Source organism: Mesorhizobium sp. M0058, assembly GCF_040323095.1.
Taxonomy (GTDB): Bacteria; Pseudomonadota; Alphaproteobacteria; order Rhizobiales; family Rhizobiaceae; genus Mesorhizobium.
In genome coordinates this window covers 281,281-335,300 of sequence record NZ_JAMYUQ010000002.1, presented here as the reverse complement: position 1 = coordinate 335,300, position 54,020 = coordinate 281,281, and the positions used below count along the sequence as shown (strand labels likewise).

62 protein-coding genes (2 of these 62 only partly in view) are annotated in these 54,020 nt (G+C 63.3%); 21 read left to right on the top strand and 41 right to left on the bottom strand.

Annotation, left to right across the window (positions count from 1 at the left end; translation table 11 throughout):
* On the top strand, nt 1–342 hold the 3' portion of the coding sequence (locus NKJ75_RS04495; RefSeq protein ID WP_023743606.1) for a cupin domain-containing protein. It extends 111 nt beyond the left edge of the window; 342 of the gene's 453 nt are visible here — the last part of the coding sequence; its start codon lies beyond the left edge, outside the window; it ends in the stop codon at nt 340–342.
* A gap of 77 nt (nt 343–419) precedes the next feature.
* Here NKJ75_RS04495 and NKJ75_RS04490 read toward each other — a convergent pair whose 3' ends face one another.
* Nucleotides 420–701, bottom strand: coding sequence for a helix-turn-helix domain-containing protein (locus tag NKJ75_RS04490; protein ID WP_023743607.1), 282 nt, complete (start codon nt 699–701; stop codon nt 420–422).
* A 296-nt stretch (nt 702–997) separates the two neighbouring features.
* Between NKJ75_RS04490 and NKJ75_RS04485 the strand changes: the two genes are divergently transcribed.
* The gene (locus tag NKJ75_RS04485; protein ID WP_023669379.1) at nt 998–1,612 is read left to right on the top strand and encodes a hypothetical protein; all 615 of its coding nucleotides are present in this window, start codon (nt 998–1,000) and stop codon (nt 1,610–1,612) included.
* Between the two features lie 161 nt (nt 1,613–1,773).
* Nucleotides 1,774–1,968 (top strand): hypothetical protein, encoded by a 195-nt coding sequence (locus tag NKJ75_RS04480; RefSeq protein WP_081726109.1) that lies wholly within the window; start codon nt 1,774–1,776, stop codon nt 1,966–1,968.
* A gap of 233 nt (nt 1,969–2,201) precedes the next feature.
* On the opposite strand, the gene NKJ75_RS04475 is transcribed toward NKJ75_RS04480, so the two are convergent.
* Complete coding sequence (locus tag NKJ75_RS04475; protein ID WP_023697438.1) at nt 2,202–2,405, bottom strand: hypothetical protein; 204 nt, start codon at nt 2,403–2,405, stop codon at nt 2,202–2,204.
* 412 nt (nt 2,406–2,817) lie between these two features.
* Between NKJ75_RS04475 and NKJ75_RS04470 the strand changes: the two genes are divergently transcribed.
* A complete protein-coding gene (locus tag NKJ75_RS04470; RefSeq protein WP_023669376.1) occupies nt 2,818–3,087 on the top strand; it encodes a hypothetical protein in 270 nt (89 codons plus the stop codon).
* Between the two features lie 73 nt (nt 3,088–3,160).
* Here the strand turns inward: NKJ75_RS04470 and NKJ75_RS04465 are convergent, their stop codons facing one another.
* The 7 genes from NKJ75_RS04465 to NKJ75_RS04435 all read right to left on the bottom strand — a co-directional run bounded on the left by NKJ75_RS04465 (nt 3,161) and on the right by NKJ75_RS04435 (nt 7,959).
* The gene (locus tag NKJ75_RS04465) at nt 3,161–3,463 is read right to left on the bottom strand and encodes a hypothetical protein (protein WP_023669375.1); all 303 of its coding nucleotides are present in this window, start codon (nt 3,461–3,463) and stop codon (nt 3,161–3,163) included.
* A gap of 85 nt (nt 3,464–3,548) precedes the next feature.
* The gene (locus tag NKJ75_RS04460; RefSeq protein ID WP_023669374.1) at nt 3,549–4,091 is read right to left on the bottom strand and encodes a MerR family transcriptional regulator; all 543 of its coding nucleotides are present in this window, start codon (nt 4,089–4,091) and stop codon (nt 3,549–3,551) included.
* Nucleotides 4,092–4,225: 134 nt separating this feature from the next.
* Nucleotides 4,226–4,549: an integration host factor subunit alpha gene (locus NKJ75_RS04455; protein ID WP_006201891.1), complete on the bottom strand. Its 324-nt coding sequence runs from the start codon at nt 4,547–4,549 to the stop codon at nt 4,226–4,228.
* 104 nt (nt 4,550–4,653) lie between these two features.
* Nucleotides 4,654–5,625 (bottom strand): beta-ketoacyl-ACP synthase III, encoded by a 972-nt coding sequence (locus tag NKJ75_RS04450; protein ID WP_023743609.1) that lies wholly within the window; start codon nt 5,623–5,625, stop codon nt 4,654–4,656.
* Between the two features lie 9 nt (nt 5,626–5,634).
* On the bottom strand, nt 5,635–6,705 hold the full coding sequence (gene plsX / locus NKJ75_RS04445; RefSeq protein WP_023669372.1) for a phosphate acyltransferase PlsX: 1,071 nt from the start codon (nt 6,703–6,705) through the stop codon (nt 5,635–5,637).
* Nucleotides 6,706–6,852: 147 nt separating this feature from the next.
* Complete coding sequence (locus tag NKJ75_RS04440; protein WP_023715400.1) at nt 6,853–7,401, bottom strand: YceD family protein; 549 nt, start codon at nt 7,399–7,401, stop codon at nt 6,853–6,855.
* A 15-nt stretch (nt 7,402–7,416) separates the two neighbouring features.
* Nucleotides 7,417–7,959, bottom strand: a complete 543-nt coding sequence (locus NKJ75_RS04435) for a ubiquinol-cytochrome C chaperone family protein (RefSeq protein ID WP_023669369.1) — start codon at nt 7,957–7,959, stop codon at nt 7,417–7,419.
* Between the two features lie 115 nt (nt 7,960–8,074).
* Between NKJ75_RS04435 and NKJ75_RS04430 the strand changes: the two genes are divergently transcribed.
* On the top strand, nt 8,075–8,587 hold the full coding sequence (locus NKJ75_RS04430; RefSeq protein ID WP_023834244.1) for an outer membrane protein assembly factor BamE: 513 nt from the start codon (nt 8,075–8,077) through the stop codon (nt 8,585–8,587).
* Nucleotides 8,588–8,687: 100 nt separating this feature from the next.
* Here the strand turns inward: NKJ75_RS04430 and NKJ75_RS04425 are convergent, their stop codons facing one another.
* Nucleotides 8,688–9,728, bottom strand: a complete 1,041-nt coding sequence (locus tag NKJ75_RS04425; protein WP_352499240.1) for a helix-turn-helix domain-containing protein — start codon at nt 9,726–9,728, stop codon at nt 8,688–8,690.
* A 207-nt stretch (nt 9,729–9,935) separates the two neighbouring features.
* Between NKJ75_RS04425 and NKJ75_RS04420 the strand changes: the two genes are divergently transcribed.
* On the top strand, nt 9,936–10,850 hold the full coding sequence (locus tag NKJ75_RS04420; protein WP_023730859.1) for a LysR substrate-binding domain-containing protein: 915 nt from the start codon (nt 9,936–9,938) through the stop codon (nt 10,848–10,850).
* A gap of 43 nt (nt 10,851–10,893) precedes the next feature.
* Here the strand turns inward: NKJ75_RS04420 and NKJ75_RS04415 are convergent, their stop codons facing one another.
* Both NKJ75_RS04415 and NKJ75_RS04410 read right to left on the bottom strand, forming a co-directional pair.
* Nucleotides 10,894–11,451 (bottom strand): hypothetical protein, encoded by a 558-nt coding sequence (locus NKJ75_RS04415; protein WP_023743612.1) that lies wholly within the window; start codon nt 11,449–11,451, stop codon nt 10,894–10,896.
* A 75-nt stretch (nt 11,452–11,526) separates the two neighbouring features.
* Nucleotides 11,527–11,988, bottom strand: a complete 462-nt coding sequence (locus NKJ75_RS04410) for an anthrone oxygenase family protein (RefSeq protein WP_023743613.1) — start codon at nt 11,986–11,988, stop codon at nt 11,527–11,529.
* A gap of 301 nt (nt 11,989–12,289) precedes the next feature.
* Between NKJ75_RS04410 and NKJ75_RS04405 the strand changes: the two genes are divergently transcribed.
* Nucleotides 12,290–12,835 (top strand): dTDP-4-dehydrorhamnose 3,5-epimerase family protein, encoded by a 546-nt coding sequence (locus tag NKJ75_RS04405; protein WP_245274162.1) that lies wholly within the window; start codon nt 12,290–12,292, stop codon nt 12,833–12,835.
* A gap of 1 nt (nt 12,836) precedes the next feature.
* Entirely contained in the window at nt 12,837–13,835 is a 999-nt protein-coding gene (locus NKJ75_RS04400; protein WP_023834247.1) for a glycosyltransferase family 2 protein, read from the top strand.
* 77 nt (nt 13,836–13,912) lie between these two features.
* On the opposite strand, the gene NKJ75_RS04395 is transcribed toward NKJ75_RS04400, so the two are convergent.
* The 18 genes from NKJ75_RS04395 to NKJ75_RS04310 all read right to left on the bottom strand — a co-directional run bounded on the left by NKJ75_RS04395 (nt 13,913) and on the right by NKJ75_RS04310 (nt 33,055).
* Nucleotides 13,913–16,054, bottom strand: a complete 2,142-nt coding sequence (locus NKJ75_RS04395) for a sodium-translocating pyrophosphatase (protein ID WP_023689501.1) — start codon at nt 16,052–16,054, stop codon at nt 13,913–13,915.
* A 260-nt stretch (nt 16,055–16,314) separates the two neighbouring features.
* Entirely contained in the window at nt 16,315–17,082 is a 768-nt protein-coding gene (locus NKJ75_RS04390) for an ABC transporter permease (protein WP_023834248.1), read from the bottom strand.
* Nucleotides 17,079–18,017 carry an ABC transporter ATP-binding protein gene (locus tag NKJ75_RS04385; RefSeq protein WP_352499239.1) on the bottom strand — a complete coding sequence of 313 codons (939 nt, stop codon included), beginning with the start codon at nt 18,015–18,017 and terminating at the stop codon, nt 17,079–17,081. The genes NKJ75_RS04390 and NKJ75_RS04385 overlap by 4 nt, the downstream gene beginning before the upstream one ends.
* Complete coding sequence (locus NKJ75_RS04380) at nt 18,014–19,177, bottom strand: ABC transporter permease (RefSeq protein WP_352499238.1); 1,164 nt, start codon at nt 19,175–19,177, stop codon at nt 18,014–18,016. Before NKJ75_RS04380 ends, NKJ75_RS04385 begins: the two co-directional genes overlap by 4 nt.
* 316 nt (nt 19,178–19,493) lie before the next feature.
* Nucleotides 19,494–20,405: a glycine betaine ABC transporter substrate-binding protein OsmF gene (gene osmF / locus NKJ75_RS04375; RefSeq protein WP_023689505.1), complete on the bottom strand. Its 912-nt coding sequence runs from the start codon at nt 20,403–20,405 to the stop codon at nt 19,494–19,496.
* A gap of 177 nt (nt 20,406–20,582) precedes the next feature.
* Nucleotides 20,583–21,800, bottom strand: a complete 1,218-nt coding sequence (locus tag NKJ75_RS04370; RefSeq protein WP_023689506.1) for an MFS transporter — start codon at nt 21,798–21,800, stop codon at nt 20,583–20,585.
* A complete protein-coding gene (gene nusB, locus NKJ75_RS04365) occupies nt 21,797–22,297 on the bottom strand; it encodes a transcription antitermination factor NusB (protein WP_023669355.1) in 501 nt (166 codons plus the stop codon). The genes NKJ75_RS04370 and nusB overlap by 4 nt, the downstream gene beginning before the upstream one ends.
* Nucleotides 22,294–22,788, bottom strand: a complete 495-nt coding sequence (gene ribH, locus NKJ75_RS04360) for a 6,7-dimethyl-8-ribityllumazine synthase (RefSeq protein ID WP_352499237.1) — start codon at nt 22,786–22,788, stop codon at nt 22,294–22,296. The genes nusB and ribH overlap by 4 nt, the downstream gene beginning before the upstream one ends.
* A gap of 94 nt (nt 22,789–22,882) precedes the next feature.
* Complete coding sequence (locus NKJ75_RS04355; protein ID WP_023669353.1) at nt 22,883–23,500, bottom strand: riboflavin synthase; 618 nt, start codon at nt 23,498–23,500, stop codon at nt 22,883–22,885.
* Nucleotide 23,501: 1 nt separating this feature from the next.
* Entirely contained in the window at nt 23,502–24,632 is a 1,131-nt protein-coding gene (gene ribD, locus NKJ75_RS04350; RefSeq protein WP_352499236.1) for a bifunctional diaminohydroxyphosphoribosylaminopyrimidine deaminase/5-amino-6-(5-phosphoribosylamino)uracil reductase RibD, read from the bottom strand.
* Between the two features lie 2 nt (nt 24,633–24,634).
* Nucleotides 24,635–25,129 carry a transcriptional regulator NrdR gene (gene nrdR / locus NKJ75_RS04345; protein WP_352499235.1) on the bottom strand — a complete coding sequence of 165 codons (495 nt, stop codon included), beginning with the start codon at nt 25,127–25,129 and terminating at the stop codon, nt 24,635–24,637.
* A 138-nt stretch (nt 25,130–25,267) separates the two neighbouring features.
* Nucleotides 25,268–25,852: an invasion associated locus B family protein gene (locus tag NKJ75_RS04340; RefSeq protein WP_023669350.1), complete on the bottom strand. Its 585-nt coding sequence runs from the start codon at nt 25,850–25,852 to the stop codon at nt 25,268–25,270.
* Nucleotides 25,853–25,932: 80 nt separating this feature from the next.
* Nucleotides 25,933–27,246 carry a serine hydroxymethyltransferase gene (gene glyA / locus NKJ75_RS04335; RefSeq protein WP_023669349.1) on the bottom strand — a complete coding sequence of 438 codons (1,314 nt, stop codon included), beginning with the start codon at nt 27,244–27,246 and terminating at the stop codon, nt 25,933–25,935.
* A 171-nt stretch (nt 27,247–27,417) separates the two neighbouring features.
* A complete protein-coding gene (locus NKJ75_RS04330) occupies nt 27,418–29,064 on the bottom strand; it encodes a Na+/H+ antiporter (RefSeq protein WP_352499234.1) in 1,647 nt (548 codons plus the stop codon).
* Nucleotides 29,065–29,247: 183 nt separating this feature from the next.
* Nucleotides 29,248–30,501: a L,D-transpeptidase family protein gene (locus NKJ75_RS04325; RefSeq protein WP_023708671.1), complete on the bottom strand. Its 1,254-nt coding sequence runs from the start codon at nt 30,499–30,501 to the stop codon at nt 29,248–29,250.
* A 378-nt stretch (nt 30,502–30,879) separates the two neighbouring features.
* A complete protein-coding gene (gene ldtR, locus NKJ75_RS04320; RefSeq protein WP_023672997.1) occupies nt 30,880–31,395 on the bottom strand; it encodes a transcriptional regulator LdtR in 516 nt (171 codons plus the stop codon).
* A gap of 203 nt (nt 31,396–31,598) precedes the next feature.
* Complete coding sequence (locus tag NKJ75_RS04315; protein WP_023705073.1) at nt 31,599–32,021, bottom strand: DUF6163 family protein; 423 nt, start codon at nt 32,019–32,021, stop codon at nt 31,599–31,601.
* Entirely contained in the window at nt 32,018–33,055 is a 1,038-nt protein-coding gene (locus NKJ75_RS04310; RefSeq protein WP_023672999.1) for an enoyl-CoA hydratase/isomerase family protein, read from the bottom strand. The genes NKJ75_RS04315 and NKJ75_RS04310 overlap by 4 nt, the downstream gene beginning before the upstream one ends.
* A gap of 180 nt (nt 33,056–33,235) precedes the next feature.
* On the opposite strand from NKJ75_RS04310, the gene NKJ75_RS04305 reads away from it, so the two are divergent.
* Together NKJ75_RS04305 and hemB are read left to right on the top strand one after the other, a co-directional pair.
* Entirely contained in the window at nt 33,236–33,742 is a 507-nt protein-coding gene (locus tag NKJ75_RS04305) for a pyridoxamine 5'-phosphate oxidase family protein (protein WP_023705074.1), read from the top strand.
* A gap of 88 nt (nt 33,743–33,830) precedes the next feature.
* The gene (gene hemB / locus NKJ75_RS04300) at nt 33,831–34,886 is read left to right on the top strand and encodes a porphobilinogen synthase (protein WP_023724522.1); all 1,056 of its coding nucleotides are present in this window, start codon (nt 33,831–33,833) and stop codon (nt 34,884–34,886) included.
* A 34-nt stretch (nt 34,887–34,920) separates the two neighbouring features.
* On the opposite strand, the gene NKJ75_RS04295 is transcribed toward hemB, so the two are convergent.
* A complete protein-coding gene (locus NKJ75_RS04295) occupies nt 34,921–35,247 on the bottom strand; it encodes a DUF1330 domain-containing protein (RefSeq protein ID WP_023693250.1) in 327 nt (108 codons plus the stop codon).
* A gap of 176 nt (nt 35,248–35,423) precedes the next feature.
* Between NKJ75_RS04295 and NKJ75_RS04290 the strand changes: the two genes are divergently transcribed.
* Together NKJ75_RS04290 and NKJ75_RS04285 are read left to right on the top strand one after the other, a co-directional pair.
* Nucleotides 35,424–36,119 carry a winged helix-turn-helix transcriptional regulator gene (locus NKJ75_RS04290; RefSeq protein ID WP_023682403.1) on the top strand — a complete coding sequence of 232 codons (696 nt, stop codon included), beginning with the start codon at nt 35,424–35,426 and terminating at the stop codon, nt 36,117–36,119.
* A 109-nt stretch (nt 36,120–36,228) separates the two neighbouring features.
* On the top strand, nt 36,229–36,873 hold the full coding sequence (locus NKJ75_RS04285) for a dihydrofolate reductase family protein (protein ID WP_023727512.1): 645 nt from the start codon (nt 36,229–36,231) through the stop codon (nt 36,871–36,873).
* 228 nt (nt 36,874–37,101) lie between these two features.
* Here NKJ75_RS04285 and ppk2 read toward each other — a convergent pair whose 3' ends face one another.
* On the bottom strand, nt 37,102–38,022 hold the full coding sequence (gene ppk2, locus NKJ75_RS04280) for a polyphosphate kinase 2 (RefSeq protein ID WP_023682405.1): 921 nt from the start codon (nt 38,020–38,022) through the stop codon (nt 37,102–37,104).
* A gap of 240 nt (nt 38,023–38,262) precedes the next feature.
* Between ppk2 and NKJ75_RS04275 the strand changes: the two genes are divergently transcribed.
* The gene (locus NKJ75_RS04275) at nt 38,263–39,306 is read left to right on the top strand and encodes an aldo/keto reductase (RefSeq protein ID WP_023715391.1); all 1,044 of its coding nucleotides are present in this window, start codon (nt 38,263–38,265) and stop codon (nt 39,304–39,306) included.
* Between the two features lie 20 nt (nt 39,307–39,326).
* Here the strand turns inward: NKJ75_RS04275 and NKJ75_RS04270 are convergent, their stop codons facing one another.
* Nucleotides 39,327–40,298, bottom strand: a complete 972-nt coding sequence (locus NKJ75_RS04270; protein ID WP_023682407.1) for a glycosyl transferase family 90 — start codon at nt 40,296–40,298, stop codon at nt 39,327–39,329.
* Between the two features lie 178 nt (nt 40,299–40,476).
* On the opposite strand from NKJ75_RS04270, the gene NKJ75_RS04265 reads away from it, so the two are divergent.
* Complete coding sequence (locus NKJ75_RS04265; RefSeq protein WP_023673009.1) at nt 40,477–40,635, top strand: hypothetical protein; 159 nt, start codon at nt 40,477–40,479, stop codon at nt 40,633–40,635.
* A 72-nt stretch (nt 40,636–40,707) separates the two neighbouring features.
* Here NKJ75_RS04265 and NKJ75_RS04260 read toward each other — a convergent pair whose 3' ends face one another.
* Nucleotides 40,708–40,941 carry a DUF982 domain-containing protein gene (locus tag NKJ75_RS04260; protein WP_245259900.1) on the bottom strand — a complete coding sequence of 78 codons (234 nt, stop codon included), beginning with the start codon at nt 40,939–40,941 and terminating at the stop codon, nt 40,708–40,710.
* 109 nt (nt 40,942–41,050) lie between these two features.
* Entirely contained in the window at nt 41,051–41,716 is a 666-nt protein-coding gene (locus tag NKJ75_RS04255; RefSeq protein ID WP_023727510.1) for a GntR family transcriptional regulator, read from the bottom strand.
* Nucleotides 41,717–41,859: 143 nt separating this feature from the next.
* Between NKJ75_RS04255 and NKJ75_RS04250 the strand changes: the two genes are divergently transcribed.
* The gene (locus tag NKJ75_RS04250) at nt 41,860–43,125 is read left to right on the top strand and encodes a multidrug efflux MFS transporter (protein ID WP_023727509.1); all 1,266 of its coding nucleotides are present in this window, start codon (nt 41,860–41,862) and stop codon (nt 43,123–43,125) included.
* Between the two features lie 43 nt (nt 43,126–43,168).
* Nucleotides 43,169–43,543, top strand: a complete 375-nt coding sequence (locus NKJ75_RS04245) for a DUF423 domain-containing protein (RefSeq protein WP_023673013.1) — start codon at nt 43,169–43,171, stop codon at nt 43,541–43,543.
* Between the two features lie 39 nt (nt 43,544–43,582).
* On the opposite strand, the gene NKJ75_RS04240 is transcribed toward NKJ75_RS04245, so the two are convergent.
* Nucleotides 43,583–43,726 carry a hypothetical protein gene (locus tag NKJ75_RS04240; RefSeq protein WP_023834256.1) on the bottom strand — a complete coding sequence of 48 codons (144 nt, stop codon included), beginning with the start codon at nt 43,724–43,726 and terminating at the stop codon, nt 43,583–43,585.
* 64 nt (nt 43,727–43,790) lie between these two features.
* Nucleotides 43,791–43,934, bottom strand: a complete 144-nt coding sequence (locus tag NKJ75_RS04235) for a hypothetical protein (protein ID WP_023705079.1) — start codon at nt 43,932–43,934, stop codon at nt 43,791–43,793.
* Nucleotides 43,935–44,080: 146 nt separating this feature from the next.
* Here NKJ75_RS04235 and NKJ75_RS04230 point away from each other — a divergent pair, with 146 nt between their 5' ends.
* Nucleotides 44,081–45,163, top strand: coding sequence for a LacI family DNA-binding transcriptional regulator (locus NKJ75_RS04230; RefSeq protein WP_023682412.1), 1,083 nt, complete (start codon nt 44,081–44,083; stop codon nt 45,161–45,163).
* Nucleotides 45,164–45,178: 15 nt separating this feature from the next.
* On the opposite strand, the gene NKJ75_RS04225 is transcribed toward NKJ75_RS04230, so the two are convergent.
* Nucleotides 45,179–46,414, bottom strand: a complete 1,236-nt coding sequence (locus NKJ75_RS04225) for an OpgC family protein (RefSeq protein ID WP_023727508.1) — start codon at nt 46,412–46,414, stop codon at nt 45,179–45,181.
* A gap of 194 nt (nt 46,415–46,608) precedes the next feature.
* Here NKJ75_RS04225 and NKJ75_RS04220 point away from each other — a divergent pair, with 194 nt between their 5' ends.
* Nucleotides 46,609–47,301: an alpha/beta hydrolase gene (locus NKJ75_RS04220; protein WP_023834257.1), complete on the top strand. Its 693-nt coding sequence runs from the start codon at nt 46,609–46,611 to the stop codon at nt 47,299–47,301.
* Between the two features lie 57 nt (nt 47,302–47,358).
* On the opposite strand, the gene sthA is transcribed toward NKJ75_RS04220, so the two are convergent.
* A complete protein-coding gene (gene sthA, locus NKJ75_RS04215; RefSeq protein WP_023682415.1) occupies nt 47,359–48,747 on the bottom strand; it encodes a Si-specific NAD(P)(+) transhydrogenase in 1,389 nt (462 codons plus the stop codon).
* 190 nt (nt 48,748–48,937) lie between these two features.
* On the opposite strand from sthA, the gene NKJ75_RS04210 reads away from it, so the two are divergent.
* The 3 genes from NKJ75_RS04210 (at nt 48,938) to NKJ75_RS04200 (ending at nt 51,329) form a co-directional block, all read left to right on the top strand.
* The gene (locus tag NKJ75_RS04210) at nt 48,938–49,408 is read left to right on the top strand and encodes an RDD family protein (protein WP_023673020.1); all 471 of its coding nucleotides are present in this window, start codon (nt 48,938–48,940) and stop codon (nt 49,406–49,408) included.
* 138 nt (nt 49,409–49,546) lie between these two features.
* Entirely contained in the window at nt 49,547–50,311 is a 765-nt protein-coding gene (locus NKJ75_RS04205) for an arginyltransferase (protein WP_023682417.1), read from the top strand.
* Between the two features lie 121 nt (nt 50,312–50,432).
* Complete coding sequence (locus tag NKJ75_RS04200) at nt 50,433–51,329, top strand: DMT family transporter (protein ID WP_023834258.1); 897 nt, start codon at nt 50,433–50,435, stop codon at nt 51,327–51,329.
* On the opposite strand, the gene NKJ75_RS04195 is transcribed toward NKJ75_RS04200, so the two are convergent.
* Both NKJ75_RS04195 and parC read right to left on the bottom strand, forming a co-directional pair.
* Nucleotides 51,317–52,531 (bottom strand): AI-2E family transporter, encoded by a 1,215-nt coding sequence (locus tag NKJ75_RS04195; RefSeq protein ID WP_023834259.1) that lies wholly within the window; start codon nt 52,529–52,531, stop codon nt 51,317–51,319. The two genes, NKJ75_RS04200 and NKJ75_RS04195, sit on opposite strands and share 13 nt — an antisense overlap.
* A 281-nt stretch (nt 52,532–52,812) precedes the next feature.
* Nucleotides 52,813–54,020, bottom strand: the 3' portion of a protein-coding gene (gene parC, locus NKJ75_RS04190; RefSeq protein WP_023834260.1) for a DNA topoisomerase IV subunit A. It continues 1,045 nt past the right edge of the window; only the last 1,208 of its 2,253 coding nucleotides appear in the window; the start codon falls outside the window, past its right edge; the stop codon is at nt 52,813–52,815.

Here is a 54,020-nt window from a genome sequence, read left to right as displayed (position 1 = left end):
GTGCTGCCCGCCGGCGCGGACATGGCTGTCATCGCCGGGGACCCCTCGACGGATGGCATCTACGTGCTGCGGTTGAAGCTGCCGGCCGGCTACAGGATTGCCGCGCACAACCATCCCACCTCGGAATATGTGACGGTGATTTCCGGCAATTTTCATATCGGCATGGGCGACAAGCTCGACGAGACCAAGGGCATCGAACTGACCGCCGGCGGCTTCGGCGTAGCCCCACAGGGAATGAACCATTACGCCTGGACGACAAGCGCTACGATCGTCCAGGTTCATGGCGAGGGGCCGTTCGCGATCACCTACGTCAACCCGGCGGACGATCCGAGCAAGAAGTGACATTCGCCGTTGGGCGAATGCAACAAGCCCGCCAGGGCAAACCATGGCCGGCTTGTTGAACGACGCTCGGCCGTTGTTTATGAAACGGACCGGTTTTCCACAGGCGCCGTGGGCGCCGGGGCATCGATCAGGGCCGTTTCCGGCAATTGCAATGCTGCGGCGATCCGGCGAAGTTTCGTCGGATCGGTGTCCTTGCCGCTCTCTATGTCGGCAATCTCGCTGGTCGACAGACCGCAGGTCAGGGAAAGCTCTTCAATACTGTATCCCTTTGTCTCCCGGATGGCTTTGAGGCCGGAGTGCTCGAGCGCAACGTCGGCCGCCAGCCTGGAGAAGGGTTCGTGTTTTGCAGTTTCGGGCATTGGCAACTCCATGGGGCTAAAGAGTTTTGGATCAAATGATAGGGTGTTGCCTGAGAGCCGGGACAATGCCCGCTTGACGGCGATTTGCCAAGGCCCAAACCGACCGTCACAGCATCGTGAACCGGCGTCAAAACCGCAGGCGCCAGGGCACATATAGGATCTCTGCCCCGATCTCCCAATCAAGTTCTTTTGAAGGGCCGCACGCCGGAGTGTTCAGCGGTTTTGCGCCGCTCGCGCGTTAGCCTGATGTTGCTGGCAGCCGCATCGGGCCAGCTTTTCCCAAGAGGATCAGATCCATGACATTCAAGACATCGGCCATCGTGCTCGCCACGATTTCAGGCCTCGCTGGCGCGAGCATGGTCGCGGCGCAAGCCGCCGAGGCCGTGCGCATTCGCGGCACGGTGACCGCCTTTGCCGGAGCGACGCTGACGGTGAAGACCCGCGAAGGCGCTACCGACGCCATCGCGCTGGCTGAAGGGTGGAAGATTTCCGGCGTCGCCAAGGCGGATGCCGGGGATATCAAGCAAGGCGATTTCCTCGGCATTGCCTCTGTTTCGAAGGCCGATGGCGGCAGCGGCGCGCTTGAGGTGGTGATCTTCCCGGCCGCGCTGAAGGGCGCCGGCGAAGGCGACCGCCCGTGGGATCTCGAGCCCAACAGCCGGATGACCAACGGCACGGTCGCCGATGTCACCGAGATTGCAGGTCGCACGGTGACGCTGACCTACGACAATGGCCAGAAAAAGCAGATCGCGATCCCGCAGACGACGCCGGTGGTGACCTTCGCGCCGGCGACGCCCGCCGACCTCAAGCCTGGCGCTGTGGTGTTCGTCAACGCCGAGCGCGGCAGCGACGGCAAGCTGACCGCGGGCCGGGTCGTTGTCGGCACCAACGGCGTCATTCCGCCGATGTAGGTTGCCGACGAAGCCGCCAGACACAATCCAGAAACAAAATTCTACAGTCCGGAAAAACTGTCGAAAAGTTCGGAGGCGATAGTCATGACTGCGGGGTTCACCGGCACCGATCTTGCTCGGTGACGGCCAAATTCAGCCCGCGCAGAAAAGGAAACGAAGTCATGAAGAAGTCCCTCCTGTCGGCTCTCGGGCTGGCTTTTGCCCTGGCTGTCTCTCTGCCCCTCATCGGCGCCAGCAGCGCCGACGCAGCACCGCTGCACAAGAAGCATCACCACCATCATCATCATCACAACAAGCATCACCGCCATCCCCATCACCACCGCCACCACCACAAGGTGGAGGCCAAGAAGGCCTGACACGGCCGACTTGCCCAACGGGAAGGCTGGCCCTGGAGTCCTCGTCAAGGCCGCCTTCCCGTTGGTTTTTGCCAGGCGACACGTGGAAAAGCTGAAGGCAGGATTCGATGGCGCCCATGCGCCAGAATGCGAGCAACCACAGCGCACCCAACGAACGTATCAGGCGCAAGGCCGACAACACAGCGGTAGCCAGCTGCAGGACACCCCGGGTCTCTCAATGCCGTCGGAACCCGCTAGGACGGCGCCGCGAACGCGAGCACTATTGCGATCAAAATCAAAAGCGGCCCCATCCATTTGAAATGCTTCGCGACCTGCAGCCACCATGGCTGCTGACCTTGCTGGGCCTGAAAAGGACTTTGGAGCAGCCCAAAACCAACGCCTGTCATCCACAACCCAGCGCAGAACATGATGAACTCGTCGATGTAATTAGCGACCACGCCCGTCTCCTCCGCCGGTACCTTTGGACTGGCGTTATAGTCGCAGCCGGGAGTGGCAGAAAGCGCGGTGCCAAGTGGCGGCAATGACTGCTGCCGCCACCTGACAAGAGCCGGGGGCGGACTCGGTCTTGGCTGGCCATTTGGGCACGCCACCGTGTGACCTTCGCATGGGATGCCGCGCTGCTACGTCAGCGCCCTTCACGCGAAATGCATGATCGATGCCCGCCCCGCCAGGCGCCGTCCGTTGGCGAAGGCTAAAAATCGACGTCGCAAAAAAAGGCGAAGAAAATTCGAACCACGCATGAACCTTTGCTTTGGAGGCCGCACTAACCGGCATGGACGCCGAGAAGGCGATCCCAACACAGAAGGACGCCATGGTGGCGATCCTCGATCCAGAGAAGGAAATGCTCAAATGACCAACTTCAAGCGCATCACGCTCGCCGCGGCCCTCATCGTCTCGGCCTTCGGTTCGGCTTCCGTTCCGACCTCGGCTTTCGCCAACGGCACGCATCCCACGGGCGACGGCGGCGCGGTTTGCAAGGGCTCCGGTCATTGCCTGGTGCTCTCGATCGAGTGCAAAGGCACCTATACGGACGCCACGGACAAGAATGGCACTGTCTATGGCAAGTGCAGCCAGACCGCGCAGGTTTCGCCGCAGGCCAAGATCAAGCTCGCCAAGTAATCGGCCGCAGATCAGGGAAATGGCGGTCGTCCGCGGGACGGCCGCCATTTTCTTTTTGTTTTCGTGAATTGTTTTAGCGCCGGCTGAGCAACAAGCTGGCGAGAAGGCCGACCACGACCAACCCAACAGCAGCGGCTGTTGCCGGACGATCGCGCGCCGTCTTTTCGATCGCCCTGCCCTGCTTCCTGATCGCCGGCAGCGCATCGCTGACAAGGTCGGCAAGCTGCCCATAATAGTCCGAAGCGGCATCGCGCCCGTCCTCGTAGTAAGCACCGCCGCGTTTGGCCACGACTTTGCGCAACGCGGCGAGCTCTTTGGAAAGGGTCGCGACCTGCTTTTCGAGATCGAGATCGGAGAGGGTCGAAAGCGATACCATGATTGTTTTTCCTTCTTTTGAGAGAAGGCCAAACGCATGGCCGCAGAACCGGTTCCGGTCTGCTTGCCCGAGGGCAGCGGAAAGGTTAGCGCACCTGGTCGAGCAGGCGCTTGCACTCCAGGAGGTCAAACAGCGCCTCCTGCAGCAAGGCCCGGTTGTCGCGCGACAGTTTCGATGCGCCGGGCTGGACCGGACCTTCCTCCTCGGTCTTGCCCAGGCCGAAAAAGCGGCGGCTGGGTTTTACCTTGGGCTGACCGACCAGCATCTCGTCATCCATGCCGCGCGGCTGGGCGGCTGGCGTCAGCGGCACCTGATCGGCCTGCCTGCGCTGCGAGATCGCTTCGACGGCAGCCATGTCGCCATTGCCGATGGCGACCAGGAAATGGTTGCCGTTCTCGCGCAGCAGTTTCTGCACGCCCTTGATCGTGTAACCCTGGTCGTAGAGCATGTGGCGGATGCCCTTGATCAGTTCGACATCCTGTGGCCGGTAGTAGCGGCGGCCGCCGCCGCGCTTCATCGGCTTGATCTGGTTGAAACGGGTTTCCCAGAAGCGCAGCACGTGCTGCGGCAGATCGAGATCCTCCGCGACCTCGCTGATGGTGCGGAAAGCGTCGGGGCTCTTGTCCATGGGCGAAATCCTCACGCTGGACGGCGATCCGGCCCAGTCTGCCGAATCGGGTATCATTTCAGCGGTTTATGAAACAATATTCAAGCCCGGCGTCAAAACGGCCCGGCGTTTTCAACCGAAGCCTGCGGCAGAACCTATTTGCCGCCCTTGGCCTTGCTGTTCTGGTGCGAGCGCAGGATACGGCTTTTCAGCACGTTCGACGACTTGAAGGTCATCACCCGGCGCGGCAGGATCGGCACTTCCTCGCCGGTCTTGGGATTGCGGCCGATGCGTTCGTTCTTGGAACGGACGTGGAAGGTGGCGAAGGACGACAGCTTCACCGTCTCGCCGCGTACGATGGCTTCACAGATTTCGTCCAGCACCGCTTCGACGAGTTCTGCCGATTCAGTGCGTGACAAGCCGACCTTACGGTAAACAGCTTCGGCAAGGTCGGCGCGCGTAAGTGTCTTTCCCCCCATGCGACCGTCCCATCAGTTCAAAAAACATAAATCGATACAGGTAAAGGCAGAGCCTAAGTAATTGATCCGGCAAGGTCAAGGACCGAAACCGGACCGTTCGGCACTTACCAGCGAACGAGAACCGCGCCCCAGGTGAAGCCGCCGCCCATCGCTTCCAGGAGCACGAGATCACCCTTCTTGATGCGACCGTCGGCGACAGCCACCGAAAGCGCCAGCGGCACGGAAGCAGCCGAGGTGTTACCGTGCAAATCGACGGTGACCACCACCTTTTGCTCAGCAATCCCGAGCTTCTTGGCCGAAGCGTCAATAATGCGTTTATTGGCCTGATGCGGCACGAACCAGTCGAGGTCGTCGGCGGTTATGCCGGCCTGCGAAAACGTCGCCTCGATAACGTCGGTGATCATGCCGACGGCGTGCTTGAACACCTCGCGGCCTTCCATCCTGAGATGGCCGACCGTGCCGGTGGTCGAGGGACCGCCATCGACGAAAAGCTTGTCCTTGTGGGCGCCGTCGGAGCGCAGGCTCATCGCCAGCACGCCACGGTCGGCAATGCCGCCGGTGCCCTCATCCGCTTCCAGCACCAGCGCGCCGGCGCCGTCGCCGAACAACACGCAGGTCGAGCGGTCGCTCCAGTCGAGGATGCGCGAAAAGGTCTCCGCGCCGATCACCAGCACGCGCTTGGCGAGGCCGCCTCTGATGTAGAGGTCGGCGGTGGTCACCGCATAGACGAAGCCCGAGCACACCGCCTGCAGGTCGAAGGCAAAGCCGTGATGCATGCCGAGCCGGTTCTGGATCTCGACGGCGGTTGCCGGAAAGGTGTTGTTGGGCGTCGAGGTCGCCAGCACGATCAGGTCGATGTCGTCAGGCGAAAGACCAGCATTGTCGAGCGCTGCGCGCGCCGCCGCCTCGCCCAGGGATGCCGTCGTCTCGTCATCGGCGGCGATATGGCGCTGGCGGATGCCGGTGCGCTGGGCGATCCACTCGTCCGAGGTCTCGACCATGCCTTCGAAATCGGCATTCTTCATGATGCGGCGGGGCAGCGCAGCACCGGTGCCGCGCACGACTGATCTGATCAAAGCTCTTTCCTATTCCTTTTCGTCGACGGTGGCGTCGGATTTCCTGTTTGCCTGGGCATGCGGGTTGCGCGCATGGAACAGGTCGAGATCGGCCTCGATGCGGTCGATCAGATTGTTGCGCACCATGTCGTAGCCAAGCTCGATGGCCGCCGCGAAACCGTCCGAATCGGCGCCGCCATGGCTCTTTACCACGATGCCGTTCAGACCCAGGAAAACACCGCCATTGGAGCGGCCTGGATCGAGCTTTTCGCGCAGGCGGTCGAAAGCGCCCTTGGCGAAGACATAGCCGATCCTGGCCATCAGCGTGCGGTTCATCGCGGCGCGCAGATAGCCTGAGATCTGGCGCACAGTGCCTTCTGCCGTCTTGAGCGCGATGTTGCCGGCAAAGCCCTCGGTGACGACCACGTCGACCGTGCCCTTGCCGATGTCGTCACCCTCGACGAAGCCATGATAATTCATCGAGGCCATGTTGGCCTCGCGCAGCATGCGCCCGGCTTCCTTGACCTCTTCCTGTCCCTTGATCTCCTCGACGCCGACATTGAGCAGGCCGACTTTCGGCCGGTCGATGCCGAACACCGAGCGCGCCATGCCGGTGCCGAGAATGGCAAAGTCGATCAGCTGGTGCGCATCGGCGCCGATGGTGGCGCCGACATCCAGCACCACGCTCTCGCCGCGCATCGTGGGCCAGATCGCCGCGATCGCCGGACGGTCGATGGTCGCCATCGTGCGCAGGCAGAATTTCGACATCGCCATCAGCGCGCCGGTATTGCCGGCCGAAATGCAGGCCTGCGCGCTGCCACTCTTGACTGCTTCGACAGCCTTCCACATCGACGACTTCCAGCGGCCGTGGCGCAGCGCCTGGCTCGGCTTGTCGTCCATCCTGACCGCGACTTCACAATGGTGGAACTCGCTGACCTCGGCCAGTTTGGGGAATTTGGCGAGTTCGGGGCGCACCAATTCCTCGCGCCCATATATGACGAAGCGGATGTCGGGACGCCTGACGGCGACCGTCATGAGTGCCGGGATGACCACGTTTGGCCCGTGATCGCCACCCATGGCATCGATGGAAATCCTGATCACGCGGTCTTTATCTCACTAGCTTGGGCCAGGGCACATGGCCCGCGAAAGAAATACGAAACTCGCGAAATTCAGGGGCTCGCGAAGGTTCGGCGAAAATAGCGGTTTTGGGCTGCCGCACAACCGGCTTTTCTCCGATCGCTTCGTGTTTTAGGATTTTCCAAGCAAGGATCGCAGCTTTTGCTGGAATTCATTCTCGACGGGCTCGTTCGGGCCGGCGGCATCGAGCGAGGCGCCTGCCTTGCGCGGATAGGGATCGATCGCCAGCCCGAAGAACTGTTCGGCGAGCGCGCCGACGTCGATCGTGTCGCCGGAGAAAGTTTCCGGGCTGTCCGGCCCTTCGGCGTCGAGCAGGATTTCGCCACCGCCTTCGAAACCTTGCCGTCCGAGTTTGGATTGTTCGGGCAGGAACAGCGCCTCGACCTCTTCGTCGATATGGGCCGCGACCGGCTCAAGGGTGACGATGCAGGCCTGGGTGATATCAGCCTCGACGCGGCCGCTGACCTTGACGCCATTGCGCTTCCACGGCGCCACCAAAAGCTCAGCACGGTAGTTTTCGACCGAAAGCAGCTCGTGCTCGCGCGCAAGCATTGCGCGCTGCGCGGCGTCGGCATCGATCACCACCTGCAAACCTTTGTGCGGCAGGCGGCCGACATTGGCCGCAAATGAGACCGGGCTAGGCGTGTCCACATGTTTCATCTTGGTCTCCCCTCCTCACTCCGCTTTCGCGACGGGAAACGCCACGGCACCGGAAACGATCGATTCGGACGGCTGTGCTTCAAGCTGCCTTGCGGCATCGATTACATAGGACGCCAGCGGCAAGGCTTGCGGCCAGGCGCCGGCATCGGGTCTGACATTGCGCGCCAGGGCGGCAGCAAGCGCGTCGCGGTCGCTGCGTTCCAGCGCGTCGTCATAGGCGGCGGTACGGCCGTAGAACATTTTGGCCAGCCTCTTCATGCGCTTGGGCACGCCGACATCGCCAACGCCCAGTTCCCGCAGCGAATGCTCGACATCGAGAAAGAACTCGTCGATCAGCACCTGCGCGACCTCATGCGCGACGCCCTCTTCGCCGCGGAGCCGGTGCTGAAACAGGAACATGTGCAGCGACAGCATCTCGAAACGGCCGAGCGGCGTATCCGGCACATTCCAGTGGGAATAAAACACGGTCTGCCGCGCCGCCGCCACGATTTGTGCGTAAAGCGCCTCGGTGATAGCGCGGTTGGCGTTGCGTTCGCGGCCAAAAAGGCGCTGGAACATTGAGGGTGGTCTCCTGGGGACCGATTGTTTGAATGGGCCTTGTTGCATCGGCAAGCAAGCTGGTTTACCGGTTTTGCCGCCCAGCGCAAGTTGCGGCCAGCTAATGGAGTTGTTGTTGCGCGCGCTGAAATTCAAGTCGACTTTTCTGCCTGGGGCCACCGCCGCGGTTTCGCTGGTGCTGGTGGCTTCCGCGCTGTCGGGCTGCAATTCGTCCAAGATGTTCGGCGACCTTAACCCTAGCGAGACGCTGACGCAGGGCTATGTTATCGACCAGCAGGCGGTCAATTCGGTGCCGGTGGGCTCCAGCCGCGAACAGGTGCTTCTGGCGCTCGGCACGCCATCGACGAAAGCCACCTTCGACAATGAGGCGTTCTATTACATTTCGCAGACGCGCAAGCGCTATGTCGCTTTCGACAAGCCGCGCCTGGTCGACCAGAAAGTGCTCGCGGTCTATTTTGGCGAGGACGGGCGCGTCACCCAGATTGCCAATTACGGTCTGAAGGACGGTAAGATTTTCGACTTCATCTCGCGCACCACGCCGACCGGCGGCAAGGACCAGAACTTCCTCAGCCAGATCATCAAAGGCGCCAGCAAGCTGGCGCCCCCCATTCCTGGCGGCGGCGCCTAAGAAGCGACCGCCTTCCTTAGATTTTTGCTTCCCCCGAAGCGACACCATCTCAGGCGACCAAAAGCCCGCGGGAGCGATCCTGCGGGCTTTTGTTTTGAGGTCATGCGGCCGCAACACCCGTCGCGCTTTGCCGCGCGTGGCCTGATCGGCCGCCGGGCTCCAGCGAGGCGCGGTGCACAGCCGCACTCTGCCGCGCTTCCGAAGGCGTCATGCCGAAATGCCGGCGGAAGGCGTGGTTGAAGGTCGAGAGATCGCCGAAGCCGGCGTCGAAGGCGATGGCGCCGATGGTGCGGTGTGCCAGGCGCAGGTCGGATAGCTTGCTGCAAACCAGCGCCAGCCGCCGGCCAAGCACGAACTGCGACAGCGAGGTACCCTCACCCTCGAACAGCTTTCTGATATAGCGCGCGCTGACGCGGTGGCGCCCGGCCAGCGCGTCGGACCCGACATCGCCGGAAGCCAGATTGCTTTCGATATCGGCTTTGATGGCGCGCAGCCGCGCGGCGCGTATGCCGCGACCTGCGGCGACCTCGGTGGCGTCCTGCGTTGCCCCAACCACGACCGCGACAAGGTCCTGTATGTGCTTGGCGGCAAGCCAGCGCAATTCGGATGCGGCCAGGTTCGGCTCCTGCATCAGCAGACGGACATAGCTGGTCAGCAGCAAGAACTTTTCGCCCACGCATGACATCGGCGTCATCAGGGCAGCATCCGCATTCGCAGCCATGGGCCCGAGCGCTGCCTTGGGGATGGTGATGAAGAGATGATGCGACATCGCCCGTTCGATCACATGCGGATCAGAGGAGGACAGAAGGATTGCCTGGCCGGCCTCGATGCTGGCCTCGCGGCCGAGATGCGAGAAGGTGGCAGCGCCCTCCAGACACATGAAGAAAATGTAGTCATCGGTCCCCTTGGCCATGGCGCGGGAACGGATGGTGCGGAAGGCGGTGGTCCTCGAATCGGCAATGCCGACGCCCGGTAGCCGCAGGATGGTCGCGTCGACGGAGAGCTTTTCCTCCGTGACGTTAAAATCCATGTCGGTCACCATCCGGCGCAACAGGTCGCAATAGACGTTTCGCCATTCCGCTCGCGGCCACATGGCGGTCGAAAAGCGCGCATGCGCAAACTCGGGGGGTCGAATAGTCATGGGGTACTCCCAAGCGATTGTCTTCATTTCACTGTCGTTCGTAGTCGAGGCTCGTTCCATGAACGGCCTCTCATTCGACGGCGGCAATCGGGGGGCAGTGGATGGCTACAATGATTTGCGCACTTGGACAAAAGACTATTTATGAAGCTATGGATGAGCTTTGTTCATTCATGCTAAGGAACCCATGGCGGGATCGGGTAACGGCAAATGACAAGACGGCTTCCACAACTGGAATCCATTCGTGCTTTCGAGGTCATTGCCCGGCTGGGCAGCTTCAAGCGCGCCGGCGATGAGCTGAATGTTACGCCAAGCGCGCTCAGCCACCGCATCGCCGATCTCGAAGCCGATCTCGGCGTGCTTCTGTTCACCCGCCATGTCCGCCGCGTCGAACTCACGCTTGAAGGCGAAAGATTGTCCGCGGGCGTGCGACGCGCACTGCTGGAAATCCAGAGCACGATCGCCAGTGTCGCGCGCAACGAGCGCACGAGGCTGAGGGTCACCGCCATTCCTTCGCATGCCGTGCGCTGGCTGGCCCCGCGTCTGCACAGGTTTCGCAAAAAGCATCCCGAAACAGAGATCGACATCAATGCGGATCTTGCAGTCGTCGACCTTTCGCAGCGAACAGTCGACATCGCATTGCGCTTCGGCGGCGGACACTATCCGGCCGTCGAGACCGAATGGCTGATGGCAGATGCGATCTTTCCTGTCGTCAGTCCCGACTATCTCGCCGCCAACGGCCCGGTCAGAGACCAGCACGATGTGCTGCGACTGTTCCGCATCCTCGACACGACGGCCGAAAATGACGAGAGTGGCGCCAATTGGCGCCACTGGTTCGAGAGAAACAATCTGCCGCTGGATACGGTTGGCGACGGCATGAATCTGAATGGCACCTTGTTGGCGGTCGAAGCGGCGGCGAGCGGTCTGGGCGTCGCCATCGCGAGGAAGTCGCTGGTCGAGAGCGATTTGCGCACCGGCAGGCTCGTCCGCCTCCTGACGACGGACATACCGACGAACTGGAACCACTACGTCGTCGTCCACCCGTCCATCTCCGCCTGGGAGCCTGCCAGATCGTTCATCAACTGGCTGAAGGCGGAAGCCGGCGACAACACCGGCGACGGTTGACCTCGGCGGCCGTCCAGGAGCTCTCATCGGAAGGCGTCGGGGCTCACGGACTCATCGTATCGGCCAGTTGCTCATCCTTGCGGCCCGACTGGTTCGCCGCCTTGGCGGCAAGCGCTGCCGCCATCTGGCTCTCCAGCTCGCGCAGCTTGGCGTCGAGTGTCGCCATGCCGCCCCAGGCGAATGTCGCGCGGTACAGCGGTGCGATCTCGGGCGTCAGGAATTCGACCAGGGTTTCGTCCTCGACCCAGACCTTGAGCACCTTGAACAGGCGGGCATCGATCAGCCCGCTATGCCAGCCCATGCGGGCGGCAATGCCCTGGATGGTTTCGGTCGAATTGGGCGTGCTGAGCAGCACATGCGAGCCGGAGCGCAGGCGCATGTTCGGGTCGAAGCCGATGCCGAGCGGCGCTTGCTGGTCCAGAACCGTGCCGCACGGCAGGATTTCGATCAGCGAGCCGAAATCGTCGCCGAGGCAGACAAACCACGCGCCCTCAGGAAATGGCGGCGACGGCGCACGAACCGCGGTGGCGACAAGCATTTCGGCAAGGACGCTGGCGACGGCCTGCGGATCGCGGGCGTTGAATGAAGCGTGATGCAGCATGGCAATACTCCTGTTTTCAACGGCGGCGGCCGGCAGAAGTGCCGACCCATGCCGCGGCGTTCCGCAAAAACTGAATCACCGGCTGAGCGTCAGGATGACCGCGGCAAACAGGCAGGCGTATTCGGCCAGTCCAAGCACAAGGCGCAAATTGTGGTTGGCCGCCCAGCTGTCGCGCGTCTGCGCCCAATCATCGGGGATGGTCACCGGCGTCCAGCTCTGCACCTGTTTGTTGAGCGGCACCTGACGGCTGACGGTGAAGCCAATGTCGAGCACCACCAGCGCCGCGGCGACGATGGTCAGGATGCGCGGCAGGCCGGCATCGACCGCAAACATCGCCATCGCCGCGATCAGCACCAGCGTCGTCAGCCTGACGAACGGCATCACCCGGGTAAACGTCCGGTCGCGCATCTGATGCATGGCCATGTACTGGCCGGCGGTAAGATCATCGATGCGAAAATCGTGGATTACGCCCGACACGTAGATGCCGGCAATAATTCCAGCCAGCGCAAGCGAAGCCGCCATCAAGAAAATGTCCATGTCTTTTCCCTGCCCGAATGTCGTTTCCCTGGCCAAAATCGCCGCAGAGGCGAGCCCGACACCGCGCCTATTGCAATGTCCTGGCCAATGGCCGGGGTATTAAAGCAGGCGGACGGTCCGGGCTTGGGTAGGATGGAACGATGTTTTGGGCAATGCGGCCCTCCGATTGCGTCGGAAACATCAAGTGCCGTGAGGTCGAAACCTATCAGCAAACCTTGACGCGTACTTGCCAGCGACCGGTCAAATTCGTATCAGACCGTGCTGGCCAATGGAGCATCACGCTGAATTGGGAGGAGCATCCGTGCCGGAAAAAACCCGGACAAAACCGACAGGCTGGATGGCGACCGGAACGGCTGACAGCCAAGTGGTCACGCCTGACTGGATGCCCATCGAGCCGGTGACGATCGATGGCGTGAGGGTCAAGGAGATCAGGCCGGTCGCAACCTCCACCGGCTATCTGACCGAGATCTTTCGCGAGGAGTGGGAGCTCGATTCGGAGCCGGTCGGCCAGGTCTTCCAACGCACCTTGTATCCCGGCGCGGTGACGGGCTGGCATGCCCATGCGGTGACGACCGACCGGCTGTTCTGCTGCGTCGGCAGCGTTCGCATTTCGCTGTTTGACGGACGCAAGGCCTCGCCGACCTTCGGCGCCGTCTGGCACAAGATTATCGGCCCGTTGCGCCCGGCGGTCGTCATCATTCCACCCGGAATATGGCACGGTGTTGTTTCGCTCGGAGCGGAGACGGCGGTGCTGCTCAACCTCGTCGACAAGGCCTATGCCTACAATCAGCCCGACCATTGGCGCCTGCCGCCAGACACCGACCACATTCCCTACAGACTGGTGTAGCGTGGAAGCATCGGCGCAGCGCGATCAGGCCGGCGGCGAACCGCTGGTTTCGATCGTGATCGCGACGCACAACCGGCCGGCAGCACTGCGGCAGGCATTGACCAGCGTCATGCGCCAGACGTTGCAAGACTGGGAAGCCTTGGTCATCGGCGACGATTGCAGGCCGGATACGGCGGCCGTTGCCGCCGAATTTGACGATACCCGCATCGTCTACATCGATCTTCCCGTCAATTTCGGCGAACAGTCCGGTCCCAACAATATCGGCTTTGCCAGGGCGCGTGGCCGCTTCGTCGCCTTGCTCAACCACGACGATCTGTGGTTTCCCGACCATTTGGCGGCGATGACCGGCTGGATCGACGCCTCGGGCGCCGACGTGGTGCTGGCGCGCGGTGCCGTCATCCAGCCGCCGTCGGCGGCCGGCAATCCTGTCAATTCGATCTTCGGGATCGGCAAGGATGGTTTTTACGACCCCGTCACGACGGAAGGATTTGGCTCAGCACACATGTTTCGCCGCGCTTCGTTCAGCCTGCTCGGACCTTGGCGACCTGCCAGCCAGTGCTTTTGCGAAAGCTCGCAGGACTGGCTGTTTCGGGCATGGCGAAAGGGCGCGGTGATCGCGACGATGCCGCACCTCACGGTGATCAAGCTGCATTCCGGCATACGCAAGGGTTCCTATCTCGGCGACAATGCGCAGGAACAGAAGGATCTTCTGGACGCCATGCAGACGCCGGACGCCTTGCGCGTGAAAATCCTTGGCTGCGCGGGCGAACCCATTCGCGTGGCAGCATCGAGTTATCTCAGGCGCAGGCTGATGGCGGCTCTTGGCATCCATCCCCGCGCCCGCGCCTTCCGCCGCAAGTATAAGCGAGGCGCCTTCCTTGCCAAGCTGCGGCGCCTGCGTGGCCTGGCGCCGATGCCTGAGCGCGAACCTGGCGTGAGCGAATTGCTCGATCGCTACAGCAAGCGCGGCGATGCCGGGACCGAGCCGGATGAGGGTTGACTGCCACCAGCGTAAATCTCAAACAAAAACCCGCGGGATCGCTCCCGCGGGTTTGTTCCTGAAGCAGTGGCGTTGCCTTAGCCGTGCGCGAGCACGGCCAGCAGCAGAAGCGCCACGATGTTGGTGATCTTGATTGCCGGGTTGACCGCCGGGCCGGCGGTGTCCTTGTAGGGATCGCCAACCGTGTCGCCGGTGACCGAAGCCTTGTGCGCTTCGGACCCCTTGAGGTGCTTGACGCCGTCCTTGTCGACAAAACCGTCCTCGAACGACTTCTTGGCATTGTCCCAGGCGCCGCCGCCCGAAGTCATCGAGATGGCGACGAACAGGCCGTTGACGATGACGCCGAGCAACGAGGCGCCGAGCGCCGCAAAGGCGGACGCCTTGGAGCCCGAGATCAGCTGCACGCCGAAATAGACGACGAGCGGCGCCAGCACCGGCAGCAGCGAGGGGATGATCATTTCGCGGATCGCCGCCTTGGTCAGAAGGTCGACGGCGCGGGCATAGTTTGGCTTGGAGGTGCCGGCCATGATGCCCGGATCCTCGCGGAACTGCTTGCGCACTTCCTCGACGATGGCGCCGGCCGCACGGCCGACGGCCGTCATGGCGATGCCGCCGAACAGATACGGGATCAGACCGCCGAAGATCAGGCCGGCTACGACGTAGGGATTGGAGAGGTCGAAGGAGACATCGCCCATGCCCTGGAAGTACGGATATTTGTCGCCATTGGCGGCAAAGAACTTCAAATCGTTCGAATAGGCCGCAAACAGCACCAGCGCGCCGAGGCCGGCCGAACCGATGGCATAGCCCTTGGTCACCGCCTTGGTGGTGTTGCCGACCGCGTCGAGCGCGTCGGTGGAGTGGCGCACTTCCTTGGGCAGGCCGGCCATTTCGGCAATGCCGCCGGCATTGTCGGTGACCGGGCCGAAGGCGTCGAGGGCGACGATCATGCCGGCAAGGCCGAGCATGGTGGTGACCGCGATCGCCGTGCCGAACAGGCCGGCGAGCTGGTAGGTCGAGATGATGCCGCCGACGATGACGATTGCCGGCAGTGCGGTCGATTCGAGCGACACCGCAAGTCCCTGGATGACGTTGGTGCCGTGACCGGTCACCGAGGCCTGGGCGATGGAGTTCACCGGGCGCTTGTTGGTGCCGGTATAGTATTCGGTGATCACCACGATAAGACCGGTCACAACGAGACCGATCAGGCCGCAGATGAACAGGTTCTTGCCGATGATGGTCATGCCGGCGACGGTGCCGACCTCGCCCCAGCCGACGGTTGCCGAGGTAGCGACACCGAGACCGACGATCGACAGCAGGCCGGTGACGATCAGGCCTTTGTAGAGGGCGCCCATGATCGAGCCGTTGGAACCGAGCTTGACGAAGAAGGTGCCGACGATCGAGGTCAGGATACAGGCGCCGCAGATCGCGAGCGGATAGAGCATCGCCGCACCCAGAGCGGCGGTTCCGCCGAAGAAGATGGCAGCCAGCACCATGGTGGCAACGACGGTCACCGCATAGGTCTCGAAGAGGTCGGCGGCCATGCCGGCGCAATCACCGACATTATCGCCGACATTGTCGGCGATGGTGGCCGGGTTGCGCGGATCGTCTTCGGGAATACCGGCTTCGACCTTGCCCACGAGATCGCCGCCGACGTCGGCGCCCTTGGTGAAGATGCCGCCGCCCAGACGGGCGAAGATCGAGATCAGCGAAGCGCCGAAGCCGAGCGAAACCAGCGCATCGATGACGATGCGGTCATTGGGCTGCAGGCCCATCGGGCCGGTCAGAATATAGTAGTAAATCGACACGCCGAGCAGCGCCAGGCCAGCCACCAGCATACCGGTGATGGCGCCCGACTTGAAGGCGATGTCGAGACCGGCGGCGAGGCTGTTGGACGCAGCCTGCGCGGTGCGCACATTGGCGCGCACCGAGACGTGCATGCCGATGAAACCGGCGGCGCCCGAAAGCACGGCGCCGATCAGGAAGCCGACCGCGGCGGTGATCGAAAGCAGCCACCAGGCGAGCACGAGCACGACCACGCCGACAATGGCGATGGTGGTGTACTGGCGCGCCAGATAGGCTTGCGCGCCTTCGCGGATGGCGGCGGAGATTTCCTGCATGCGTGCGTTGCCCTGATCGGCTGCAAGAACCGATCGTGTCGCCCAGATGGCGTAAAGGATTGAAAGCAAGCCGCAGGCGATGACGGCAGAAATGATGGTCATTGCCGAATTTTCCTCGATTGATGGCCCAAAAGAACCCCTCCCTGGGCCGTTGGTGCGGGGAGCGGATAAGCCTAGGCGGAATCCGTCCTTCGCAGCGGTGTATGCGAAACAGGGCTCGGAACGTCAAGATATTGTTCGGTTTTTGCCCCGCTTTCAGCCAAAAGGTTTAGGCCAGAACATTCCCGTGGCCGATGCCTTGCTATTAGATCGGTTGAAATGACGCTGCGTCAGTCAATGCTTTGCCCGCAGTCCAGCGAAGGTCAGTCGCCAGTCTCCTGCCCCATCTTGCGCGCCGTATAGCGCTCGATGGCGGACAGTCCGTCATAGATCAGCATCGCCAGCGCCGCGACGATCAGGCCGCCTTGCAGGACGAAGGCGAGATTGTTGGACAGCAGGCCGGCGATGATCACCTCGCCCAGCGTCTTGGCGGCAACCGTCGAGCCGATCGTCGCCGTGGCCAGGCTGATCACCACCGACAGCCTTATTCCTCCCAGAATGATCGGCGCGCTCAGCGGCAATTCGACCTTGACCAGTCTTTGCCAGCCCGTCATGCCGGCGCCGCGCGCGGCCTCCATGATGTTGCCGGGCAGCGTTGTGAGGCCGGTCAGCGCGTTCTCGAAGATCGGCAGCAGGCCGTAGAGAAACAGCGCAATCAGCGTCGGCTTCTCGCCGAAACCGACGGCGGGCACCGCCAGCGCCAGCACCGCCACCGGCGGAAAGGTCTGGCCGATATTGACCAGACTGCGCGACAGCGGCAGGAATTCGGCGCCCGCCGGCCTGGTCACCAGGATGGCAAGCGCCACGGCAACGATGGTTGCGGCGACGGTAGCGATCAGCACGGTCCTGAGATGCAGCAGGGTCAGCGTCAGCAGGCTGCCCTGATTGTAGATCGCCGGCGCATTGTTTTCGGTCAGCGGCTTCAACAGCGGCTCGAACCAGCCGGGATTGGTGACGAAGGCTATGAGAAGCACCACCAGTGCAAGCCTGAGCAGCGAAGGCAGCCAGGCTTTTAGACCGGCCCCTTTCATGCCGGCCTCGCCGCGCGCTTCACCAGCCCGTCGACGGTGACGCGGCCGAGCAGCTTGCCGTCTTCGCCCTTGACCGGCAGCGCCGGCCGGCCCGACCACAGAAGCTCGGCCAGCGCGTCGCGCTGGCTGGCGTCGCCTGGGATCGCCTCGCCTTCGGCAGTCCCCTTTTCCACGGCGTCGCGCACGCGGCCGAGCGACAAGAGCCGGAACGGCTTTTCGCTGGCGCCGACCAGGGTTTCGACGAAGGCGTTCGCTGGCCGCGCCAGGATCTCTTCCGGCTTGGCGTATTGCACCAGCTTTCCGGCATCCATGACGGCGATCTTGTCGCCCATATGGACCGCCTCCTCCATGTCGTGGGTGACGAGGATGATGGTGGTGCCGAAGCGCTTCTGGATCGCCAGCAGATCTTCCTGCGCCTTGGTGCGGATGATCGGGTCGAGTGCGCCGAACGGCTCGTCCATCAGAAGCACATTGGGCTCGGCGGCGATCGCGCGCGCGACGCCGACACGCTGCTGTTGCCCGCCGGACAGTTCGTGCGGGTAGCGCTGGCCATAGGCCTCGGGGTCGAGCTGGTAGAGTGTCATCAACTCATCGACGCGGGCCTTGATGCGGTCCTTGTCCCAGCCCAGCAGGACCGGCACGGTGGCGATGTTCTGCGCAACGGTGCGGTGCGGGAACAGGCCGTGGCCCTGGATAGCGTAGCCGATGCTGCGGCGCAGCTCGTAGCCGGGCAGCGTGCGGTTGTCGTTGCCGTCGAGCTTGATGACGCCGGCGGTCGGCTCGACCAGCCGGTTGATCATTCGCAGCAGCGTCGTCTTGCCGGAACCGGAGGTACCGACAATGACGCAAACCGTACGCGGCTCGACGACCATGGACACGTCGTCGACCACGGTCGTCGCGTCATAGCGCTTGGTAATGCCTTCGATCTCGATCATGCCGTTTCAACCCTGCGCCTGGTGGCGGTCATTTCGATCACTGCGTCGAGGATGATGGCCCCGGCGAAGGCCAGCGCCACCGTCGGCACGGCGCCGAGCAGCACCAGGTCCATTGCGGTCTGGCCGACGCCCTGGAAGACGAAGACGCCAAAGCCGCCGCCGCCGATCAGTGCGGCGATGGTGGCCAGGCCGATGTTCTGCACCAGCACGATGCGGATGCCGGTGAGGATCACCGGAAAGGCCAACGGAAACTCGACGCCGAACAGGCGCTGGCCATCGGTCATGCCCATGCCGTGCGCTGCATCATTGGCCGCGCGGGGTACGCCGGCAAGCCCGACCACGGTGTTGGCCACCACCGGCAGCAGCGAATAGAGGAACAAAGCCACGAAGGCGGGCGCGGTGCCGATGCCTCTGATACCGAGCGCTGCGGCACCCGGAACATGCGCGGCGACCCAGCCCAGCGGCGCGATCAGCAGGCCGAACAGCGCGATCGAGGGTATGGTCTGGACGATGTTGAGCACATTGAGCACGCCGGCCCGCAACCGTTCGACGCGGTGGCACAGGATGCCGAGCGGCAGGCCGACGATCACCGCCGCCGCCAGCGACCCCAGCGCCAGCGTGATGTGCTTGGAGCCTTCGGCCCAGAAACTATCGGCGCGGTTTGCATATTCCTTGAGGATCGACAGGCTGTCCCACTGCCCCGATATCAGCAACAAGCCGATGGCCAGCGCCGCGAGGACGAGCACGCCGACGCGGGCCGGTGGCGACAGGTTGAGCCTGGTCAGCACGTCGGCGAGCAACAATGTGAAGGCAAAGATCAACAGCCAGAACCCGGAAGCCGGCGAGATGCGGGCGAAGGTGTTGCCGGCCGGCGTCAGGAAGGTGCCGGCGACACCGATCAGGATGGCAAGGGCGGCGAGCGCCACGACGCTTGCGGCCAGGCGCAGGACAAGCGGGGTTTTCAGCAAGGCAACAATTGCGGCCACGACGACGATCGCCAGCAGTAGCGGCCCGACTGTGGCCGGCAGCGCCTCCAGGATCGAGCGCGCCTGACCGGGAACGATACGATTGGCGCGGAAGGTGGCGAACGGAGCCAGAAACGCCGCATAGGCAACGATCGCCGCGATAACCATGCCGAGCTTGTCGAAACGCAGGGTCATGGATGCCCCTCATGAGGAGCGATTTTCCACGTTGCGCAGACTACGCTGGTGATCGGTGCAAGCCGACGCGAAGTCCGATCTCCCCCCTTGCGGGGGAGATGGCCGGCAGGCCAGAGGGGGGTGTGAAGGATCGTCAGCTCTCGAGCGTCGGCCTGTTCGGAAGCAACCCTGTCGAGGCACGCACCTGCTACCGGTTGTGAGGTCGGCGGGACAGCACCCCCCTCTGTCCTGCCGGACATCTCCCCCGCAAGGGGGGAGATCAGCAGCTTCCAGAGAGGGGTGTCTCGCACCAGCGTCACGATCAGCTATGCGCTGACTACTTCAAAAACCCGTTCTTCTTCAAAAAGTCCTCGGCGACACCCTTGACCGGCTCGCCGCCGACCTGGACGCGGCCGTTGAGTTCCTGCAGCGTGACGAGGTCGAGCTTGGCGAACACCGGCTTCAACAGCGTCTCGATCTCCGGATGCTCTTTCAGCACCGCTTCGCGGATGATCGGCGCCGGCTGGTAGACCGGCTGCACGCCCTTGTCGTCGGCGAGCACGACCAGGCCGGACGGCGCGATGCCGCCGTCGGTGCCGTAGACCATGGCGGCGTTGGCGCCGTTGGTCTGGTTGGCGGCAGCACCGATTGTCGCGGCGGTGTCGCCGCCCGATAGCGTGATCAACTGCTCCGGCTTCAGCGTGAAGCCGTAAGTGGTCTGGAACGCCGGCAGGGCTGCCGCCGAATTGACGAACTCAGCCGACGCCGCCAAAACCACCGTGCCGCCGCCGGCGACGTATTTGCCGAAGTCGGTCAGGGTCGCCAGCTTGTTGGTCTCGGCAACCTCCTTGCGCAGCGCGATCGCCCAGGTGTTGTTGGCCGGTGACGGCGACAGCCAGACGATCTTGTTGGCGTCATAGTCGAGCTTCTTGGCGGTCTCATAGGCCTTGGCGGCATCCTTCCAGACCGGATCGTCGGCCTTCTCGAAGAAGAAAGCGGCATTGCCGGTGTACTCGGGATAGATGTCGATCTCGCCGGCGGTGATCGCCTTGCGTACCACCGGCGTGCCGCCGAGCTGGATGCGGTCGGTGGTCTTGATGTTGTTGGCGTTGAGCACAAGCTGGATGATGTTGCCGAGCACGCCGCCCTCGGTGTCGATCTTCGAGGAGACGACCACCTGGGCATTGGCGGAGGCGGCCGTGATGCCGAGCGCCAACGCCGCGCCGGCCAGAATCTTGACTGAAAACATTGTGAAAACCCCTTGCTTTGGACCGAAATGCGGTGGCCGCATATGAGCATGGCTTCAACGCCCCGTCGGAGCACACGGTTTCATAACAATGGGTACAGACGCAATAATTTTGTGCGGTCGCCGCGATTCGGTCGGCGCCATGCTGACAGGTCGTGCCAAGCCAAAGATAGAACCCGATCAGGCGCGGGCTTTGCGCGATCCGGTCAGTTTGAGCGCGCCAAGGGCGACGAAACACAGGGCGACGACCGGGAAAACCAGCCAGTTCAGCATCTCCCAGCCCCAGGCATTGTAGATGGCGCCCGACATTAGCGAGGCGAAGGCGACGGAGCCGAACAGGACGAAGTCGTGGAAGCCCTGCACCTTGCTCTTTTCGGACGGATGGTAGCTGTCGGCGACCATGGAGGTGGCGCCGATGAAGGCGAAATTCCAGCCGAGGCCAAGCAGGATCAGCGCCGTCCAGAACTGCCACAAATGCAGGCCGGACAATGCCACCGCGGCGCAGCCGATGAGCAGGACCAGGCCGGTTGCGACGATGCGTTCGGCGCCGAAGCGATGGATCAGCGATCCGGTGAAGAAGCTCGGCGCAAACATCGCCATCACATGCCAGGAAATGCCGAGCGTGGCGTCGTCCGTCGAAAGGCCGCAGCCGACCATGGCCAGCGGCGCGCCGGTCATGACGAAACTCATCAGCGCATAGCTGCCGACGGCGCAAAACAGTGCCGCGACGAAACGCGGCCGGGTGACGATCTCGGACAGCGGCCGGGCGTCGCTTGACGCGACTTCCGCGTGGCCGGGAGCCTTGGCCGGGATGCGCAGGAATGACAGGATGATGGCGCCGGCCGCCGCCAGAACCGGAATGGCCACGAACGAGCCGGCAAACATCACCGGCGCCAGCAATTCGCGGGTGAAGATGACGATCTGCGGCCCGAGAATCGCGGTGATGACGCCGCCGGCCAGCACGAAGGAAATGGCGCGCGCCTTGAATTCGGGCGGAGCATTATCGGCGGCGGCGAAGCGGAACTGCTGGACGAAGGCGCCGCCGACGCCGATCACCAGCAGCGCGAAAGCGAACAGCCAGAAGCTGGCGTGGAACAGAGCCAACGTGGAGATGACGCCGCCAAGCGCGGTGACGATGGTGCCGGTCATGAAACCGCCGCGCTGGCCGAGCCAACGGATGATGGCCGCGGCCGGCAACGCGCCGAGCGCCACGCCGATGTTGAAGCCGGTGATTGGCGCCGTTGCCAGCGACTTATCGGGGCCAAGCAGATATTGCCCGGCCAGCCCGCCCATGGAAATGGCAATCGGCGCGGCCGAACCGATAATCGCCTGCGACGTCGCCAGGATGATCGCCGTGCGGCGCGCGTCCCGTGCTGCGCCGGCGACGGTGCCGGTCACAATGCGTCCTTGCCGCGCCCCTCGCCCCGCACCCGGCGCGACACACGGTCGAGCACGGCGTTGGTCAGCTTCGGCTCGTCTTCCTCGTAGAAGGCCTTGGCGATGTCGACATATTCCGAAACGATGACGGCCACCGGCACGTCGTCGCGCTTCATCAGTTCGTAGACGCCAGCGCGCAGGATGGCGCGCAACGTCGAATCGAGTCTGGACAGCGGCCAGTCTTCCGTCAGCGCCTGGCGTATGATCGGATCGATGGTCGTCTGGTTCTCGACGACGCCGGCCAGGATGGCGCGGAACCACTGCGCGTCGGCCTCCCGATAAAGCGCGCCGTCGACTTCCTTGCCGAGCCGGAACGCCTCGTATTCGGCGGTGATCTCGAAGACGCCGCTGCCGGCCACGTCCATCTGGTAAAGCGCCTGCACGGCGGCCAGACGGGCGGCGCCACGCTTATTGGCATGGCGTGTCGCGGGCTGGCCGGGCGAAGCGGGTTCGCTCACGATTGCGCTCCCAGCTTCTCCTTGAGCGCGATCATGGTCAGCGCCGCGCGCGCGGCAAAGCCGCCCTTGTCGCCCTCCGAGCGCTTGGCGCGCGTCCAGGCCTGCGCGTCGTTCTCGGTGGTCAGGATGCCGTTGCCGATCGCAATCGCTTCCTGGACCGAGAGATCCATCAGCGCGCGACTCGATTCATTGGCGACGATGTCGAAATGATAAGTGTCGCCGCGGATGATGGTGCCGAGCGCGACAAAACCATCATAGTCCTTGCCGCCCTCGCACATGCCGTCGAGCGCAAAAGTGATCACTGCTGGAATTTCCAGCGAACCGGGAACGGTGATGACGTCATAGGTCGCGCCGGCTTCGTCGAGCGCGCTCGTCGCGCCGTCGAGCAGCGCGTCGGCAAGATCGTCATGAAAGCGCGCCTCGATAATCAGAAGGTGGGCCTTCTTCTTCGGGCGAATGAACGCTTTGCCGTGTTGGGATGTGCCTGCCATGAATGTCTCCGGGGGTACCGGTGACTTAGGCTGAAGCGGTCACATTCGCAAGCTTTGTCCGACGCTCAGGCCCGGTCTAATTTCCCAGGGGGGCTCAAAGCCCCTCTTTCACTGCCTCGACCAGTCGCGCGGCGTAGCGGGCCATGGTGTCGATCTCGAGGTTGACCTTGTCGCCCACCTTGCGCTCGCCCCAGGTCGTCACGGTCAGCGAATGGTGGATCAACAGCACGTCGAAACGGGCGCCTTCGACCTTGTTGACGGTGAGCGAGGTGCCGTCGAGTGCGACGGAACCCTTGGGCGCGATGAATTTCGCCAGTTCGCGCGGCGCCTCCAGCGTGAAGCGCACGGCATCGCCCTCGTCCTTGCGCTCGACGATTTCGGCCATGCCATCGACATGGCCCGACACGATGTGGCCGCCGAGTTCGTCGCCGATCTTCAGTGCCCGCTCGAGATTGACCTTGGTGCCTGATTTCCAGCCCGACGCCGTGGTCAGCCTCAGTGCCTCTTCCCAGGCTTCGACCTCGAACCAGCGGGCATTCGAGCCGCCATCTGGCAGCGCCGTCACCGTCAGGCAGACGCCGCCGCAGGAAATCGAGGCGCCAATAGCGATGGTCGCGGGATCATAGGCAGTGTCGATGCGCAGGCCGACGCCTTCGCTCAGCGGCTTGATGGCCGCGACAGTGCCGATATCGGTGACAATTCCAGTGAACATTTCAGATATCTCTCACCCATTCGGCATAGCTGTCTTCCCCGAAGCGCATCTCGCGCAATTTGCGGAAGCCTGCCGGGATATGGTTGGCGTCGATGGGCGATGCAATGCCGCCCTCGCCGATCGCTTCCGGTCCCTGGAACAGCACGATGCGGTCGACCAATCCCTCGGCGAGGAAGGCGCTGGCCACCTTGGCGCCGCCTTCGACCAGAACGCTGGCCATGCCGAGCGCGCCGAGATCCTCGAGCAGTTCCGGCAAGGCAATGCCGCCTTCATGGGTTTCGGTGCCGATGAAGCGCACACCGGCACGCTCCAGCACCGACCGCCGCAGCGGGTCGGCCTCCAGGCTCGCGGCGATATAGAGCGGCACCCGGTCGATGCCGGAGACCAGCTTCGAGGCTTCGGGCAGCCTGATCTGGCGGTCGAGCACGATGCGCGCCGGCGAGCGGTTCTCCAGCCCCGGCAGCCGCACGGTGAGCGCGGGATCATCCTCCAGCGCCGTGCCGATGCCGACCAGTATGCCATCGGCTTCGGCGCGCATCAGATAGACTTCGCGGCGGGCGATATCGCCGGTGATCGCGACCTGGCCGGCGCCATGCCTGCCGATCTTGCCGTCGCTGGAAAGCGCAAGCTTCAGAGTCACTTCCGGACGCTTTTTCATGGATCGAATCAAATAGCCGGCCATCTGCTCGGCGGCTTCCTCGACCAGCACCTTTTCGACCACTTCGATGCCGGCGGCGCGCAGGATGGCATAGCCTTTGCCGGAGACGCGCGGATCGGGATCGCTGGCGGCGCCGACGACCCGCGCCACTCCGGCATTGACCAGCGCGTTGGCGCAAGGCGGGGTGCGGCCATGGTGGGCGCAGGGCTCCAGCGTGACATAGGCGGTGGCGCCGCGCGCCAACTCGCCGGCTTCAGTCAGCGCCTCGGTCTCGGCATGCGGCCGGCCGCCAACAGCGGTGACGCCGGTGCCGACGATCATCGGGCCGGCGCCATCGTCGCGAACGATTATGGTGCCGACGGAAGGGTTGGTGGAGGTGCGGCCGGCATTTTTCCGCGACAGCCGCAGCGCCGCGGCCATGAAGCGGCGATCGAGGGCCTGCTGATCGGCCTTCCCTGACGTTTGGCTTGCCATGCTCAGCCGGCGTCCTCTTCGCCGTTCAGCTCGTCGCCCTTGAGCTCGTCGCCTTTGAGCTCACCCAGCACATCGTGGAAATCCTTGGCCTCACGGAAATTGCGATAGACAGAGGCGAAGCGGACATAGGCGACGTCGTCGAGCGACTTCAGCGCTTCCATGACGAGCCGGCCGACCTCGCCCGAGGCGATTTCAGTCTCGCCGGAGCTTTCGAGCTGGCGCACGATGCCGGTGACGGCGCGGTCGATGCGCTCGGGATCGACATTGCGCTTGCGCACCGCGATCTCCACCGAACGCAAGAGCTTGTCGCGGTCGAACGGCACCTTTCTGCCGGACTTCTTGACCACAACGAGATCGCGCAGCTGGACGCGCTCGAAGGTGGTGAAGCGGCCACCGCAATCGGGGCAGACGCGCCGCCGGCGGATCGCGGCGCCATCCTCGGCGGGGCGCGAATCCTTCACCTGCGTATCTTCGGACTGGCAATAGGGACAGCGCATGGAGAGCCTTCAGGTTGGCGATTCTGGCGGAACGATAGGCTTAGAGGTTTTTGCCGGGACGGCAAAGGTTCGGCAACGGCCGCTCGCGCCCTCAGAGATAGCGAGGCGGGAGGAAAATTGCCAGCCGCGCCAGATATGTCAGGGCGCGACGTCCTTGGTCGGGAAGCCGCAGGACGTTCCGAGGTTGCGGTAGGCCTTGGTGAAGCCGTCCATAGGGATGCTGGCGACGGCTTGCTTGCCGAACGTCACGTCGAGCGAGATGACCTGGCGCATGGCCCGCAACAAAGCGAGACTGGTCTTGGCCTGGTTGTCGACGGTCCAGCTCGGGCGGCCGGCATCATTGGAATAGACGGTCGCGGAAACCTTGACGCCGGGGTCACCGAAGGTCGCGGCGATCTTCTTGCCGGTCGGCAGCTCCTTGTTGGCGACGGTGAACATGATCGCCGGATAGGCATCGGGCGGCAGGGCGTCGCCAGTCGAGATCGAAAGCGTCAGCGTGCCGGCATTGCCGCCGCCATCGACAAAGGCCGTGGAGGCAGCGCAGGTCTTGTGGGAATCCTGGCCGGTGTCGAGCGCATCGATGATGGTGGTCCACCTGCCAAAGGTGTTTGTGGCGGGGATATCCGTGCCCGGCTGCGGCTGCTCCTGGGCGATCGCGCCCGACACGGCGACAGCGGCAAGCGAGCCGATGAAGGCCAGAACGGCAGGACGGAACACGCGCATCGTCAGATCTCCAACAGGCCGCGCCGCCCGAACAGCAAGCGGCGCAGAGCGCGGGATAAAAGACGATGCGCCGCTGGCGGTCAACCGAGATAGGGATAGAGCGGGAAACGATCGGTCAGCGCCACGACCTTGGCCTTCACGGCTGCTTCCACAGCCGCATTGCCTTCGTCGGAATTGGCGACCTTCAGCCCGTCCAGCACCTCGGCGATCAACTTGCCGATCTCGCGGAACTCGGCCTGGCCGAAGCCGCGCGTGGTGCCGGCCGGCGTGCCCAGACGCACGCCCGAGGTGACGAAAGGCTTTTCCGGATCGAACGGGATGCCGTTCTTGTTGCAGGTGATGTTGGCGCGGCCGAGCGCTGCCTCGGCGCGCTTGCCGGTGGCGTTCTTGGGCCTGAGATCGACCAGCATCAGATGGTTGTCGGTGCCGCCGGAGACGATGTCGAGGCCGGTTTCCTTGAGGCTCGACGCCAGCGCCTTCGCGTTGGCGGCGACACTCTCGGCATAGAGCTTGAAGCTCGGCTTCAGCGCCTCGCCGAAGGCGACCGCCTTGGCGGCGATGACATGCATCAGCGGGCCGCCCTGCAGGCCGGGGAAAACCGCCGAGTTCATCTTCTTGGCGATGTCCTCGTCATTGCACAGGATCATGCCGCCGCGCGGGCCGCGCAGCGATTTGTGCGTGGTCGTGGTCACGACATGGGCGTGCGGCAGCGGTGACGGATGCACGCCGCCGGCAACCAGGCCGGCGATATGGGCCATGTCGACCATCAGATAGGCGCCGACCGCATCGGCGATCTCGCGAAAGCGCTTCCAGTCCCAGATGCGCGAATAGGCGGTGCCGCCGGCCAGGATCAGCTTTGGCTTGGTCTCATGTGCGGTCTTTTCGATCGCGTCCATGTCGAGCAGATGGTCGTCCTTGCGCACGCCGTAGGAAACGACTTTGAACCATTTGCCGCTCATATTGACGGGCGAACCGTGCGTCAGGTGGCCGCCGGAATTCAGGTCGAGGCCCATGAAGGTGTCGCCGGGCTGCAGCAGCGCCAGGAAGACCGCCTGGTTCATCTGGCTGCCGGAATTCGGCTGGACATTGGCGAAGTTGCAGCCGAACAGCTTTTTGGCGCGCTCGATAGCGAGTTCCTCGGCGACGTCGACGAACTGGCAGCCGCCATAATAGCGCTTGCCCGGATAACCCTCGGCGTATTTGTTGGTCATGATCGAGCCCTGCGCCTCGAGCACGGCGCGCGAAACGATGTTTTCCGAGGCGATCAGCTCGATCTCGTGACGCTGGCGGCCAAGCTCGTTGCGGATCGAGCCGAAGATCTCCGGATCGGCATCTTCCAGCGTGGTTTCGAAGAAGGATTCGAACTTGTTCGACGCTGCCGCTGCAGTTGCCATGGCCTGAAATCCTTCGGTTCGGGGCATCTATCTATGCATATCGCTGCCCCGAAACCGCTGCACGGTTCCGGGCGACATGCATTGCCGCGCCATTAACACAGTTGTTTTCGCCTCGCCACGTTTGCAGCGCGAAATTTGCTGGCCGGATTGCGCCAGAGCGGCCCTGAACCGCTATTTTCGCTCCTGCCGCCCCTGCAGCAAGGCTTCGGTGAGCGTGATCTCGGTAAACAGCGCCCGCGCCGTATGGTCGTTGATCGCGCCGCTGCTTAACATGTCGCGCACGGCGATGCGCTCGGCCTCGATGCCGGCAAGCCGCATTTCGAGCTCCAGCCGCCCGGCTTCGCGGGCCTCTGCCCGGGCGTCGTCGGCCTCGTCCGAAGTGGCGATCCGGCGCCGGTAGCCGGCGACGATGTTTTCGGCGGCGGCAAGCCTGGCGCCGGGCACCTCGCCCTGGTCGTCGTCGCTGGCGCCCGCCATGCTTTCGACGCGGGCGATGGCCGCTTTGGCGGCGCCGATGCGGGCGAGACGCTCCTCGATGGCGCTGCCATCCTCGCCCGGCTCGACCAGCCCGCGCGCTATCTTCGGCAGCGCCACGCTGGCGATGGCGAGCGAACAGATGATGACGCCGGCGGCGAGGAAGATCACCAGGTCGCGCGCGGGAAAAGGCGAGCCGTCCGGCATGGCGAGCGGGAGCGACAGGATGCCGGCCAGCGTGATCGCGCCGCGCACGCCCGCCACCGAGCCGGCAAGCCGCACACGCATCCCGAACGGCTCGGCCTTGCGCTTTCCCCATTTTGCCTTGAGGCCTGCCGCGATGTCGCCGACCCAGATCCAGAGGAAGCGCAGCGCGATCAGGCACAGCGTCAGCGCAATCACCGTCGCGACCGGCTGGATGATCGGGTAATGGCCAGTCAGTTCGGGCGGCACGCGGCGAATGATTTCGGGAAGCTGCATGCCGAGCACGATGAACAGCGCGCCATTGTAGACGAAGGACAAGGTCGTCCACAGCGAGATCGTCTGCATGCGCGCCGAGACGCCGAGGAAGCGGAAGACGCCGGAGCCGCCGGTCAAAAGCCCGGCGGTGACCGCCGCCAGAATGCCTGAGGCATGCAGATGTTCGGCGACGAGATAGGCAATGAAGGGCAGCAGGACCATGACCAGAACCTGCGCCTCGGCCGGAACGCCGCCGATGCGATTCAGAAGCTGCAGGAGCCTGGCGGCGATGAACAACGCGGCGATGCCGGCCAGGATGCCGATGGCGACGGCATAAACGAAGCTCAGCGATGCATCGGCGAAGGAAAAGCTGCCGGTCACGGCGGCGGCGACGGCGAAGCGGAACATGACCAGGCCCGAGGCGTCGTTGAGCAGCGCCTCGCCTTCCAGAATATGCATCAGCCGCGCCGGCACCAGGCTTCTGTCGACGATCGAGGACACCGCCACGGCGTCGGTCGGGGACAGCACGGCAGCGAGCGCGAAGGCGACGACCAGCGGGATGCTCGGCACCAACCAGTGCAAGGCATAACCGAAGCCGACAATGGTAAAGAAGACCAGCCCGATGGCCAGATCGAGGATCGGTCCGCGCAGCGCGATCAGCTCGCGTTTGGGCGCTCCATAGGCATCGCCGAACAAAAGCGGCGGGATGAACACCAGCAGGAAGAGTTCGGGGTCGATCTCGACATGGATGCCTTTCACCGGCCATGCGAGCGCGGCGCCGATGGCAATCTGCAGCACCGGCAGCGGCACCCGAACCAACCGCACCAGTGCGCCGGAAAGAGCGACGAAGACCAGCACGGCGAGGCTGAAGATTGCGACCTGCATGGCGCGATTCCGGCTGTTTTGAGGACCATGCGCAATTGCCGTTAGTCCGTCCAGATGGGCCTGCGGCGCAACGTCCGGCAGTGTTCATGGCCTGCATGGCTGGCGGCCACCAGTCTTCTTCTGTTGGGATGTCGAACGGAAAAGGCCGCCTCACGGCGGCCTTTTCATAAACAATTCAGGCACCTAGAGCGAAGAGGTGATCTGCAGTTCGCTGGCGCCATCGAGCGCGTAGACGTCGTCGCGGAACTGCACGACGCCCGGACCCGTCGACCAGGCCGACACATAGAGGAAGTGGACCGGAACCGGGTTGACGACCTGCACCGGCGTGTTCTCGCCGGTCTTGATGGTAGCCTCGAAATGCTGGCGGTCCCAGCCGGGTGTGTCGCGCAGGATCCATGTGACGAGGTCGCGCACGTTCTGGACACGCACGCAGCCCGAGGAATCGAAGCGCATCATCTTGCCGAACAGGCTTTGCTGCGGCGTATCGTGCATGTAGACGCCGTCGGGGCTGGGGAAGTTGATCTTCACCGAGGCCATGGCGTTGCCGGAACCCGGATCCTGGCGGAAGCGGTATTTCGCGGCATCATCCGTCGACCAGTCGACAGTCATCGGATCGACTTCGCTGCCATCAGGCGCAAACAGCCGGATATGGCTGTCCTTGAGATAGTCGGGGTTCTTCCGCATCAGCGGAATGATGTCCTTGCGCACGATCGAGACCGGCGCGTTCCAGTAAGGATTGACGATGATCTCGTTGATCTTGGAATTGACCACCGGGGTCTGGCGGTCGATCTTGCCGACGATTGCGGTGTGGCGCAGCACGACGCGATCGTTCTCGACCGCCTCGATCTGTGCCGCCGGGATATCGACCAGCACATAACGGCTGCCCAGCGTGCCGGCCTTTTCGCGCAGGCGCTCCAGATTGGTCTGCAGCTGACCGAGGCGGATCTGCGCCGAAACGTTCATCGCCGCATAGGTGTATTTGCCCATGGCGCCGTCGGCCGGCAGGCCATGGCGCGCCTGGAAGCGCTTGACCGCGGCGTCGACATAGGAATCGAACGACGTCGAAATGCCGGCGCTCTGCGCCAGATCGCCCGAAACCATCAGCCGCTTGCGCAGCGGCACCACGTCCGGATCGTCGACGCCAAGCTGCAGCTTCTTTGTCGCCGGCACCTCGCCCCAGCCGCCCTGGGCGACGATGTTCTGATACTGCGCCACAGCCTGTTCGGTGAAGGCGACCGTCTGCAGGCTGAAGATCGGCAGCGTCGAGGCGACCTTGCCGCCCTCCGAGGCGCGGGCATCGAACTGGTCGTCCCAATTGCCGCGGCCCGACGATTTCAGGATATCGTCGATCACATCCTGCGCGCTGGCGGCATTGGCAACCATGGCAACGGCGAGCGCGGAAGCTCCGGAAAGGAAAAGGCGGCGGCTGGTTCTCATGGACGTTCCAGACATTCTTGTCGTGTTTGGCTTCTAGCGTTTGGCTGTTGCAGCGTTCGGCTACGTGCTCGATCTTGGGCGATATCGCCCGCACTCTAAAGTTGGCACTGTTAACAATTAGCCAACCATGACCTGCATCACTGAGCCGTGAAAAGCGGACCGCGATGCGACATTACAGGCGCGCGAACAGCTTTCGCCGCCGCATCACCCGCATCCCCGCTTCCACCGCGAATATGGCGGCAACGTGGCTTACGCCGAATTTGGAAGCGCCGGCGGCTCGAAAAGAAAAGGCCGGTGCTTTTCGGCACCGGCCTGTTGGCTGAGACTTTCCTCCGGCCGCGCTTCTTCCGGCGCAGCTGCTATTCAATGACCCGCTGATTACATCCGGTAGGCGATGGTGTCGTTCCAGAAGCGGTCGAGGCGCTGCAGCGCGCGGTTCATCTGCTTGAACTCTTCGCTGTTGATGCCGCCGACCTGTTCGATCGAGCCGACATGGCGCTCATAGAGACCGGCGACGACTTCCGCCACTTCATTGCCCTTCGGCGTCAGCGAAACGCGGACCGAACGGCGGTCGATGCGCGAGCGCTGGTGGTTGATGAAGCCGAGATCGACCAGCTTCTTCAGATTGTAGGAGACGTTCGAGCCGAGATAGTAGCCACGCGAGCGCAGCTCGCCGGCGGTCAGTTCGGAATTGCCGATATTGAACAGAAGCAGCGCCTGGATGGCATTGATGTCGGAACGGCCGTTGCGGTCGAACTCGTCCTTGATCACGTCAAGCAGACGGCGATGCAAACGCTCCACCAGCTGAAGCGATTCCATGTAAAGCGAACGGATAGCCTCGCGGCGATCGTCGGATACGTTGGCGGTCTTCGCCGCCGGACGCGAATTGATCATTGTCTTTGCCTCTCGTTTGTCGCCCTGGTGATTTTTTGTTTTTCACCTTGATTGCGACACTATCGAATACTCATAAAATTCGACTTAAACGCTAGGGCTAACAAGAGCTTACCGGTAATAGGTTTCGCAAGACGCTTAACGAACGGTCACCCGAGCAAGGATAATTAACCTAAAGATTTAGCCAATGGCTGCGGGGCGGCGTTTCAGGGGCGCGCAGGGCGCTTGCGCATCCAGATAACGACGCGGAAGGCGATGTAGAGCAGCGCGACCGCGGCATGCGACAAGACGATCAGCGGCCGGTGGCCGTACAGATCGGGGAAGCCGGCATACATGATGGTCTCTGTGACAGCACAGATGAACCAGATCACCGGGCCCCACGACGCCAACATCCAGAGGCCGGCGGCGGCGAAGGGGAAGAACACGGCCAGCATCACCGCCACAACCTGCCAGTGCACCGGCATCAGGTCGAAGCGCCACAGCGGGCCGGGATAAAAACCGATCAGCCGGATCCAGTACAGGATGCCGAACAGCAGGCAATAGCCCGCAATGACGCGCTGGAACCAGGCGAAGATGATCTCGACGCCCGAGGGCTGCAGCACGATGCGCCGCGACGTGACCTCGCTCACAGTTCGAGCTCCCGTTCGAGCGGCGCGAAATAGGCGTCCACCGAAGCAGCGTCGACCTCGGCCAGGCTTGCCGGCCGCCACTGCGGCGTCGAACCCTTGTCGACGAGGACGGCGCGGATGCCTTCATAGAAGTCGTGCCCGGCCAGCATGCGGTTGAGGATGCGGAACTCCATCTTCATGCAGGCTTCCATCGACAGCGTCAGCCCGGCGCTGATCTGGCGCCACGCGACATTAAGGCTGGTCGGCGAGCGGGTGCGGATGGTGGCCAGCGTCTTGGCGGCAAACTCGTCGGCGCCTGCCGCCCGCTCCAGGCTCTCGAGGATTTCGGCGAGCGAGGGTTGGGAAAAATGCCGGGCAATGGCTTCCAACACCGGCTGGCCGGTCTCGCGCCTGGCCGGCACGAAAAAGCCGCGCAGCACCGATTCCGGATCGCCATTGGCGCAGAGCCGGTCAAGAAAGGCAGCCTGGTCAGCGGCCTTGATGGTGTGGGTGGCCAGGCCCGACCACAGCGCATCGCCATAGCGAATGCGGTTGCCGGTCAGCGCCAGATACATGCCGAAGCTGCCGCCAAGGTCGGGCAGAAGATGGCTGCCGCCGACATCCGGGAAGAAACCGATGCCGACTTCGGGCATGGCGAACTGGGCATTCTCGGTCAGCACACGCTGCGAACCGTGGAAAGAGATGCCGACGCCGCCGCCCATAACGATCCCGTCGATCAGCGCGACATAGGGCTTTTTGTAACTGTTGATGCGGGCGTTGAGCCGGTATTCGTCGGCGAAGAACTCGACCGGCGGCTTTCCGGCGCGGGCCTCGTAGACGTGCATGATGTCGCCGCCGGCGCAAAACGCCCTGCCCTCGGCCTTGACGATGACGACATCGACGCCGGTATCGCGCTCAAAAGCGTCGAGCGCCTTGTCCAGCGCCTTGATCATGCGATGTGTCAGCGCATTGAGCGCCTGCGGCCGCGTCAGCGTGACGACGCCTGCCTTGCCCAACCGTTCGAAGCGGATCTCGTCGCCGCCGCCAAAATCCATCGTCAGAGAATCCCTCCCCGCGCCTGCGGGACTGAAGTGCTAAAGGTGGCGCATGGGTGCGTCAACCGGCGGGCGCGGTTTGGATTTTCGCAAGGGAACGCGACCGTGCTTTGCCCCCGACAGAAATGCGCGCAAAATTGCCGGGCAAAACAGCCTTTCTTCTGATGCAGGGACAAACGCATGACGCTTGAAACCGCAGCGCCGAGCCATGGCTGGGAGATGCCGAAAAAGTTCGACCCGGATGATGTTCTCAGCCGCCCGCTGATGGCCAATCTGGCGACCGTGACCGCTGACGGCGCGCCGCGCAACGCGCCGATGTGGTTCATCTGGGAGGACGCTGCGATCTGGCTGCTCGGCTCGACCGGCGCAAGTGCTGTCAAACACCTCGAACGCGACCCGCGCTGCGCCGTGGAGATCGTCCATTTCGACAATGAGGCCGGCATCCTGCTGCATCTCGGCCTGCGCGGCGTCGCCACCATAGAAGCGATGGCGCCGAACCGCTTCAAACGGCTGCTGCACAAATATCTCGGCCCGGAGGCGACCTGGAACCGCTGGTTCATCGACAATGTCGCCGACATCGGCCATCCGGACGGGCGCCTGATCCGGCTCGCCCCGGAGAGCACCTTCACCAACAATGTGTCGTTGTTCAAAACCGGCCCAGAACTGGCGTGGCCGCCAAAGCCGTAAGCACCGCGTCATCGGCTGGCACAATCGTGTCGCATTGGTCAGCGGCAAGGCCTCGTGGTAAAAGCCGCCTCGACCCGGAGTTTTTGCGATGAACAAATTCACCCCCGCGACGAGCAACAAATTCGCGCCGGCAAAGCCCGCCGGTGCGCGCAGCGTCGACGAGATCACCGGCAGCCGCCGCTTGCGGCGCATGCGCAAGGCCGACTGGTTGCGCCGCCTAGTGCAGGAAAACCGGCTTACGGTGAACGATCTGATCTGGCCGATCTTCGTCATCGACGGCAAGAACACGCGCGAGCCGATCGCCGCCATGCCCGGCGTCTTCCGCCTGTCGCTGGACCTCGCCGTCAAGGAGGCCGAGCGGGCCGCTAAGCTCGGCATTCCGGCGATCGCCACCTTCCCCAATGTTGAACTCAGCCTGCGCGACCAGACGGGATCGCACATCCTCGACCCGGAAAACATCATCAACCGCGCCACCCGCGCCATCAAGGACGCGGTGCCGGAGATCGGCATCATCACCGATGCGGCGCTCGACCCGTTCACCTCGCACGGCCATGACGGCATCTTGCGCGACGGCATCATCGTCAATGACGAGACGGTGGAACAGGTGACCGCCGCGGCCGTCATCCAGGCGGCGGCCGGCGCCGACATCATCGCGCCGTCCGACATGATGGACGGCCGCATCGGCGCCATTCGCGACGCACTCGACGCCAACGGTTTTTCGGATGTGGCGATCATGTCCTATGCGACGAAATTCGCCTCCGCCTTCTATGGCCCCTATCGCGAGGCGGTGGGCACCGCCGGCCTGCTCAAGGGTGACAAGAAGACCTATTATCTCGACCACGCCAATTCCGACGAAGCGGTGCGCGAGGCCGAGCAGGATATCGCCGAGGGCGCCGACATGCTGATGGTCAAGCCCGGCCTGCCCTATCTCGACATCATCCGCCGGCTGAAGGACGAGTTCCAGATGCCGACCTTCGCCTACCAGGTGTCAGGCGAATATTCGATGATCAAGGCGGCGGCCGCCAATGGCTGGATCGACGGCGAAAAGGCGATGCTGGAATCGCTGCTCGCCTTCAAGCGCGCCGGCTGTGACGGCATCCTGACTTACTTCGCGCCGGAAGTGGCGCAACTGCTGAAGGGTTAGCCGGAACCTGGATGCTCCGGGTTCCGGCTTTTCCTCACGCCTTTGGCAAATAAGGAATCGTTCCGGCGAGATCGGTATCGTCGATCAGTTGGAAGCGGCTGTCGCTGCCCTTCTGACGCTCCGCCACAAACGGAGCGTATTGCGGATCGTTGGTGAAGGCTTCGGCTGCCTTTGCCGACGGAAACGCCATGATGGCGATCAGGCTGGTGTCGAGCGGCTTGCCCTCCAGCGTCTTCACATTGCCGCTGCGGGCGAGATACTTGCCGCCATGCTTGTGGACGAGGTCATGCACCGAAGCGGCATAGGCCGGCACCCATTTGTCGTCCTTCACCTTGATGTCTGCGATCACGTAAGCGGTCATTGTCCAACTCCTCATGGATCGGCACCGGACTGCCCGGTGACGTGACCGCTGCCTCGCATGGCGGCGCCGGACCGCTCCAGTCACAGAACTGTACCGGGGGTGCCAGTACAGCTTCTGTACTGGCTGAACTCAGGTTTTCTGAATAAGGTCCGGCAACATCTTTTGGAGCTCACCACATGACACAAGCCGGTTACAAGCAATTCTGCCCGCTCTCCATGGCCGCCGAGCTGCTCTGCACACGCTGGACCATGGTGCTGCTGCGCGAACTGGTGGCGGGGTCGACCCGCTTCAACGATTTGCGCCGCGGCGTGCCGAAAATGTCGCCAACCCTTCTGTCGCAACGGCTCAAGGACCTCGAGGCCGGCGGCATCGTCGAGCGGACCGAGATCGCGACCGAGAAGGGCGTGTTCGAATACCGGCTGACCGAGGCGGGCCGGGATTTGCGCCCGGTTGTCGAGGCGATGGGGTTTTGGGGCCAGAAATGGGTCGAGGCCAGGCTGTCGCTCAAAAACCTCGATCCGTCGCTGCTGATGTGGGACATGCGGCGCAATCTGAACCCCAGTCCGCTGCCGGACGGGCGCACCGTGATACAATTCCTGTACCATGACCTGCCGGCGTCAAAACGATCGTGGTGGCTGATCGTCGAAAAGCAGGGCGAGGTCGATCTTTGCTGGTACGATCCGGGCTTCGACGTCGATCTCTACGTCTCGACCGATCTGTGCACCATGACCTCGATCTGGATGGGGCTGACGACAGTTCACAAGGAACGCGACAAGATCAGCCTGACCGGCGATCTCGACGTCGCCGGCAAGATGCAGATCTGGCTTGGGCTCAGCCCGTTTGCGGTGATGCCGAAGCGCGTGGCGGCTTGAGGTCCCTGCGCATTCCACAGATCGGCTTGCCTCTAAAATACTAGTTGCAAAATGCAATCAGTTTGAATACTGATTGCAAATCACAACTGGTCATCAAAGGGAGTCTTCCATGTCCAAACTCCGCGTCAATGCCTTCACCTTGTCGCTCGACGGTTTCGGCGCCGGTCCTGACCAGGACCTGCAAAATCCGCTCGGCGTTGGTGGCGAAGATCTGCACAAATGGATGACCGGCACCCGCACCTTCCACGAGATGGTCGGCAAGGATGGCGGCAGCACCGATGTGGACGACCGGTTCACCGTCCGCAGCTTCGACAATGTCGGCGCCTGGATCCTCGGCCGCAACATGTTCGGTCCAATCCGCGGCGAATGGCCAGACGAGAGCTGGAAAGGCTGGTGGGGCGACAACCCGCCCTATCATGTGCCGACCTTCGTGCTGACCCACTACGAGCGCGACTCCATTGTGATGGAAGGCGGCACCATTTTCCACTTCGTTACCGGCGGCATCCACGCCGCGCTCGAACAAGCAAAGGCCGCGGCCGGCGGCAAGGATGTCCGCGTCGGCGGCGGCGTTTCCACCATCCGGCAATATCTGCAAGAGAAGCTCATTGACGAGTTGCATCTGGCGGTGTCGCCGGTGTTGCTCGGGAGGGGCGAGAGCCTGTTTGCCGGGCTGGATATGCTGAAGCTGGGTTACCAGTGCACCGAGCAGGTGGCGACAGCGCTCGCCACGCATGTGACGATCAAGCGGGTGTAAGCCTCATTTGGGAAAATTGCGATCCGTCGCGCCCCCTCTGTCCTTCCGGACATCTCCCCCACGCCGGGGGAGATCGGATGTCGCGCCGGCTTTCGCCACTCATCAACGTAGCAAGAAGGGCGCCATCGGCGAAGCTGCCAATCTCCCCCCTTGTGGGGGAGATGTCCGGCAGGACAGAGGGGGGCGCGAAAGAATGCCGTCCTCTCGTGTCTTCAATTGCGAAGACGCTCAATACTTCTCCGGCACGTAAAGCTCGCGCGGCAGGACCTGGCGCTCGTACTCCGGGTTGAACACCCGCTCGGGCAGCGTGATTTCTTCGTGCGGCACGTCCTCATAGGGCAGCTGTTTGAGGAGATGGTCGATGCAGTTCAGCCGCGCCCGCTTCTTGTCGTTGCCTTCGACGATGTACCACGGTGCCTCGGGGATGTTGGTGCGGGCAAACGTCTCTTCCTTGGCCTTGGTGTACTGCTCCCAGCGCACGCGCGACTGCAGGTCCATCGGCGACAGCTTCCACTGCTTCATCGGGTCGTGGATGCGCATCATGAAGCGCATCTGCTGTTCCTCGTCGGTGATCGAGAACCAGTATTTGACCAGCGTGACGCCGGAGCGGACCAACATGCGCTCGAACTCCGGCACGTCGCGGAAGAACTCTTCGACCTGATCGGGTTCGGCAAAGCCCATCACCCGCTCGACGCCGGAGCGGTTGTACCAGGAGCGGTCGAACAGCACGATCTCGCCGCCGGCCGGCAGATGCGGCACGTAGCGCTGGAAATACCACTGCGATTTTTCGCGCTCGGTCGGCGCCGGCAGCGCCACGACGCGGCAGATGCGCGGGTTGAGGCGCTGGGTGATGCGCTTGATGACGCCGCCCTTGCCGGCGGAATCGCGTCCTTCGAAAACCACCACCAGCTTCTTCTTGTGGTAGGCGACCCAGGACTGCAGCTTGATTAGTTCCGACTGCAAGCCGATCAGGTCGCGGAAATACTGCATGCGGTCGATCGACGGCGGATGCGCGTTCTTGTAGATCTTGGAGATCTCCAGCGACAGCGCCGGCTCCGACATTTCAAGCTCATAGTCCTCGTCGAGCATGTCGGCGAGTTCGGCTTCCAGCCAATCCCTGGCCGGAGAATTCTGCTTCAACTCGGTCATTTCCACTGCTCCGCTTGCCGGCTGACATGAAACCCTGAGCCGACTTGATATAGGCCGGCAATGACGGTTTTATTGCAACCCGCCAGCCAGCCGATCATCGCTGCAAATCGGCGAGGCATGGCTGATCCATCGCCGTGGCATGGCGACAAGCCGCTCAAATTGTCCTACAAATGGCCGACCCGTTCGGGCTGCCCGCCCTTCTCCAGTAAATCCCCACCCACCAAAATTGCGAGGACCGACATGGAATACCGCACGCTTGGCCGTTCCGGCTTGAAAGTTTCGACGCTGACCTTGGGAACCATGACCTTCGGCGGCAGCGGGCCGTTCGCTGCCGTCGGCAATTCCGATCTCGCGGAGGCCTCGCGCATCATCGACACTTGCATCGATGCCGGCATCAATCTCATCGACACCGCCAATGTCTATTCGAACGGATTGTCGGAAGAGATCATCGGCGAGGCGCTCGGCGGCAAGCGCAAGAACGACGTGCTGATCGCCTCCAAGGCGCGCATGCGGATCGGCAAGGGCCCCAATGACGAGGGCCTGTCGCGCCATCATCTGATCCGCGAATGCGAGAAGAGCCTGAAGCGCCTCAGGACAGATGTCATCGACATCTATTTCCTGCACGAATGGGATGGCGCGACGCCGCTCGAGGAAACCATCGCCGCGCTCGACACGCTGGTTGCCCAGGGCAAGATCCGCTATGTCGGCTGCTCCAACTATTCCGGCTGGCAGGTCATGAAGGCGCTCGGCATCAGCGACAGCCAGCACCAGCCGCGCTTCGTCACCCAGCAGATCCACTACACGCTGGAAGCACGCGAGGCCGAGTATGAGCTCTTGCCGATCTCGGTCGACCAGGGCCTTGGCGTGCTGGTGTGGAGCCCGCTCGCCGGCGGCCTGATGTCGGGAAAATACCGCCGCGACAGTCCGACGGCGCGCCAGATCGGCGGCTGGTCGGAACCACCGATCCGCGACGAGGACCGGCTGTGGCGGATCGTCGACGTGCTGGTCGACATCGGCGCCACTCGCGGCGTCTCGGCGGCCCAGGTGGCGCTGGCCTGGCTGCTTGGCCGGCCGGCCGTCAGTTCGCTGGTGATTGGCGCACGCAACGAGGCCCAGTTGAAAGACAATCTCGCCGCGGCAAGCCTGACGCTGTCCTTTGATGAACGCCAGCGCCTCGATGCCGTCAGCCGGCCGCCGGTGCTCTATCCCTACTGGCACCAGCAGTTTACGGCGAAGGACCGCTTCGGCCCGGCCGATCTGGTTATGGACCGCAGCGTTATCTGACTTAAGGGCGCCGGAAGCGGCTAGCCCGCGATAAACCGCCAGACCTGCGGATCGGGCTCGATCTGGCCGCTGAGCACGAAATATTTGTAGAGCACGAGCAGGCAGATCGCCTGCTCGGCCCGCTCGTCGGCGAATTTGCGGCAATAGGCGTTGGCCGCCGCAACGATGCGCTGGGCCTCGGCCGGATGCTGCTCGAGATGATGCACCCGCTCGGCCAGATCGCTGAAGTCGGGCGCCAGCGGCACATAATGGACATCGGGCTCGAGTTGCCCCTCGGCGAACCAGGTCTCGTAAGTCGGCGGCGGCATCAGGCAGAGCGAGTTCGAGCTCATGATCCATTTCAGATTGGTCGCGACATCATTGCCTTCGAGCGAGATGATGTAGCGATAGCGGCGCTGCTGATCGATGCTGAGATAGGGCTTGCGGTATTCCGCAAGTGCTGTCGCCCTCGGCGTGCCGACATCGCAGAACGGCAGATTGCGGGCTGCATCCAGCAACAAGGTGCGGATCGGATTGTTGAGTTCGCCGCGCCAAACGACGAGCGGATGCTTGTCGGCGAAGGCGACATCGTCGGCCGGCATGTAGAAATGACGGAACTTGTTCAGCTTGAACAGGACGCCGTTGCCGTTGTCGCCCGCTATCGGCCGGTCCTTGACGATCGACGGCATCTTCGGCACTTCGATGACGTCGCCGAATTCCAGGTCGATGCGCAGATCTGGGTCGAAATAACGGGTGAACTCCTTCAGATCGTAATAGTACATGCTGCGGTCCGACGGCAGCCGGCTGACCGGCACGGCCTCGGGGCTGGGGCTAAAAGGCTCCCGCAGCGTGTTGTAGTAATTGAGCCGCTGGCGGACCGATGCGTCGGAAAGCCTGGCCTGATCGAGCAGCCGGCCGAGCCGGCGCCGGAAAAGAACCGGCGGCGCGATGTCGCGCATGGCGTTGCGCGCATAGTAGATCAGCTTCTGTGCGTTTCTTTGAAGCGTGGCCATCGGTCGTTTTGATTCGAAATCGGTCGGCGGCGGCTCCAGCAACTGTCCCGCAGCCTTTTCTAAACCATTGTGTTCGCCATCACGCAAGTCCAGAACCGCTGGCATCTGCCCTCGCGGCGCTGTTGTGTTTGCCGGCCAATGCTTCTAGGCAGGATCAGGCACAGCGAAAGGAAACGATATGGCTCGACCACCGAATTACGGTCAGGAACGCAAAGAGCGCGACCGGCAGAAGGCCGCCAAGAAGGCGGAGAAGCTCGCCGCCAAGGTCGCGGCCAAGGAGCGCGCCGAGCCTGAGAACGAGGCAAGTTCCAAAACCGACACCGAGACAGAAAAATAGGCAAGACAGGATCACCGGCCCGCGAAACGGGCCGGATCCTGGCAAAATGCCGGTGTGATCAGGCCGATGTGATCAGGCCGGGGCCTTGTCGCTGACGAAGACGTTGACCTCGCGCGCGGCGGCGATGAAGGCGCGTCTTGCAATCATCGCCGGCTTGTCGCCGGCCAGCGCGTCATGGCAGGCCTGCAGCGCTTCGCGGTGCTTGGGGCTGCGCTTGCCGGGCCAGCTGTTGAGCAGGTAATCGGAAGCCTCGCGCACCGTACGCAAGAGCTGAGTGCTTCCCTCCGTGCCCGACTTAACGGTCACGGGTGTTTCAAATCGGTTGTTTTCCATGGCCGCCTCTTACGCCATCGGCGTCCGCGAAGCGAGGCCGAAAGCGGATGGCGTCGGCGTTCTTTCGTTTTCGTGACCGGTATCAAGCGGCGACGACGGCAAAACCCCTGGCGCGCAGGCCGCGCCGGTCATTGTGCAACGACGTCACCAGGCGGGCGCGGCTGCCGGCGATATGGGCGGAAAGTCGCGCCGCCGCCGCATCGGCATCGCCGGCCCGCACCGCTGCCAGAATGGCGTGATGCTCGCTCCAGGCGCGGCCAAGCGCCGCCTCGTCGCGCACCTCCAGCCAGCGCGCCCGCGACAGGCGCGTCATGGCATCGCGCACGGCCCGAAACAGGAACTCGTTGCCGGAGAGCCGCGCCAGTTCGATATGGAAATCCATGCCGACGCGGTGCCATTCCTCGCGCGGCGTGGCAGTGTCGCAGGAGTCCAGCATCGCCTCGATGACATCGGCTGCGCTCCTGTCGGCCAGCGCCGAAGTCAGCCTGACCGCCGCGACCTCGACCGCTTCGCGGTACACAGCGATCTGTTCCAATTCGGCAAGGTTGATCGGCGACACGGTCCAACCGCGCCCGTCGCGGCAGATCAGCCCTTCCGTCTCCAGCCGCAGCAGGGCTGCCCTGACCGGCGTGCGCGAGGCGCCGAAGCGGCTCTCGATCCAGCGCTCCGTCAGCCGCTCGCCAGGACCGATCTCGAGGCCAAGGATCATCTCGCGAAGCGCTTTTTCGACGATCTGCATCTGCGACATAGTTGCTTCCATTGCTGGCGATCGGCCGTTGGTCTTGCCGATCACTTTGAGAGCGCCTGATTGACAGCAGCCGGGCTTTGCGTCCATGAGGTACCAAGTTGGTATCCCAAAATGGTATCCGCAGCAAGCGGACAGGACAGGACATGCCGCAGGACAGTGCAGCGCAGGCCGCCGAAGCGCCTTCCACCTACAACATTCATTGGCGGCGCAACCTGTTCGTGTGCTTTGCCGGATCATTCAGCACGCTTGTGGCGATGACGTTGCTGCTGCCGTTCCTGCCGCTCTATGTCGAACAGCTGGGCGCCGTCGGCCACGCGGCGATCGTGCAATGGTCCGGCATCGCTTTCGGCGCCACCTTCCTTGCCGCCGCCCTTGTCGCGCCACTGTGGGGACGGCTGGGTGACCGTTATGGCCGCAAGGTGATGCTGGTGCGCGCCAGTTTCGGCATGGCGATCTGCATGTCGCTGACCGGCATGGTGCAGACCGTCTGGCAATTGGTGCTTTTGCGCCTGTTGATCGGCTTTGCCGGCGGTTATTCCTCAGGCTCGACGATCCTTGTCGCCATGCAGACGCCGAAGGAGCGCTCCGGCTGGGCGCTTGGCGTGCTGTCGGCCGGCATCACCGCAGGCTCCCTGGTCGGCCCGTTGCTTGGCGGCGCGCTGCCGCCACTGATCGGTATTCGCGCCACCTTCCTCATCGCGGGCGGCGTCATTTTCCTGGCGGCGCTGGCGACGACGTTCCTGATAAAGGAGATGCCTCGCCCGCCAGTACAGGCAAAACGCGAGGAGAAACCAAAGGGAAGTTGGGCGCAGATCCCCGACAAACGCCCTGTCGTGGCCATGCTGGCGACCGGCATGCTGTTCACCTTCGCCAACATGTCGATCGAGCCGATCATCACCGTCTACGTCCAGCAACTGGTCGCGGACGCAAGCCGGGTGACCCTGGTCTCAGGTGTCGTCATGTCGGCGGCCGCACTCGGCGCCATCCTGTCGGCGTCACGGTTGGGCAAACTCGCCGACCGCATCGGCCACTGGAACGTCATCGTCGCATCGCTGGCCGTCTCGGCGCTGCTGTTGATACCGCAGGCCTTCGTCACCGAGAGCTGGCAGTTGGTCGGGCTGCGGTTCCTTATGGGTCTGGTGCTGGGCGGGCTGTTGCCCTGCATCACCAGCGTCATCCGCCACAATGTTCCCGATGGGGTCGGCGGCAATGTGCTGGGCCTGGCAATCTCGGCGCAATATGTCGGCCAGGTTGCGGGGCCGCTGCTGGGCGGCTTCGTCGGCGGCCATTTCGGCATGCGCGCGGTGTTTCTCGGCACGTCGTTGCTGATGGCGGGCGGTGCCGCGTATAATTGGCTGGCCCAGGCGCGCCGCACGCGCGACATGCTGGCGATATCGGAAAAATCCTGACAGACAGGTCGCGCCGCCTATCGTCAATCACGGAGCCCGAGACATGAGCATCGCCGAGTCAGCACCAGCAAACAGCGCGCGCATCCTCGTTTTCGCCGGCGGCATTGCCGGCGCGGCGGGCGTGGCGCTGTCGGCGGCTTCAGCGCATCTCGGCGGCGCGTTCGTCGGCACGGCCGCATCCTTCCTGCTCATGCATGCGCCGGTGTTTTTGGCCGTCGGCCTCGCCGGCGCAAACCGGATCTTGCGGATCGGCAGCCTGGTGCTGCTCGTCGGGCTTGTTCTGTTCTGCGGCGATCTGCTGGCACGGGATTTCGTGGGATCGCGGCTGTTCCCGATGTCGGCGCCGATCGGCGGCACCTTGCTCATCGCGGGCTGGCTGGTGATCGCGGCCTCGGCGCTCGTGCGGCAACGGTCCTGACGAGGCAAGAACCCTGCCCCATCAGATACCACACGAGGCTTAATCCTGCCGGTTTTCCGGCAGCAGGTCGCGGTTGCGCTTGGCAGGCTTGGTCGGCCGCCGCCGTTGCGGCTGCTCCGTGGCAGGCGAGATACCCCAGTAATTGCGATAACTGTCTTCGAACAGATGTTTCACGGGATGCATGTTCGTGCTCCTCTTCAAGAACTTGAATCGATCCAATCAGCTGGCACGAAAATGCCGGGGCCGATCAGCTGCGCTTGCGTTTCACAAGGTATTGCAGGTCACGCCTCCACGGCCCGACCTTGTCGCGGCGCTTGCGGGTGGCGGCGTCGGAGACTATGCCCCAATCATTGCCATAGATGTCTTCGAACAGATAATTCACGGGATGCATGGCACCCTCCTCTTGAATCGATCCAAGTTGTACTTGGTGAATCCCTTGGATCGATTCAAATATAGACTCTCTCCGCCGTCCGATCAAGGGAAAATTTGAACCGATCCAACGAAAGTGCTAAACAGGCTCCGGTTCAGGAGACGAAAATGACGGCATTGACCTCCGGCAAGACGAGACCAGTGCGGCTTGCCGACATCGCCAAGGCGGCCGGGGTCTCGCACGGTACCGCGTCCAACGTGTTCGCTCGCCCGGAAATCGTGCGCGAAGAGGTCCGCGAGCGGGTCAAGGCGGCGGCGGAAGCGATGGGCTATGCCGGCCCGGATCCCAAGGGCCGGCTGCTGCGCGCCGGCAAGGTCAACGCCATCGGCGTGGCAACGGCAGAACCATTGTCCTATTTCTTCGACGATCCCTTTGCCCGCGTCATGATGGCCAGCATTTCGCAGGCCTGCGACGCCACCGGCGCCGGAATTTCGCTGGTCTCGGCCGCCAACAGCGAGCAGCTCGCCTGGAACATCCAGAGCGCCCTGGTCGACGGCTTCATCGTGTTCTGCATCGAGGGTGGGTCGCGGCTGGTCGAACTGGCGCGCGAACGCAAACTGCCTTTCGTGGCGCTTGATCTCGATTCGGAAAATGAGGCGGTCGCTGCGATCGGCGTCGACAACGTCGCCGGCGCGGGTCTGGCGGCGCGCCATCTGGCCGAGTTCGGCCATCGCAGCTTTGCCGTACTCGCCCTGGAATCTGCCGACGCTGGCTTTGGTCCCGTCACGCAGGAGCAAGTCGAGACGACATCCCTCTACTCGGGCACACGCGACCGTCTGCGTGGCTATTTCGGCGAGCTCTCCCGCTTCGGCATCGACGTCTCGCAAGTGCCAATCTACGAAACCCTCAATGACGAGGCGAGCGTTCGGGCCGGCCTCGATCATATTTTCGCGCTGCCGCAGACGCCGACGGCAATCCTGGCCATGTCGGACAAGATCGCGCTGCATGCGCTCGACTGGCTGCGCGAGCGTAACATTGCCGTGCCGGGCGATGTGTCAATCGTCGGCTTCGACGGCGTGCCGGAAGGCGCCGACTCCGAGCCGCCACTAACCACTGTCGCCCAGCCGATCGCCGAGATGGGCCGGCTGGCCGTCAAGGCGATCCTCGAAAATGACGGCTCGCAGCACCGGCAATTGCTGCCGGTCGATCTTGTGGTGCGGGGGTCGTCCGGCCCCTCGCCTGCTAGCTAGGCGGCTGATGTGGGATCATCGGCTTAGCCTTGGCATCGCGGGCATGCCGAAGGTCTGGTGAACGGCTGGCGCTTCTTTGCGAACCGGCTTTTTGCCCAAGCCGATGCCGGACAGCCACTCAAGATAGAAGGCGAGCGCGAATTGCATGGCGATGCCGGCCGAAATCAGCAAGACGTCATAGGCAAAGCCGCCCGGATTGATCAGCTTCATCACCTGCGCCGCCATGGCGATCAGCGTGCCGGCGAGGAACACCGGCAAGGAGCGCTTGCCGAGCAGGGCAAGCGGATGGTCCGGGCTGAGACGGAACAGGTTCGAGAAAGCCGGCAGGGCGACGATCAGATAGCTCACCGCCAATATGTGCAGGAGCCGCGGCAGCGACAGGAACGTCTTGTCGAAGCCGCCGATCACCACGGGCAGGTTAAACCACGTTATCTCGCCCCAGAGCGGGCTGTGCACCCAGACCGCCGCTGCCGCGACATAGGTCGCCGCGGCGCCCACCAGCCAACGATTGACGGGAATTGTGCCGCCGCGCCTGGCATGCAGCATGCCGGCAAGGCCGATGTTGAACAGGAATTGCCAGGACAGCGGGTTGAGGAACCAGAAGCCGGGCTCGGGATAGTTCGGCGGCGCGATCTGCCAGAGGCCGGCGGCAAGCCACAGCGCGCCGGAAAAGACCAGCGCCGGGAGCGGCCGGTAGCTGACGAAGAGCAGGAAAAGCGGCGCCATCAACAGCAGCGCCGCATAGACCGGCAAAATGTTGTTGTAGCCAAGCTGGTGGCCGAGCGTGACAATGCCGATCATGACCTCCGGCGTGTTCTTCATCAGCGGCTCGATGTTGATCAGCTTGAGCAGTTCCGGCCGCCGGCCGTACACCGCCGCGGCGCAGAACAACGCCATCACAACCATGGTGGTGACGATGTGGGCACTGTAAAGCACGCCGGCCCGGCGCCACATCTTCAACATCGCCAGCAGCCGGCCGCCCGGCTGGAACTTGTTGCCATAGGCGAGTGCGACCGACATGCCGGAAATCAGCACGAAGGCTTCCGCCGCGTCCGAGAATCCGAAATTCTTGTAGGTCAGCGTTTCGAAGACGGTGCCCGGCACGTGGTCGATATAGATGGTCAGGAGTGCGAGCGCACGGAACACGTCAATGCGCGTGTCGCGATCGGGGATACGCGGAGCGCGATCGGCGATACGCGGAGCGCGATCGGCGATACGCGGGGCGCGATCGGGCGGGACTGGCAGGGTCATCGACAAAAGGCCTCAAAGGAGAGCAAGGATGCTCGCGTTGTTCATGCCGGGATGCGACCATCGGCGCACACCGCTTCGATTCCTCCCGCAGGAGCATATCGGCGCAGAAACGGTCTGAAATGAGCCTGTTGCAATCACATTTGGCGGAGCGTGAAAATATTCCGTTTTGAAGCTGGCAAAGGACCAATGTCTCCGTGAAAACAACGAGATATGAGCGTGCTCGATATAGCGACGAGAACGCCTTTCTGCACCAGGATCTGGCCTTTCCCTACCGCCTCCTCAAGCCGGAGAATGCCGGCGGCGAGAGCCTGTTTTTACTGCACGGATCGGGTGTCGACGAAACGACGATGGTCCCGATTGCGAGGCAGATCGCCCCTAACGCCACGCTGGTCGCGGTGCGTGGCCGCATCCGCCAAGAAGACGGCTTCCGCTGGTTCGAGCGGATCACGCCGACCAGTTTCGAACAGGCGAGCATCCGTGCCGAAACATCGTACTTTGCCGCCTTCGCAAGCGAGGCCGCAAAGCGCCACGGGCTCGACCTCGCCCGGGCGACTTTCCTCGGCTATTCCAACGGCGCCAATCTGGTTTCCAGCCTGATGCTGCTCAACTCCGGCCTCGTCCGAAAAGCGGCGTTGCTGAGAGCAATGCCCGTGCTTGACGATGCGCCGGCAACCAATCTGACCGGAACGCGCGTCCTGATTGTCGCCGGTGCCGCGGACGAGACCTACGGGCCGGTTGCGCCGCCACTGGTGAGGCTGCTCAACAAACATGGCGCCGAGGTCGATGCGCGCATCGTGCCTTCAGGTCACGAAATCGGCGACCCGGATGCCGCCATCGTCCGCCAATGGCTGGCGGGACCAGCATTGGTCGCACGCCAGGCAGGCTAAGAGACCTTGGTAGACCGCATCGGCGCCCGGCGGAACGGCTGAGCAGATGCTCGTCGCCTAGCCCTGTCCCATCCGGTTCCAGGCATCGAGCCCGGCGATCTTGTAGGCTTCGGCCAGCGTCGGATAGTTGAAGGTGTTGTTGACGAAGAAATCAACCGTGCCGCCGAGGTTGATCACCGCCTGGCCGATATGGATCAGTTCGGTGGCGCCTTCGCCGACGATGTGGGCGCCGAGCAGGCGGCGCGTTTCGACCGAGAACAGCAGTTTCAGAAAGCCGGAGTTGACGCCCATTATGTGGCCGCGCGAGGTTTCGCGGAACCGCGCCAGACCGACTTCATAAGCAGCGCCGCTCTCGCGCACCTGCTCCTCCGACTGACCAACGGTGGAGATTTCCGGCACGGCGTAGATGCCATAGGGGAAGGTTTCCGGCGGCGGTGGCAGTTGCACGCCGAAGGCGTGGCAGGCGGCCACCCTGCCTTGCTCCATCGATGTCGAGGCAAGGCTGGGGAAACCGATGACGTCGCCGGTGGCATAGATGTTGGGCGCACTGGTCTGGAAGGTCTGCGGATCGACCTTGATGCGGCCCCGGGAATCGGCCTCGATGCCGACCACGTCGAGGCCGAGGCTGCCGAGATTGCCGCTGCGGCCGGCGGCGTAAAGCACGATCTCGGAGCGGATGGTGCGGCCATCGGCGAGCGTCACTTCGGCATAGTCGGGTTTTGAGACGATTTCCTTGACCGTACTGCCGAGGCGAATGGTCATGCCGCGGTCGCGCATCTGGTGGATGAAGTCGTCGACGATCTCGCGGTCGACGAAATCGAGGATGGTGTTGCGCGGCTCCACCAGCGTCACCGGCACGTCGAGCGCCGAAAAGATCGTCGCATATTCAACGCCGATGACGCCGGCGCCGATCACCGTCAGCGTGCGCGGCAGATGGTCGAGTTCCAGCATCTCATCGCTGTCGAAGACGCGGATCTTGTCGAAAGGCACGTCGCGCGGCCGGTGCGGCCTGGTGCCGACCGCGATCAGCGCATTGGTGAAACCAACCTCCGAGTAGTCGCCATTGTCTGCCGTCAGGCTGACCTTGTTTGGGCCGACGAATTTCGCCATGGCGCGCACGCTTTTGACGGCGTTGCGCATAAACTGGTGCTGCAGCACCTCGACCTCGTGGTCGAGCGTCTTGTGCAGCCGCTCGACCAGGTCGGCGATGGAGATGTCCTGCTTGACCCGGTAGCCGCGGCCGTAAAAGCCCCGCTCGCGCCAGCCGGACAGGTTCAGCACCGTCTCGCGCAGCGTCTTCGACGGGATGGTGCCGGTGTGCACCGAGACGCCGCCGAGGCGCCGGCCCCTGTCGACCACCAGCACCGATTTGCCGAGCTTGGCCGATTGCACCGCGGCGCGGCGCCCGGAAGGGCCGCTGCCGATGACCAGCATGTCGTAATCCATGTAACCCCGTCCCCTCGGCGTCTTGTTGCGCCGCAGCAAGCTAACGCCATCCGTCCACCAAATTCAATCGGCTCAACCGCGTCACACTGCCGAGCAGGACCGATGGACGAACCGATCTTGATTCCGCCCGCGGTCTTCACCATTTCAGTGGCGGCGCACCCTAGCGTGGCGCCTGTTGCGAGGACATGACATGAACGCGCGCGTACTTGACGGCGAAATCATCACCAGCAGGCTCGACGACGTCAGGGCCTATGACGGTGTGCGCACGCGGCGGATCCTGGCCTTCATCATCGACTATTGCATCGTGGCGCTGCTCACCATTCCGTTCGCGATCCTGGTGGCCGTGCTTGGCCTTTTGACATTCGGTCTTGGCTGGGCGCTGTATTCCATCCTCGTGCCGGCGGTCGCCATTCTCTACATCTGGAACACGCTGGGCGGTCGCAACCAGGCCACATCAGGCATGAAGATGATGGGCATTCGGCTCGATCGTCTCGACGGCAGCCGTATCGACGGCCTCACCGCCGTTGTCCATTCGGTGCTGTTCTGGGCGAGCACGGTCATCCTGACGCCGCTCGTCCTCCTGGTGACGCTGTTTTCCGATCGCAAGCGCACACTGCACGACCTGCTGCTTGGCACGGTCGTCAGCCGCAGCGACCGTTGAACCGAGTTCAACCGACGCCAACAGGCATTTGTGTGCAAATGTGAAGGGGTCCGTTCAACCTCGCCTTCACAATCCTGTTGAATTTTTCGCCAGCCAAGCCAAAGGTAGAGCGATTCGCAGGAGTGTTCCCAAGGTTCGATGACGCACCATCCGACCCAGTCGCCGCAGTTCTTCCTGACCGCGCCATCGCCGTGCCCGTATCTCGAGGGCCAGTTCGAACGCAAGGTGTTCACGCATCTGGTCGGCGACAAGGCGCCGGAGATGAACGATCTGTTGACGCAAGGCGGTTTCCGGCGCTCGCAGAACATCGCTTACCGTCCCGCCTGCGAGACCTGCCGCGCCTGCGTCTCGGTGCGTATCCTGGCGCAGGAGTTCACCGCCAGCCGCAACATGAAGCGGGTGATCCAGCGCAATTCCGATCTGATCGGCGCCATGCACGACGCGCAGCCCTCGACGGAGCAGTATTCCCTGTTTCGCGGCTATCTCGACGCTCGCCATCGCCGCGGCGGCATGTCCGACATGACGGTGCTCGACTACGCCATGATGGTCGAAGATACCCATGTCGACACCAAGGTGATCGAATACCGGCGCCGCGGCCCCGACACATTCATCACCGGCAAGGGCCAGGGCGAGCTGATCGCCGTGGCGCTGACCGACAAGATGGCCGATGGCCTGTCGATGGTCTATTCCTACTTCAATCCCGAGTTCGAGGACCGTTCGCTCGGCACCTTCATGATCCTCGACCATATCGCCCGCGCCCGGGCCATGGGCTTGCCCCACGTCTATCTCGGCTACTGGGTCAACGGCTCGCGCAAGATGAACTATAAGATGCGCTTCATGCCGCAGGAGCATCTCGGCCCGAAGGGCTGGGAACGCTACGACCACGAAGCGGTCACGCGCTGATTTTTCTTCTTACCAGATCCTGATCTAAACATTTTCAGCCGAGACGATGCTGGTCTTTCCGCCCGTTGGCGGGGCGATTGCGCCGACTGGCATCTGCTCAAATCATTGCGAAAGCCGTTGCATGTCCTCTCACAATGCCCACACCAAAGGACTCCTGCTCACCGCGCTTGGCGGGCTGGCGCTGACCATCGACATTCCCCTGATCCGGCTCGCCCATGGCGAAGCCTGGACGATCCTTTTGCTGCGCACCGGCTGCACCTTCGTGGCAGGGCTGATCGTATGGGCCATCTGGCGCTCGTTCAGCAAGAATGCTCCGCAGCTGATACCCGGCTGGTCGGGGCTCGTCGTCGCCACCCTCTACGGGCTCGGCGCAATCGCCTTCATCACTGCCGTCTACAACACCTCGACCGCCAATCTGGTTTTCATCCTGGCCTTCTCCACCATGTTCTCGGCGCTGCTGTCGTGGCTGTTCCTGAAGGAGCGACCACAGCCGCTGACGCTTGCGGCAATGGCGCTGATGATCGTCGGCATCGCGATCATCGTCGGCGATTCCGTCGGCACGGGAAATCTGTTCGGCGATGTGATGGCGCTGTGTTCGGCCTTGGCGATTGCCTGCGCCATCACCGTTTCACGCGCCAGCGGCAGGGATATGGGATTCACCGCGCTGACCGGCGTCCTGCTGCCGTTCGGGCTGGCGGCGCTCATGGTCTCCAGGACCGGTTTCCAGGTGGAAGCGCCATGGTGGATCGTTTTCAACGGCGCCGTCATCATGCCGTTCGCCTTCTTCTGCCTGGCCAATGGGCCGAAATACATTTCAGGCCCGGAAGTGGCGATGTTCTATCTCCTGGAAACGGTTCTGGCGCCGGTCTGGATATGGATGATCTTTGCCGAGGCGCCGTCGCGCAACAGCCTGATCGGCGGCGTGATCCTGATCGTCACGCTGGTCGCGCATTCCCTGTGGCAGTTGCATGAAGGGCGCAAGCGCCGGGCAGCGCCCGCCGTCGCTTACCCAGCCTGACTTTTCTTCGCCGGGCCGGCGACAATCTCGATCTGCGGCGGCCCGCCTTCGAGCTCGGCCGCCCCGTCGGGAACGGTTTCTTCGGCCAGTTCCACCTCGCGCAGCCATTCGCGCCATATCGCCACCAGCAGCGCCATCAGCACGGGGCCGATGAACAGGCCGAGAAAGCCCATCGTCTTGACGCCGCCGATCAGGCCGAAAAAGGTGGGCAGGAAGGGCAATTTGATCGGTCCGCCGACCAGCTTCGGGCGCAAGGTCTTGTCGACGATGAACAGTTCCACCGCGCCCCAGATGAACAGCGCCAGACCCGCCATCGGCGAGCCGCTGGCGGCGAGGTAGATCGACACAAGCGTAAACGACAGCGGCGCGCCGCCGGGGATCAGCGCCATCACGCCGGTCAATGCGCCCAGCGTCACCGGCGACGGCACCCCGGCCAGCCAGTAGGCGATGCCGAGCACCAGCCCCTCGCCGATGGCGATCACGGTCATGCCGGTAACGGTCGAGGAAATGGTCGCCGGCACGACGCGCGAAATCCGCTCCCAGCGCGTCGGCAGGATGCGTTCGCCGAGCCGGTCGATCTGGCTGGCAAAGTGTTCGCCGTCGCGGTAGGCGAAGAACAGCGCGATCATCATGAACAGCAGCGTCAGCAACAGGCCGAAGGCGCTGCCGCCGGCAGCCAGCACGCCGCGATAGATGCTGCCGATATTGGCGCCGCTGACCAGCTGGATCAGCTCGCCGATGCCGCCGGGATGGCCGAAATTGTCGATCCACTGTTCGTTCAGCCACTCGCCGACGACAGGCAGCGAGGTGATCCAGTGCGGTGTGACCGCGCCGTGCCTGTTGGTCTCGATCGCCCAGCCCACCCATTCGCGGACCTCGTTGATGGCGTAGGTGCCGGCGAGCGCTATCGGCACCACCAGGAAGGCGAGGATGAACAGGATGGCGAGCGTCGCGGCGACGGTGCGGTTACCGCCGACACCGGCAAGCAGCCGGCGGTAGAGCGGCCAGCTGGCAAAAGCAATGACGAGGGCTGCCAGCACGGGAAACAGGAACCCGTGGAAGAAATAGACGCCGGCGGCGACGATCAGCACCAACAGCCAGCGCGCAGCCGACAGCGGCGGAATGACGGCGGATCGCAACGGTGTCGACAGGCCGAACAGGCGCTGCTGACGTTCCGGCTTCTGGATCTTCGCTTCCTTCAAACGGTCAATTCTCCCCAGCCTACACAGCGTTTATGCACTGTTATAGTGCCGCAATCGTGACGATAGTCCAAATGGTTGGTGAAGCTGCCAATCTCCCCCCTTGTGGGGGAGATGTCCGGCAGGACAGAGGGGGGCGCGAAGGATCGCCAGCCTGGCACCCCACATTGAAGACCCAAGAGTTGCGACCGAGTGGCGAGCCATGACCATTTGATGCGCTGGCGGGACAGCGCCCCCCTCTGGCCTGCCGGCCATCTCCCCCACTTGGGGGGAGATCAGCAGCTTCAACCAAATTTCCCGGTCCGCGGGAATCCCTTCGGCACCATGCGACCGGCCGACGCTCTCGCGCCGATCCATTCCGCCAGCTCCTCGCGCGACCTGACGAAGGTGCGGTCTGCGGAATCCTGCCACGACAGGCCGCTCGCCAGCGTGAAGGGTTTCAGGTCGAGCAGACCGCCATCCTTGTATTTCTGCAGGCGAACGCCCTTGCCGCGGCCCATCTCCGGAATTTCGGAGAGCGCAAACACCAGCATCTTGCGGTTCTCGCCGACAATGGCGAGATGATCGCCTGACACGGGGACGCAGGCCTTGGCCTCGTCGGGCGCCTTGACGTTCATCACCTGCTTGCCCTTTCGGGTGTTGGCGACGACCTCCTCCTCCGGCACGACGAAACCATTGGCATCGTAGGAGACGAGCAGCAGCTTGCGCTTCGGGTCGTGGACGAAGGCGGTGACGATGTCCTGGTCGTTGTCCATGTCGACGATGATGCGGATCGGTTCGCCATGGCCGCGGCCGCCCGGCAGCCGGTCGGCGCCGATGGTGTAGAATTTTCCGCCGGTGGTGAAGACCAGGATCTTGTCGGTGGTCTGGGCATGGAAGGCGAGCTTGAGGCTGTCGCCTTCCTTGAAGGTGAGCGTGGAATGGTCGGCCAGATGGCCTTTCATCGCCCGCAGCCAGCCCTTTTCCGAGACCACCACGGTGACCGGCTCGCGCTCGATCATGGCGTGCGCAATGTCGGTCAGATCATGCTCCGGCGCGTCGGCGAACTGGGTGCGGCGCTTGCCGAGTTCGGTCTCGGGGCCGAACTTGTCGCGAACCTGCGTGACTTCCCATTTGATCGTCGACCATTGCTTGGCGTCGGATGCGAGCAATGCCTCGATCTGCTTCTTCTCGGTGGTGAGACCGTCGAACTCCTTGCGGATCTCGAACTCTTCCAGCTTGCGCAAGGCCCGCAGCCGCATGTTGAGGATGGCTTCGGCCTGGGTGTCGGTGAGCGACCAACGGGCCATCATCACCTGCTTGGGCTCATCCTCCTCGCGGATGATCCTGATGACCTCGTCGATGTTGAGATAGGCGATCAGGTAGCCGGCAAGGATTTCCAGCCGCTTCTCGATCTCGCCAAGCCGATGCTTCGAGCGGCGGATCAGCACATCGCGCCGATGGTCGAGCCACTCCTTCAGCACGCCCTTCAGCGACAGGACGTTAGGCACCT

Bases quoted from the DNA above. Each gene is read 5' to 3' on its own strand.
- NKJ75_RS04390 (WP_023834248.1), bottom strand. From the start codon at position 17,082: ATGAAAGGGGCCGGTCTAAAAGCCTGGCTGCCTTCGCTGCTCAGGCTT.
- NKJ75_RS04380 (WP_352499238.1), bottom strand. From the start codon at position 19,177: ATGACCCTGCGTTTCGACAAGCTCGGCATGGTTATCGCGGCGATCGTT.
- NKJ75_RS04330 (WP_352499234.1), bottom strand. From the start codon at position 29,064: ATGCAGGTCGCAATCTTCAGCCTCGCCGTGCTGGTCTTCGTCGCTCTT.
- NKJ75_RS04325 (WP_023708671.1), bottom strand. From the start codon at position 30,501: ATGAGAACCAGCCGCCGCCTTTTCCTTTCCGGAGCTTCCGCGCTCGCC.
- NKJ75_RS04230 (WP_023682412.1), top strand. From the start codon at position 44,081: ATGACGGCATTGACCTCCGGCAAGACGAGACCAGTGCGGCTTGCCGAC.
- NKJ75_RS04455 (WP_006201891.1), bottom strand. From the start codon at position 4,549: ATGGGGGGAAAGACACTTACGCGCGCCGACCTTGCCGAAGCTGTTTAC.
- NKJ75_RS04290 (WP_023682403.1), top strand. From the start codon at position 35,424: ATGACACAAGCCGGTTACAAGCAATTCTGCCCGCTCTCCATGGCCGCC.
- NKJ75_RS04470 (WP_023669376.1), top strand. From the start codon at position 2,818: ATGACCAACTTCAAGCGCATCACGCTCGCCGCGGCCCTCATCGTCTCG.
- osmF (WP_023689505.1), bottom strand. From the start codon at position 20,405: ATGTTTTCAGTCAAGATTCTGGCCGGCGCGGCGTTGGCGCTCGGCATC.
- NKJ75_RS04295 (WP_023693250.1), bottom strand. From the start codon at position 35,247: ATGACCGCTTACGTGATCGCAGACATCAAGGTGAAGGACGACAAATGG.
- ldtR (WP_023672997.1), bottom strand. From the start codon at position 31,395: ATGATCAATTCGCGTCCGGCGGCGAAGACCGCCAACGTATCCGACGAT.
- NKJ75_RS04255 (WP_023727510.1), bottom strand. From the start codon at position 41,716: ATGTCGCAGATGCAGATCGTCGAAAAAGCGCTTCGCGAGATGATCCTT.
- NKJ75_RS04485 (WP_023669379.1), top strand. From the start codon at position 998: ATGACATTCAAGACATCGGCCATCGTGCTCGCCACGATTTCAGGCCTC.
- ppk2 (WP_023682405.1), bottom strand. From the start codon at position 38,022: ATGACCGAGTTGAAGCAGAATTCTCCGGCCAGGGATTGGCTGGAAGCC.
- NKJ75_RS04355 (WP_023669353.1), bottom strand. From the start codon at position 23,500: ATGTTCACTGGAATTGTCACCGATATCGGCACTGTCGCGGCCATCAAG.
- glyA (WP_023669349.1), bottom strand. From the start codon at position 27,246: ATGGCAACTGCAGCGGCAGCGTCGAACAAGTTCGAATCCTTCTTCGAA.
- NKJ75_RS04270 (WP_023682407.1), bottom strand. From the start codon at position 40,298: ATGGCCACGCTTCAAAGAAACGCACAGAAGCTGATCTACTATGCGCGC.
- NKJ75_RS04410 (WP_023743613.1), bottom strand. From the start codon at position 11,988: ATGGACATTTTCTTGATGGCGGCTTCGCTTGCGCTGGCTGGAATTATT.
- NKJ75_RS04480 (WP_081726109.1), top strand. From the start codon at position 1,774: ATGAAGAAGTCCCTCCTGTCGGCTCTCGGGCTGGCTTTTGCCCTGGCT.
- NKJ75_RS04200 (WP_023834258.1), top strand. From the start codon at position 50,433: ATGTCCTCTCACAATGCCCACACCAAAGGACTCCTGCTCACCGCGCTT.
- nrdR (WP_352499235.1), bottom strand. From the start codon at position 25,129: ATGCGCTGTCCCTATTGCCAGTCCGAAGATACGCAGGTGAAGGATTCG.
- NKJ75_RS04490 (WP_023743607.1), bottom strand. From the start codon at position 701: ATGCCCGAAACTGCAAAACACGAACCCTTCTCCAGGCTGGCGGCCGAC.
- NKJ75_RS04205 (WP_023682417.1), top strand. From the start codon at position 49,547: ATGACGCACCATCCGACCCAGTCGCCGCAGTTCTTCCTGACCGCGCCA.
- NKJ75_RS04235 (WP_023705079.1), bottom strand. From the start codon at position 43,934: ATGCATCCCGTGAATTATCTGTTCGAAGACATCTATGGCAATGATTGG.
- NKJ75_RS04460 (WP_023669374.1), bottom strand. From the start codon at position 4,091: ATGGACAAGAGCCCCGACGCTTTCCGCACCATCAGCGAGGTCGCGGAG.
- NKJ75_RS04310 (WP_023672999.1), bottom strand. From the start codon at position 33,055: ATGGATTTTGGCGGCGGCGACGAGATCCGCTTCGAACGGTTGGGCAAG.
- NKJ75_RS04210 (WP_023673020.1), top strand. From the start codon at position 48,938: ATGAACGCGCGCGTACTTGACGGCGAAATCATCACCAGCAGGCTCGAC.
- NKJ75_RS04465 (WP_023669375.1), bottom strand. From the start codon at position 3,463: ATGGTATCGCTTTCGACCCTCTCCGATCTCGATCTCGAAAAGCAGGTC.
- NKJ75_RS04275 (WP_023715391.1), top strand. From the start codon at position 38,263: ATGGAATACCGCACGCTTGGCCGTTCCGGCTTGAAAGTTTCGACGCTG.
- hemB (WP_023724522.1), top strand. From the start codon at position 33,831: ATGAACAAATTCACCCCCGCGACGAGCAACAAATTCGCGCCGGCAAAG.
- NKJ75_RS04415 (WP_023743612.1), bottom strand. From the start codon at position 11,451: ATGCTGCATCACGCTTCATTCAACGCCCGCGATCCGCAGGCCGTCGCC.
- NKJ75_RS04420 (WP_023730859.1), top strand. From the start codon at position 9,936: ATGACAAGACGGCTTCCACAACTGGAATCCATTCGTGCTTTCGAGGTC.
- NKJ75_RS04245 (WP_023673013.1), top strand. From the start codon at position 43,169: ATGAGCATCGCCGAGTCAGCACCAGCAAACAGCGCGCGCATCCTCGTT.
- NKJ75_RS04435 (WP_023669369.1), bottom strand. From the start codon at position 7,959: ATGTTCCAGCGCCTTTTTGGCCGCGAACGCAACGCCAACCGCGCTATC.
- NKJ75_RS04225 (WP_023727508.1), bottom strand. From the start codon at position 46,414: ATGACCCTGCCAGTCCCGCCCGATCGCGCCCCGCGTATCGCCGATCGC.
- sthA (WP_023682415.1), bottom strand. From the start codon at position 48,747: ATGGATTACGACATGCTGGTCATCGGCAGCGGCCCTTCCGGGCGCCGC.
- NKJ75_RS04340 (WP_023669350.1), bottom strand. From the start codon at position 25,852: ATGCGCGTGTTCCGTCCTGCCGTTCTGGCCTTCATCGGCTCGCTTGCC.
- NKJ75_RS04425 (WP_352499240.1), bottom strand. From the start codon at position 9,728: ATGACTATTCGACCCCCCGAGTTTGCGCATGCGCGCTTTTCGACCGCC.
- NKJ75_RS04265 (WP_023673009.1), top strand. From the start codon at position 40,477: ATGGCTCGACCACCGAATTACGGTCAGGAACGCAAAGAGCGCGACCGG.
- NKJ75_RS04240 (WP_023834256.1), bottom strand. From the start codon at position 43,726: ATGCATCCCGTGAAACATCTGTTCGAAGACAGTTATCGCAATTACTGG.
- NKJ75_RS04250 (WP_023727509.1), top strand. From the start codon at position 41,860: ATGCCGCAGGACAGTGCAGCGCAGGCCGCCGAAGCGCCTTCCACCTAC.
- NKJ75_RS04385 (WP_352499239.1), bottom strand. From the start codon at position 18,017: ATGATCGAGATCGAAGGCATTACCAAGCGCTATGACGCGACGACCGTG.
- NKJ75_RS04440 (WP_023715400.1), bottom strand. From the start codon at position 7,401: ATGAAACATGTGGACACGCCTAGCCCGGTCTCATTTGCGGCCAATGTC.
- NKJ75_RS04395 (WP_023689501.1), bottom strand. From the start codon at position 16,054: ATGACCATCATTTCTGCCGTCATCGCCTGCGGCTTGCTTTCAATCCTT.
- ribH (WP_352499237.1), bottom strand. From the start codon at position 22,788: ATGGCAGGCACATCCCAACACGGCAAAGCGTTCATTCGCCCGAAGAAG.
- ribD (WP_352499236.1), bottom strand. From the start codon at position 24,632: ATGGCAAGCCAAACGTCAGGGAAGGCCGATCAGCAGGCCCTCGATCGC.
- NKJ75_RS04305 (WP_023705074.1), top strand. From the start codon at position 33,236: ATGACGCTTGAAACCGCAGCGCCGAGCCATGGCTGGGAGATGCCGAAA.
- NKJ75_RS04285 (WP_023727512.1), top strand. From the start codon at position 36,229: ATGTCCAAACTCCGCGTCAATGCCTTCACCTTGTCGCTCGACGGTTTC.